This is a genomic window from Flagellimonas sp. 389, assembly GCF_018449435.1.
Lineage (GTDB): Bacteria > Bacteroidota > Bacteroidia > Flavobacteriales > Flavobacteriaceae > Flagellimonas.
On the sequence record NZ_JAHCMU010000012.1, the window covers coordinates 57,672 to 115,342 of the forward strand.

At 38.3% G+C, this 57,671-nt stretch carries 55 protein-coding genes and 1 other RNA gene (2 of these 56 cut by a window edge); 28 read left to right on the forward strand and 28 right to left on the reverse strand.

Going from position 1 to position 57,671, the window contains the following annotated elements; all coding sequences use genetic code 11:
- Positions 1–69 carry the 5' portion of an ABC-F family ATP-binding cassette domain-containing protein gene (locus tag KIM67_RS11615; RefSeq protein ID WP_213831544.1) on the reverse strand. Its footprint begins 1,563 nt before the window's first position, so the window shows 69 of its 1,632 coding nt (coding positions 1–69); the start codon lies at positions 67–69; the stop codon falls past the left edge of the window.
- Between the two features lie 171 nt (positions 70–240).
- Between KIM67_RS11615 and KIM67_RS11620 the strand changes: the two genes are divergently transcribed.
- Positions 241–1,626, forward strand: coding sequence for a transaldolase (locus tag KIM67_RS11620; protein WP_213831545.1), 1,386 nt, complete (start codon positions 241–243; stop codon positions 1,624–1,626).
- A 60-nt stretch (positions 1,627–1,686) separates the two neighbouring features.
- Here KIM67_RS11620 and fsa read toward each other — a convergent pair whose 3' ends face one another.
- From fsa to ffs, 3 genes are all read right to left on the reverse strand, one after another.
- Complete coding sequence (gene fsa / locus KIM67_RS11625; RefSeq protein WP_213831547.1) at positions 1,687–2,343, reverse strand: fructose-6-phosphate aldolase; 657 nt, start codon at positions 2,341–2,343, stop codon at positions 1,687–1,689.
- Between the two features lie 44 nt (positions 2,344–2,387).
- On the reverse strand, positions 2,388–3,197 hold the full coding sequence (locus KIM67_RS11630) for an SDR family oxidoreductase (protein ID WP_213831549.1): 810 nt from the start codon (positions 3,195–3,197) through the stop codon (positions 2,388–2,390).
- A gap of 54 nt (positions 3,198–3,251) precedes the next feature.
- Positions 3,252–3,350, reverse strand: an RNA gene (gene ffs / locus KIM67_RS11635) — signal recognition particle sRNA small type.
- Between the two features lie 75 nt (positions 3,351–3,425).
- Between ffs and KIM67_RS11640 the strand changes: the two genes are divergently transcribed.
- The 8 genes from KIM67_RS11640 to KIM67_RS11675 all read left to right on the forward strand — a co-directional run bounded on the left by KIM67_RS11640 (position 3,426) and on the right by KIM67_RS11675 (position 11,363).
- A complete protein-coding gene (locus tag KIM67_RS11640) occupies positions 3,426–4,496 on the forward strand; it encodes a glutaminyl-peptide cyclotransferase (RefSeq protein WP_250149244.1) in 1,071 nt (356 codons plus the stop codon).
- Positions 4,496–4,891 (forward strand): thioesterase family protein, encoded by a 396-nt coding sequence (locus tag KIM67_RS11645; RefSeq protein ID WP_213831551.1) that lies wholly within the window; start codon positions 4,496–4,498, stop codon positions 4,889–4,891. The genes KIM67_RS11640 and KIM67_RS11645 overlap by 1 nt, the downstream gene beginning before the upstream one ends.
- Positions 4,888–6,444, forward strand: coding sequence for a hypothetical protein (locus KIM67_RS11650; RefSeq protein ID WP_298869066.1), 1,557 nt, complete (start codon positions 4,888–4,890; stop codon positions 6,442–6,444). Before KIM67_RS11645 ends, KIM67_RS11650 begins: the two co-directional genes overlap by 4 nt.
- 128 nt (positions 6,445–6,572) lie before the next feature.
- Positions 6,573–7,310, forward strand: a complete 738-nt coding sequence (locus KIM67_RS11655) for a LytTR family DNA-binding domain-containing protein (RefSeq protein ID WP_213831553.1) — start codon at positions 6,573–6,575, stop codon at positions 7,308–7,310.
- Positions 7,311–7,447: 137 nt separating this feature from the next.
- A complete protein-coding gene (locus KIM67_RS11660; RefSeq protein WP_213831555.1) occupies positions 7,448–7,615 on the forward strand; it encodes a hypothetical protein in 168 nt (55 codons plus the stop codon).
- 191 nt (positions 7,616–7,806) lie between these two features.
- Positions 7,807–9,840 carry a sensor histidine kinase gene (locus tag KIM67_RS11665; RefSeq protein ID WP_213831557.1) on the forward strand — a complete coding sequence of 678 codons (2,034 nt, stop codon included), beginning with the start codon at positions 7,807–7,809 and terminating at the stop codon, positions 9,838–9,840.
- A gap of 28 nt (positions 9,841–9,868) precedes the next feature.
- Positions 9,869–10,537 (forward strand): histidine kinase, encoded by a 669-nt coding sequence (locus KIM67_RS11670; RefSeq protein ID WP_213831559.1) that lies wholly within the window; start codon positions 9,869–9,871, stop codon positions 10,535–10,537.
- 175 nt (positions 10,538–10,712) lie between these two features.
- Positions 10,713–11,363 (forward strand): hypothetical protein, encoded by a 651-nt coding sequence (locus tag KIM67_RS11675; protein WP_213831560.1) that lies wholly within the window; start codon positions 10,713–10,715, stop codon positions 11,361–11,363.
- Between the two features lie 66 nt (positions 11,364–11,429).
- On the opposite strand, the gene glyA is transcribed toward KIM67_RS11675, so the two are convergent.
- Positions 11,430–12,704: a serine hydroxymethyltransferase gene (gene glyA / locus KIM67_RS11680; RefSeq protein WP_213831561.1), complete on the reverse strand. Its 1,275-nt coding sequence runs from the start codon at positions 12,702–12,704 to the stop codon at positions 11,430–11,432.
- 249 nt (positions 12,705–12,953) lie between these two features.
- Here glyA and KIM67_RS11685 point away from each other — a divergent pair, with 249 nt between their 5' ends.
- Positions 12,954–14,138: a hypothetical protein gene (locus KIM67_RS11685; protein WP_213831563.1), complete on the forward strand. Its 1,185-nt coding sequence runs from the start codon at positions 12,954–12,956 to the stop codon at positions 14,136–14,138.
- 91 nt (positions 14,139–14,229) lie between these two features.
- Here the strand turns inward: KIM67_RS11685 and ytxJ are convergent, their stop codons facing one another.
- Positions 14,230–14,619: a bacillithiol system redox-active protein YtxJ gene (gene ytxJ, locus KIM67_RS11690; protein WP_213831565.1), complete on the reverse strand. Its 390-nt coding sequence runs from the start codon at positions 14,617–14,619 to the stop codon at positions 14,230–14,232.
- Between the two features lie 144 nt (positions 14,620–14,763).
- On the opposite strand from ytxJ, the gene clpB reads away from it, so the two are divergent.
- From clpB to KIM67_RS11705, 3 genes are all read left to right on the forward strand, one after another.
- On the forward strand, positions 14,764–17,364 hold the full coding sequence (gene clpB, locus KIM67_RS11695) for an ATP-dependent chaperone ClpB (RefSeq protein ID WP_213831567.1): 2,601 nt from the start codon (positions 14,764–14,766) through the stop codon (positions 17,362–17,364).
- A 119-nt stretch (positions 17,365–17,483) separates the two neighbouring features.
- Positions 17,484–18,080, forward strand: a complete 597-nt coding sequence (locus tag KIM67_RS11700) for a TetR/AcrR family transcriptional regulator (RefSeq protein WP_213831693.1) — start codon at positions 17,484–17,486, stop codon at positions 18,078–18,080.
- A 57-nt stretch (positions 18,081–18,137) separates the two neighbouring features.
- A complete protein-coding gene (locus KIM67_RS11705) occupies positions 18,138–18,671 on the forward strand; it encodes a histidine phosphatase family protein (RefSeq protein WP_213831569.1) in 534 nt (177 codons plus the stop codon).
- Here the strand turns inward: KIM67_RS11705 and KIM67_RS11710 are convergent.
- Positions 18,668–19,411 (reverse strand): DUF6503 family protein, encoded by a 744-nt coding sequence (locus tag KIM67_RS11710; RefSeq protein WP_213831571.1) that lies wholly within the window; start codon positions 19,409–19,411, stop codon positions 18,668–18,670. The two genes, KIM67_RS11705 and KIM67_RS11710, sit on opposite strands and share 4 nt — an antisense overlap.
- 82 nt (positions 19,412–19,493) lie before the next feature.
- Here KIM67_RS11710 and smpB point away from each other — a divergent pair, with 82 nt between their 5' ends.
- Positions 19,494–19,955 carry an SsrA-binding protein SmpB gene (gene smpB / locus KIM67_RS11715; protein WP_213831695.1) on the forward strand — a complete coding sequence of 154 codons (462 nt, stop codon included), beginning with the start codon at positions 19,494–19,496 and terminating at the stop codon, positions 19,953–19,955.
- A gap of 7 nt (positions 19,956–19,962) precedes the next feature.
- On the opposite strand, the gene KIM67_RS11720 is transcribed toward smpB, so the two are convergent.
- Positions 19,963–20,604: a protein-L-isoaspartate(D-aspartate) O-methyltransferase gene (locus tag KIM67_RS11720; protein WP_213831697.1), complete on the reverse strand. Its 642-nt coding sequence runs from the start codon at positions 20,602–20,604 to the stop codon at positions 19,963–19,965.
- A 115-nt stretch (positions 20,605–20,719) separates the two neighbouring features.
- On the opposite strand from KIM67_RS11720, the gene KIM67_RS11725 reads away from it, so the two are divergent.
- The 10 genes from KIM67_RS11725 (at position 20,720) to KIM67_RS11770 (ending at position 31,876) form a co-directional block, all read left to right on the forward strand.
- A complete protein-coding gene (locus tag KIM67_RS11725) occupies positions 20,720–21,685 on the forward strand; it encodes a Gfo/Idh/MocA family protein (protein WP_213831573.1) in 966 nt (321 codons plus the stop codon).
- Between the two features lie 72 nt (positions 21,686–21,757).
- On the forward strand, positions 21,758–22,645 hold the full coding sequence (locus KIM67_RS11730) for a 3-hydroxyacyl-CoA dehydrogenase family protein (protein WP_163418655.1): 888 nt from the start codon (positions 21,758–21,760) through the stop codon (positions 22,643–22,645).
- A gap of 6 nt (positions 22,646–22,651) precedes the next feature.
- Positions 22,652–23,887: a DUF1015 domain-containing protein gene (locus tag KIM67_RS11735; protein WP_163418654.1), complete on the forward strand. Its 1,236-nt coding sequence runs from the start codon at positions 22,652–22,654 to the stop codon at positions 23,885–23,887.
- A 19-nt stretch (positions 23,888–23,906) separates the two neighbouring features.
- A complete protein-coding gene (locus tag KIM67_RS11740) occupies positions 23,907–24,566 on the forward strand; it encodes a YggS family pyridoxal phosphate-dependent enzyme (protein WP_213831575.1) in 660 nt (219 codons plus the stop codon).
- Between the two features lie 20 nt (positions 24,567–24,586).
- Entirely contained in the window at positions 24,587–25,948 is a 1,362-nt protein-coding gene (locus tag KIM67_RS11745) for an exonuclease domain-containing protein (RefSeq protein WP_213831577.1), read from the forward strand.
- Complete coding sequence (locus KIM67_RS11750) at positions 25,945–26,784, forward strand: ion transporter (RefSeq protein WP_213831578.1); 840 nt, start codon at positions 25,945–25,947, stop codon at positions 26,782–26,784. The genes KIM67_RS11745 and KIM67_RS11750 overlap by 4 nt, the downstream gene beginning before the upstream one ends.
- Positions 26,781–27,704 carry a tRNA (adenosine(37)-N6)-dimethylallyltransferase MiaA gene (miaA, locus tag KIM67_RS11755; protein WP_213831580.1) on the forward strand — a complete coding sequence of 308 codons (924 nt, stop codon included), beginning with the start codon at positions 26,781–26,783 and terminating at the stop codon, positions 27,702–27,704. Before KIM67_RS11750 ends, miaA begins: the two co-directional genes overlap by 4 nt.
- Positions 27,697–28,194 carry a gluconokinase gene (locus tag KIM67_RS11760; protein ID WP_213831581.1) on the forward strand — a complete coding sequence of 166 codons (498 nt, stop codon included), beginning with the start codon at positions 27,697–27,699 and terminating at the stop codon, positions 28,192–28,194. The genes miaA and KIM67_RS11760 overlap by 8 nt, the downstream gene beginning before the upstream one ends.
- A 140-nt stretch (positions 28,195–28,334) precedes the next feature.
- Positions 28,335–30,383, forward strand: a complete 2,049-nt coding sequence (locus KIM67_RS11765) for a M13 family metallopeptidase (protein ID WP_213831582.1) — start codon at positions 28,335–28,337, stop codon at positions 30,381–30,383.
- Positions 30,384–30,538: 155 nt separating this feature from the next.
- Positions 30,539–31,876 carry a GntP family permease gene (locus KIM67_RS11770; RefSeq protein WP_213831583.1) on the forward strand — a complete coding sequence of 446 codons (1,338 nt, stop codon included), beginning with the start codon at positions 30,539–30,541 and terminating at the stop codon, positions 31,874–31,876.
- 61 nt (positions 31,877–31,937) lie between these two features.
- Here the strand turns inward: KIM67_RS11770 and KIM67_RS11775 are convergent, their stop codons facing one another.
- The 13 genes from KIM67_RS11775 to KIM67_RS11835 all read right to left on the reverse strand — a co-directional run bounded on the left by KIM67_RS11775 (position 31,938) and on the right by KIM67_RS11835 (position 44,318).
- A complete protein-coding gene (locus KIM67_RS11775) occupies positions 31,938–32,654 on the reverse strand; it encodes a response regulator transcription factor (protein WP_213831584.1) in 717 nt (238 codons plus the stop codon).
- Between the two features lie 6 nt (positions 32,655–32,660).
- Entirely contained in the window at positions 32,661–34,244 is a 1,584-nt protein-coding gene (locus tag KIM67_RS11780) for a sensor histidine kinase KdpD (RefSeq protein ID WP_213831585.1), read from the reverse strand.
- Between the two features lie 77 nt (positions 34,245–34,321).
- The gene (gene coaE / locus KIM67_RS11785; protein ID WP_213831586.1) at positions 34,322–34,909 is read right to left on the reverse strand and encodes a dephospho-CoA kinase; all 588 of its coding nucleotides are present in this window, start codon (positions 34,907–34,909) and stop codon (positions 34,322–34,324) included.
- Positions 34,906–35,862 (reverse strand): CdaR family protein, encoded by a 957-nt coding sequence (locus tag KIM67_RS11790; protein WP_213831587.1) that lies wholly within the window; start codon positions 35,860–35,862, stop codon positions 34,906–34,908. The genes coaE and KIM67_RS11790 overlap by 4 nt, the downstream gene beginning before the upstream one ends.
- Before the next feature lie 2 nt (positions 35,863–35,864).
- The gene (locus KIM67_RS11795; protein ID WP_213831588.1) at positions 35,865–36,872 is read right to left on the reverse strand and encodes a glycosyltransferase family 2 protein; all 1,008 of its coding nucleotides are present in this window, start codon (positions 36,870–36,872) and stop codon (positions 35,865–35,867) included.
- A gap of 55 nt (positions 36,873–36,927) precedes the next feature.
- Positions 36,928–37,740, reverse strand: a complete 813-nt coding sequence (locus KIM67_RS11800; protein WP_213831589.1) for an enoyl-ACP reductase — start codon at positions 37,738–37,740, stop codon at positions 36,928–36,930.
- Positions 37,741–37,822: 82 nt separating this feature from the next.
- Positions 37,823–39,475, reverse strand: coding sequence for a DNA repair protein RecN (gene recN / locus KIM67_RS11805; protein WP_213831590.1), 1,653 nt, complete (start codon positions 39,473–39,475; stop codon positions 37,823–37,825).
- Between the two features lie 46 nt (positions 39,476–39,521).
- Positions 39,522–40,412, reverse strand: a complete 891-nt coding sequence (locus KIM67_RS11810) for a DUF4835 family protein (RefSeq protein WP_213831591.1) — start codon at positions 40,410–40,412, stop codon at positions 39,522–39,524.
- Positions 40,405–41,610: a bifunctional phosphopantothenoylcysteine decarboxylase/phosphopantothenate--cysteine ligase CoaBC gene (coaBC, locus tag KIM67_RS11815; RefSeq protein ID WP_213831594.1), complete on the reverse strand. Its 1,206-nt coding sequence runs from the start codon at positions 41,608–41,610 to the stop codon at positions 40,405–40,407. The genes KIM67_RS11810 and coaBC overlap by 8 nt, the downstream gene beginning before the upstream one ends.
- A 2-nt stretch (positions 41,611–41,612) precedes the next feature.
- Entirely contained in the window at positions 41,613–41,939 is a 327-nt protein-coding gene (locus tag KIM67_RS11820) for a DNA-directed RNA polymerase subunit omega (protein WP_163418637.1), read from the reverse strand.
- 20 nt (positions 41,940–41,959) lie between these two features.
- Entirely contained in the window at positions 41,960–42,787 is an 828-nt protein-coding gene (locus KIM67_RS11825; RefSeq protein WP_213831596.1) for an outer membrane protein assembly factor BamD, read from the reverse strand.
- Positions 42,788–42,894: 107 nt separating this feature from the next.
- Positions 42,895–43,785, reverse strand: a complete 891-nt coding sequence (gene dapA / locus KIM67_RS11830; protein ID WP_213831597.1) for a 4-hydroxy-tetrahydrodipicolinate synthase — start codon at positions 43,783–43,785, stop codon at positions 42,895–42,897.
- A complete protein-coding gene (locus tag KIM67_RS11835) occupies positions 43,785–44,318 on the reverse strand; it encodes a hypothetical protein (RefSeq protein ID WP_213831598.1) in 534 nt (177 codons plus the stop codon). Before KIM67_RS11835 ends, dapA begins: the two co-directional genes overlap by 1 nt.
- A 113-nt stretch (positions 44,319–44,431) precedes the next feature.
- Between KIM67_RS11835 and KIM67_RS11840 the strand changes: the two genes are divergently transcribed.
- Both KIM67_RS11840 and KIM67_RS11845 read left to right on the forward strand, forming a co-directional pair.
- Positions 44,432–45,148, forward strand: coding sequence for a 5'-nucleotidase C-terminal domain-containing protein (locus tag KIM67_RS11840; protein WP_250149246.1), 717 nt, complete (start codon positions 44,432–44,434; stop codon positions 45,146–45,148).
- Positions 45,149–46,060, forward strand: coding sequence for a metallophosphatase (locus KIM67_RS11845; RefSeq protein ID WP_213831599.1), 912 nt, complete (start codon positions 45,149–45,151; stop codon positions 46,058–46,060).
- 203 nt (positions 46,061–46,263) lie between these two features.
- On the opposite strand, the gene KIM67_RS11850 is transcribed toward KIM67_RS11845, so the two are convergent.
- The 4 genes from KIM67_RS11850 to KIM67_RS11865 form a co-directional block, all read right to left on the reverse strand.
- Positions 46,264–46,608, reverse strand: a complete 345-nt coding sequence (locus KIM67_RS11850; RefSeq protein WP_213831600.1) for a hypothetical protein — start codon at positions 46,606–46,608, stop codon at positions 46,264–46,266.
- 61 nt (positions 46,609–46,669) lie between these two features.
- The gene (locus tag KIM67_RS11855; protein ID WP_213831601.1) at positions 46,670–48,157 is read right to left on the reverse strand and encodes a BspA family leucine-rich repeat surface protein; all 1,488 of its coding nucleotides are present in this window, start codon (positions 48,155–48,157) and stop codon (positions 46,670–46,672) included.
- Between the two features lie 362 nt (positions 48,158–48,519).
- Complete coding sequence (locus tag KIM67_RS11860) at positions 48,520–50,100, reverse strand: BspA family leucine-rich repeat surface protein (RefSeq protein WP_213831602.1); 1,581 nt, start codon at positions 50,098–50,100, stop codon at positions 48,520–48,522.
- A gap of 274 nt (positions 50,101–50,374) precedes the next feature.
- Entirely contained in the window at positions 50,375–51,421 is a 1,047-nt protein-coding gene (locus KIM67_RS11865; protein ID WP_213831604.1) for a hypothetical protein, read from the reverse strand.
- A gap of 292 nt (positions 51,422–51,713) precedes the next feature.
- On the opposite strand from KIM67_RS11865, the gene KIM67_RS11870 reads away from it, so the two are divergent.
- Complete coding sequence (locus KIM67_RS11870; RefSeq protein WP_213831606.1) at positions 51,714–53,225, forward strand: ComEC/Rec2 family competence protein; 1,512 nt, start codon at positions 51,714–51,716, stop codon at positions 53,223–53,225.
- A gap of 79 nt (positions 53,226–53,304) precedes the next feature.
- On the opposite strand, the gene ligA is transcribed toward KIM67_RS11870, so the two are convergent.
- Genes ligA through KIM67_RS11885 form a run of 3 tightly spaced genes read right to left on the reverse strand, consistent with a single transcriptional unit; the run spans position 53,305 to position 56,727 of the window.
- A complete protein-coding gene (gene ligA, locus KIM67_RS11875) occupies positions 53,305–55,302 on the reverse strand; it encodes an NAD-dependent DNA ligase LigA (RefSeq protein ID WP_213831607.1) in 1,998 nt (665 codons plus the stop codon).
- A complete protein-coding gene (gene prmC / locus KIM67_RS11880) occupies positions 55,299–56,240 on the reverse strand; it encodes a peptide chain release factor N(5)-glutamine methyltransferase (RefSeq protein ID WP_213831609.1) in 942 nt (313 codons plus the stop codon). Before prmC ends, ligA begins: the two co-directional genes overlap by 4 nt.
- A gap of 1 nt (position 56,241) precedes the next feature.
- Positions 56,242–56,727 carry a GNAT family N-acetyltransferase gene (locus KIM67_RS11885; protein ID WP_213831611.1) on the reverse strand — a complete coding sequence of 162 codons (486 nt, stop codon included), beginning with the start codon at positions 56,725–56,727 and terminating at the stop codon, positions 56,242–56,244.
- Positions 56,728–56,778: 51 nt separating this feature from the next.
- On the opposite strand from KIM67_RS11885, the gene ribD reads away from it, so the two are divergent.
- Positions 56,779–57,671, forward strand: the 5' portion of a protein-coding gene (gene ribD, locus KIM67_RS11890; protein WP_250149247.1) for a bifunctional diaminohydroxyphosphoribosylaminopyrimidine deaminase/5-amino-6-(5-phosphoribosylamino)uracil reductase RibD. Its footprint extends 139 nt past the window's final position; only the first 893 of its 1,032 coding nucleotides appear in the window; its start codon is at positions 56,779–56,781; its stop codon lies beyond the right edge, outside the window.

The window sequence follows — 57,671 nt, forward strand, 5'->3', positions numbered from 1 at the left end:
CGTTACGTTTACTTCATCAAACAAAACTCTTTTCCCGAACTGAACGGATAAGTTAGATACTGATAACATGCAGCTATTTATTTTTTGCAAAAATAGCTAAAAACCACCCGTATTACCAATTTAAAGACATATTATTAAATTGCACAAAAACAAGGTTTTACAACATTTAACTAGCTATTAACAAAGATGGCTTTCCTGTATCCTTAATTTTGTTTGGTAACCCTAATTGGTTCACGTTGTATGATAAGATTTTTACTATATCTCTCCTTTCTTTCAATTTTGTCATGTTCCCAAAAATCGAAAGATGCCTCTTCGGTATACTTTGGAGGAGAAATTGTAAATCCTACAAGTGATTTTATAGTACTTTATAGAAACAATGATATTGTAGATTCCGTAGCGTTGGATGAAGGCAACAGATTTTCTTTTAATCTACAAGAAATCGAAGAAGGACTCTATCATTTTGACCACAGTCCAGAACGCCAATATTTATTTATAGAGGAAGGCGACAGTATTGTTGTGCGCTTAAATACTTTGGAGTTTGACGAATCTTTGGTCTTTTCTGGTAAGGGCAGTGAAATAAACAATTTTCTCTTAGAAATATTTCTTGCCCATGAAAAAGAGGAGCCTTTAGTTTACAAATATTATAAGTTGGACCCAATAGCCTTCAATGAAAAGATTGATTCATTACGGTTACAGAAGGTTACTTACCTAGAGGAACTGGCCACGGACAATGAACTATCTGAAAAGGTTTTGGCCATGGGCAAGGCCTCTATAGACTACAATAGTTTTGTCTATAAGGAGAAATATCCTTTTTACCATAAGAAAAGAACCGGTGAGGAAACCATACACGATTTAACCGGTGCGTTTTACGACTACAGAAAAGACATTGATCTTAACAGTAAGGACCTGGCTTATTTTAGGCCTTATTTTGATTTTATGAAGTACCACTTTGGAAATCTTGCATATATGTCCTGCTTGAAAAGCTGTGGTACTCAATCAGAATCATCCAGTAAACATCTTCACCATAATAAGCACAAGTTAAAATTAGTCGATAGTTTGGTAAAAGAAACGGACCTAAGAGATATTTTGTTGCGGAACATTGCTATGGACTATCTTCTTAAAGAACATAGCTCCAGTAAGGAGAGTAAAATCTTTTTAGATAAGTTTCAATCACTTTCCAGCAATGATATGCATAAAGAGGAAATTGTAGACTTGTATGATGGAATTCAAAACTTGCAACCGAACAGTATTCTTCCAAATTTGGATATCACCGATATTGACAGCAACAGTGTTTACCTAAGAGATATCAGCAAGAAGAAAAAAACTGTTTTTTATTTTTGGACAGCTTCACAAAAGAGACATTTTAGGAATGTCACAAGGCACGTTTCTAGACTTAAAAAGAAGCATCCCGAATATCGTTTTGTCGGCATCAATTTAAGAACAAATCATTCACAGTGGGTAAGTCTTGTAAAAGAAAATAACCTTGACCCCAAGAACCAATTTCATGGAGCAGATTTTAAAGAGATACAGACTGCCATGATGATAGATGGTCTGAACAAGTGCGTTATCACCAAAGACACTTTGATTGTGGATGCGTTTGCCAATTTATACACCACCTCCTTCTAACACAAAAAGGTTCCACAAATGGAACCCTTTTAATTTTTTGCCTATCAAATAATTGTAGGCTTAACTATTGCCTTTACGATAATCCGCTAAGAATTTTTCTAAACCAATATCGGTCAATGGGTGCTTTAAAAGTCCTTCGATAGATGAGAGCGGTCCTGTCATAACATCGGCACCAATTTTTGCACAATCGATTACGTGCATCGTGTGTCTTATGGAAGCCGCTAATATCTGGGTTTCAAATCCATAATTGTCGTAAATAAGGCGTATTTCTGCAATAAGGTTTAGGCCATCGGTAGAGATATCATCAAGCCGTCCTAGAAATGGTGAAACATATGTTGCTCCAGCTTTGGCAGCCAATAATGCCTGTCCTGGGGAAAATACCAGTGTACAATTTGTTCTAATGCCTTTATCTGAAAAATATTTTAACGCCTTAACACCATCTTTGATCATGGGTACCTTAACAACAATCTGTTCGTGCAGTTTGGCAAGCTCTTCCCCTTCCTTGACCATTCCGTCAAAATCCGTAGCTACTACTTCGGCAGATACATCTCCATCAACGATGGTACAAATATCCACATAGTGCTTTAAAATGCTTTCCTTACCGGTAATTCCTTCTTTTGCCATCAATGATGGATTGGTGGTTACACCATCTAAAACTCCAAGTTGTTGTGCTTCGGAAATTTGGTCCAAGTTAGCGGTATCAATAAAAAATTTCATTATTTGTTCTTTTAAATTAATGCTTAGGATAAGTGTCTATAAAACTACAATTTATAATGGTTCAACAGTAGCCTTTCATATACTTTATCCGGTAAAATTTTCTTCAGGAAAAGTGAAACCCGTTGCATAAGCTCACCAACTGTATAATGAATTTTTGGTCTTCTTTGCTGTATGATTTTATACACTTTTTCAGCCACAAGTTTTGGATCCCCTCCAGAATCCACATGCTCGTTCATAAGATCCAAACTTTTTTGATACTTATGTTGGTATACGGAATCTTCTGTAACTGGAACGTGGTATCTTCCAGATGCGATATTTGTGGCAAAATCGCCTGGAGCCAAGTTAGTGATGGTCACATTGAAATCTTTGACCTCCATTCGCATTGCCTCCGTCAATATACCAAGCGCTCCTTTAGCAGCAGAATAAAAACCTCGATAAGGAAGCCCCATATAGCCAGCGATAGAGGTAATATTGATAATTTTTCCCCCACCCTGCTTTCGCATTTGTGGCAAGACGGCTTTTATCATGCGGATAGGGCCATGAAAATTGATATCAAAAACATTTAGAATCTCTTCATGGGGTGTTTCTTCAATTGGTCCTGTTATTCCAACACCAGCGTTGTTTATAAGAATATCCAATCGTCCTTCCTTCAAAATAATATGGGAAACTGCTACATCAATGCTCTCCGGAATTTTCACGTCCATTTGCAGTAATTCAAAAGCATCAAGATCAGGATAGTTTTTTGTATTTCTGGTTGTTCCATAAACAATAAAACCTTTAGAGGTTAGATAGGTTCCTATTGATTTTCCTATACCTGAGGAACCACCCGTTATTAGAACAACTTTGCTTTTCATGGTAGATAGTTTAAGGTCGTAAAAGCTTGTAGACCACTGAATTCAGGGAACAAAAAAAGGCAAGCTACCTACATCGCACCGCTACGACCGCATACCCTTGCTGCGTTCCCACCCTGGGGGATTTTGCAGGAGCTGGTCGTGTAGGACTTGCCAATGGCAAATATACGATCTTTTAAATTTGTTACAATCATATTACATTCTTAATTTCGATGGTCAAGTGCATAAAAAATGAAACATTTTAAAGGAATGATGGCAAAGCTATTTTCAATTTTTGGATTTCTATTTTTCTTTCTTGGGTGTGGTGGCAACGAAGACCCCACTAAACTCTTTGATATTCAATTAGAAGGAAATAAAAACAAGTTTCAGCAAAAGCAAGAAATAGGAATTGCATTAAGTAATAAAAAGGATAAGGAGATATCCGATATCCATTATTATATTGATGGAAAAGAATTTCCCACTACAAATGGAAAGCTAAAATTGGACATCCCCACACTGGGAAACAAAGTACTGGTAGCTAAATTCAATCTTGGGGAAAAATCCGTTGAAATAGAGAAAAGAATCAAGGTGTTAGCGCCAAACCCACCAGAAGTCTATACCTACGAAATTTTAAACACCTATCCCCACGATCCTAAGGCATATACGCAAGGATTAGAATTCAACAAAGGTGTTCTTTATGAAAGTACCGGTAAAAAAGGAGCATCTACCTTGCGTAAAATAAATTATGAGACTGGTGCAGTACTACAAAAAATAGATTTGGACAAGACCGTTTTCGGAGAAGGGATTACCATTTTAAATGACAAGCTCTATCAGCTTACGTGGCAAAGCGGAATTGGATATGTGTACAACCCAGATAATCTTGAAAAAATCAAAAACTTCAGTTATGGCGAAAGTCGTGAGGGCTGGGGTCTTTGCAATGATGGTGAAAAACTGTTTAAAAGTGACGGAACGGAAAAAATATGGTTTCTAGATCCTTCAACACTAAAAGAACAGGGCTATATTGAAACGGTTACCAACAAATCCATTTTTAACATGGCCAACGAACTAGAGTATTTAGATGGAAAGCTATATGCCAATGTATACCAAAAAGAAAGCATGATGATCATTGATGCTACTTCCGGGGCCATCGAAGGTGTCATTAATTTTGGAGGGTTAAAAAATAAAGTGAACAAGGGACCGGAGTGGGATGATGGCAATTCTGTACTGAACGGCGTGGCGTACCATAAAGAAAGAAATACGTTTTTCGTAACGGGTAAAAACTGGGACAAGCTTTTTGAAGTGAAAATTCGCAAAAAGAATTAATGCACAAGTACAAGGAAATCTTTAACGTAGTCCAGCAAGATTTAGATGACCTTGACCATGTGAACAATATCCGTTATGTGGAATGGATACAAGAAATTTCGCGTAAGCATTGGTTCAAAGCAACTACCCAAGAAATTCGGGAAACTATGATCTGGGTAGTTAAAAATCATAATATTACCTATGCGAAACCTGCGTTGTTAGGCGAGGAAATCATCATTACCACCCATATTGCAAAGACTAAAGGACCAATATCTGTAAGAGTGGTTGAGATACGGAACAATACAACGGGGCACCTGCTCGTTAATGCTGCTACAGAATGGTGTCTGTTAGATGCCGAAACATTTCGTCCCAAACGTATTCCAGAATCTGTACAAAATCTATTTAACAATACGTGAACCGTTGGCACTTAAAATCGTTTATCATCGTACTAGGTATTATCCTTACGATTTCTTGGGGCTCTTGCCGCGAAGATTTTGATTACCCACCAAGTTCCGGTAATTTGGAATTTTCCAAGGACACTATTTTTTTAGATACCATTTTCACAAATATTGGAAGTAGTACCTATTCCCTAAAAGTTTACAACAGAAGTAATCAAGATATTCTAATTCCATTTATAGGGCTCGAAAGCGGCCAAGAAAGTAGTTATAGACTTAATGTTGATGGACAGGCTGGAAAAGAATTTAACAATGTTCCGTTACTTGCAAAGGATAGTCTTTTTGTGTTTATAGAAACAACCTTTGATATTGCACAAACTCCAGAAAATGAATTCCTGTATACGGAAGCTTTATTTTTTGGTACGGGAGACGAAAGGCAACGGGTTGAACTAGTGACCTTAATAAAAGATGCAGTTTTTTTATATCCCAATACACAGTCGGATGGTACTAAGGAAACCCTTGTACTGGGGCTTGATGATGATGGAGAAGAAATAAGGGTGGAAGGTTTTTTTTTAGAACCGGAACAACTGCAGTTTTCCAATGAAAAACCATATGTTATATACGGCTATGCAGCTGTGCCCGAAAATGAGAACCTCATAATCGATGCCGGTGCTCGTGTTCATTTTCATACTAATTCTGGTATCTTGATAAGTGAAGGTGCGACCCTAAATGTAAATGGCCTTTTGAGCGAAGATCAAGAAATACTGGAAAACGAGGTTATCTTCGAAGGGGACCGACTGGAACCATCATACGCCAATATATCTGGACAATGGGGCACTATTTGGTTAAGGGAAGGAAGCGCAAACAATATAATAAGCCATCTTACCATTAAAAATGCCACCATTGGTTTACGTGTGGAGGGTGAGGAATCCCAAATATCCCCTACCCTTATCCTCAAAAATACTCAGGTTTACAATAGTTCAAACCATAACCTTTGGGCCTCCTCGGCATATATCATAGCAGAAAACACTGTTTTGGGTAACTCTGCCAATAGTTCGTTATATGTTGATCTTGGTGGAACATATAGCTTTGTACATTGTACGCTTGCCAATTTTTGGAGCAGTGGACCTGGAAGCGGAACGGCACTTTTGTTGGATAATGCAGCCTCTTTAACAAATGGGGAAACGATTACGCAAAATTTGGAAAGTGCTGATTTCACAAACTGTATCATAGACTCAAATCAATCTATAGCATTTTTAGTACAAAGAAACGATAATGCCGACTTTAACTTTGGCCTTAAGAATTGTCTGCTAAAATTTAACGATACCAGTAACAGGTTTGAAGGTAATCCGTTGTTCAACTTTGAAGATATTGATTTATACCAAAATGTAATCCTCAACGGGGATTCTGATTTTACAAGACCATTTGAAAATCAATTTCAGATTGGCAATAATTCAGCTGCTATTGATGTGGCAGAACCCAACCTTTCCCCACCAATCTTAATTGACATATTGGGAGTTGAAAGAGCACCAAATCCAGACATTGGAGCTTATGAAAATACTCCGGACAATTAATTTTTAAGAAAAAATTAGGAATCGATAGCGAAAAATCCTTCAATTTAAGGAAAATCCATACTTTTTTTAAGGTAAAACTGCAATGAGTTCTTTTTTTGCGTTAGTAACTTGCAATCAGTAATTTACGTATGGACTATACCTACACCATAATAGACTCGGATGCAACTTCAAAATTGCAGTTACAGCTCTATCTTCAAGAGTATGGAGATTTTGTATGTGCCTCTACGGCCAAGGATTCCTCTGAAGGTTTAAATACAATTTTAAAGTTTACTCCGGACATCGTTCTTATCAACCTTAATGAGACCGATGGGATGTCACATTTTCAAATGGTTACGGAATTGAACCAATATATGCCAACATTACCTATAATCATTGGTTTCTCCACATCGAAAAAATATGCTTTCAATGCCATTAAAAGTGGTTTTTTTGATTATTGGATTCTACCCCATAATGAGTTCGACATTAGAAAGACCGTTATGCGTCTTCGCAAGTTATCTACAAAACAACAATTCCCATCCACAATTTGTTTAAAATCATATAACGATTACCGCTATTTAGATACCAATGAAATTCTGTATCTAAAATCAGATAACAATACCACAGATTTCTTTATGAAAGATGGGAACGTGGTCAGTGCTTTTAAAACATTAAAATCTTTTGAAGATCGCCTACCCGAAAGTTTTATTCGCGTCCACCAGAGTTATATTTTGAACAGTAGGTACGTATCACGTATCAACTATGGCAAATCCATGTGTACACTTAAAAGTATGGGCAAGGAGGAATTGCCATTTTCCAAGACCTATAAGGACAAGGTAGACTCCTTAAAAGAAATGCTCTCCAAAACGGCGTTAAAATCCGTTAATTAACAAAATTCTTACAGTTTCCAATATAATTCTCGCAGAACAACTATAAATACTAAAATAGTTGTTCCACTGGAGCTCACCCCTTAGGCTCTAAATATCTTGCAGCCATATTTAACTCCTAAACTAAAATACATACAGTTATGAAAAAAACATTACGCTTATTTGCTATCGCCGTTATGACTCTTGGAATCTATTCTTGTGAAACTGAAACTGATGTTCAAGAAACTGAAAGTTTGTTTGAGACTTTGGAGGTTGAAATACAAGGTACGGACGGTGAGATTTCTCCCAACGATGATAGAGGAAATTAATAAATCTTATATCAGTTTACATTATAGAATATATTTTAATAAGTATAAAATCAAAAAAGCCCCAAACCAAATTGGTTTAGGGCTTTTTTATTACCTTGTATTAAAAGAAAGAACTCTAGCTACCTCAGATGAGATTTAAAAGAATATATCAAGTTGTTTTATTGTTTTATCTGGTTAATAGTTGCACGGAATTGAATAAGCATACTAATACAGATATAGCCAGTATAAATGCAGATACTGAAAGTTTAATCAAAATTGTAAAAGATAGTACGCATTTACCAATTTCAGAGAAGAAGAAAATGTTACAAGATGCTGAATATGAAATTGCCAATATTTCTAATGACACAGTACAATTAAAATACCTTTCCGAAGTATCATTAATCTATAAAAACCTTAAAGACTCTTTAAAGTTTAGGCAAATTAATCAAAAGGTACTGGAAGCATCTGAGGCAAAGAAAATTTATACAACACTTGGAAATTCCCATTGGGATTTGGCGTCTTTTTATAAGTCCTACGGTTTATTGGATAGTGCTTACTTTCACTACAGAACTGCTTATAAAAGCTTTAACAAGTTGCCCTATAGTCCTGAATCTAGTTCAACCAAGGGAAGAATGTTGTATAGTATGGGTCAAATCCAAGATTCATTTAAGGATTATTTGGGAGCAGAAACCAGTATAACATCAGCCCTGACAATTTTTGTCGATTTAGAAGATTACACTAGGATATATAATTGTAACAATATGCTTGGTATTATTGCGAATGGAATGAATAATTATGAAAAAGCCCTAGAATATTATGAAAAAGCAGAAACCAACCTAAAAAAAATCAAATCTTCCAATAGGTTTGCATATTTATTATATAATAAAAATAACATTGCCAGTGCCTATTTGAGAAGTGAAAATTATGAAAAAGCTAAAACCGCATATACCCAATTACTCAAAGACGAAAATCTAAATTCAGAACCTCAAACGAAGTCCCTTGTTCTTGTAGGCAAGGCATATTCAATATTTAAAAGTGAAAATGACTTTTCCGAAGCGAAATCATTACTCGATAATGCAATACAATTAAATGACAGCCTAGGTTTTTCATCAATCCAAGCGAGAACGAAACAGTATTATGCTGAATTATTGGCGGCGGAAGGAGATACTATAAATGCCACAAAGTACGCCAAAGAGTCAAAAGACATTGCACAGCTTACAAGCAATAACGACAGATACCTAGAAGTACTTAAGATATTGACCAAATTGGACAGTAAAAATGCGGTCGCCTATTCCGATGAGTATTACAAACTTAGCGAAAAGATAAAAGACGAGGAACGTGTAATTAGAGACAAGTTCGCAAGAATACGATTGGAAACCGATGAAGTTATCCAAAAAAATGAGGTATTGTCCCGTCAAAAGCAAATATGGATAGGTGTTGTAATTTCACTTTTACTTTTTGGAGCTGCCGTATTCACTATTATCTTACAACGTATCAACAATAATAAACTCAAATTTCAGCAGAAACAACAGGAGAGCAATCAAGAAATCTATAATCTTATGCTTTCACAACAAGGAAAATTCGAAGAAGGAAAACAATTGGAACAAAAACGTATATCTGAAGAGCTACACGACGGAATTCTAGGTCAAATGCTGGGAGTAAGGTTGATTCTTAGTGGATTAAATGAAAAAAATGATGAAGCTTCAGTATTACAACGTGCAGAACTGATAGAAAAATTACGAGATTCGGAAGAAGAAATAAGGACTATTTCACATGAGCTGAGTAACGCTTCTTATCAAAAATTTTATAACTTTATTGTATCTCTGGAAGACATGATAAACACGATAAGTCAATCTTCAGGGATTTCTTGTTCTTTTACATATGATGATAATGTGGATTGGGATGATTTGGAAGGTGATATAAAAATAAACGCCTATAGAATTGTACAGGAATCGCTTCAAAATTGTGTAAAACATGCAAAATGTGAAAATGTTGAAATCATTTTCGATCTAGAGGGCGAACACTTAAAATTGATGGTAAAAGATGATGGAGTTGGTTTTGATTTAAGTAAAGGGAAGCGTGGTATCGGTTTGAGGAACATTACATCAAGAGTCAAAAAAGTAGAAGGTAAATTAGATATTAAGACCAAAAAGAATGAAGGAACGACTATAATCGTACTTTTGCCAAATAATTATATTCAACAGGAAAACCCAGAAGATATTCTAGGCAGCGCTCAAATAATATAGACGTAATTTCAACTTAAACGCGATAGCAATGAAAACACTTCGCATATTAGCCATTGACGATCATGAAATGACAATGCTCGGATACAAATTTATCCTTGAACGTATTGTTTTTGAAGGACATAGCATAATTGTAGATACGGCCAACACCTACGAAATGGGCAGAAAGCTAATCGAAGATTCCGTAAACTCCTTTAAATACGATATTCTATTTCTTGATGTTCAGCTTTTTCCTCCCAATGAAGATCAACCGCATACAGGTGAAGATTTGGGCGTTTTGGCACGCAGGCTGGTACCAGAGACAAAGATTGCGTTTATGTCTTCTTTCAGCGACAATTACAGAATAAACAGTATTTTAAAATCCGTTGACCCAGATGGATATTTAGTTAAAACGGATATAGACCCAAAAACCTTGGAGGATGCAGTCAAGACAATTACATTAAACCCTCCCTACTACTCCTCTAAAGCACTTTCTGCCATTAGAAAAAAAATGACCAATGATATTAGTTTGGACGAAAAGGATAAAAAAATATTGTACCATCTATCCATCGGCACCAAAAACAAGGATTTAGAAAATCATATTAGATTATCACCCTCATCCATAGAGAACAGAAAACGCCATTTAAAGTCACTTTTTGGCACCGAAAATGAGAATGATCTAGCTCTAATACTTGCTGCAAAAAACAGGGGCTTTATATAGTTTACAGCTATCGTACTAATGGTATCTTACAGTTTTTGGACTCTTTTTTGTTAGTTTTTTCTTCATAAAAGCTAAAAATTATGGAAAAACCCCAGAATTTTTAAGGTTTTCCTTCAATCCAAAAAAAAAGATTCGCTTTAACTTTGATTTAGTTCAAAGCTGAAAAATACTGACTATGCCATTCCAAAAAAAAGCTGCCTCTAATTTTAATGCCCGACGGGTCAGGACTTTTGAGTCTGTCGAAGGGTTGGACGATTTTGTCAAAGTCCTTGAAAAAGATTTTTTTGCCAATGCCAGGGTGAAATGTCAATACCACGCAGATAAAGAAAAAACAAGTTTAATTTTTGACCTCTACTGCAATTTTGGATTAACCGAGACCCTCCATAATTTTAATAATGGTACTTGGGGAGGTTTTTCTGTAGACAAAAAAGATACTGCTATTTCATCTTCTTTTGATACTGCCTTTAACAACCTAAGTATAGCTAATAACAACGAAATAGATATTGCAGAAATCTCACTGCATTTTAGGGACACTTCTATTATTATCGCGAAAATCTATCAATACAGTATCCCAGAGAAACTTGGCGAGATTATCTCCAAAGTAAGTGAACATTTTGTTCACTTTACCAAGGGTCTTACTGATATGCCTTATGAAATTTTTGTTCCCGTTTTCGAGGATAAAATGAAAAGTACTTTTGAATTGGATAAAAATTACTTTGACTACTGGGGTCTTTATTTTGAAAATGACAAACAACACGATGTTGTTATCTACAGTCTTAAATCCAAGCAATTATTGCATAAGGAAGATTTCTTCTTTTTAGATTGATTTTTTTGAAATTTATATTTCTAAAACCAGCCGGACACACAAAACAAGTATAATTTCATATACTCCCTACCCATTGAACAATGGACGGGATTTCATAAGGTCATTTACCTTCTGCTTCGTCTGCAAAAGATTCGTTTGATCTTCTGCATTCGTAATTACATCATCTATAAGACTTACTATAGTTTCCATATCAGGCTCTTTTAGTCCGCGCGTGGTTATAGCTGGAGTTCCAAATCGGATACCAGATGTAATAAAGGGCGATTGATCATCAAACGGCACCATATTTTTATTCGCGGTAATTGCCGCAAGTTCCAAAGCCCTTTCCGCATCTTTGCCCGTAATTTTTTTATTCCGAAGATCGATCAACATCATGTGGTTGTCCGTTCCACCAGAGATAACTTTGTAATCTCTTTCCATAAAAGCTTTGGCCATGGCTTCGGCATTTTTTTTAACCTGTAATGTATAATGCAAAAAGTCATCAGAAAGTGCTTCTCCGAAGGCAATTGCCTTAGCAGCAATAATATGTTCCAAAGGCCCACCTTGATTTCCCGGAAATACCGCCAAGTCCAACAACCCGGACATCTTGCGTAGGTTTCCATTTTTTAGCCTTATACCAAATGGGTTTTCAAAATTTTCTCCCATCAATATCAATCCGCCCCTAGGTCCCCTTAATGTTTTATGGGTAGTGGTCGTAACGATATGACAATGCGGGATAGGATCATTTAAAATACCCTTTGCAATCAATCCGGAAGGATGTGAAATGTCCGCTAGTAAGATTGCATCCACACTATCCGCTATTTGCCTAAATCTTTTAAAATCCATATCGCGGGAATATGCAGAGGCACCCGCAATAATCATTTTAGGCTTTTCTTTGGTTGCAATCTCTTGAATCCTATCATAATTCAATGTTCCAGTTTCCTCATCTACCCCATAAAAGACAGGACGATATAGCCTTCCAGAAAAATTTACTGGTGATCCATGGGTCAAGTGACCACCATGAGATAGATCAAAGCCCAAAATTGTATCACCTGGCTTTAAACAGGCATGATAGACCGCAGCGTTCGCTTGAGAACCCGAATGAGGCTGGACATTTGCATAAACTGCTCCAAAGAGGCTCTTTGCTCGTTCTATAGCAAGTGTTTCAACTTCATCGACTACTTCACAACCACCATAATAACGTTTTCCAGGATAACCTTCAGCGTACTTATTCGTCAGAACCGAACCTGCAGCCTCCATAACCTGGGGGCTAGTAAAGTTTTCGGATGCTATAAGTTCCAATCCCTCTATCTGACGTTCTTTTTCTTGTGCTATAAGTTCAAAAATCTCTTGGTCTCTTTGCATTTGCCTCTATTTTAAGAAGTGGTAAAATTACGAATACAATACCTAACTAAATCGAAAAAAATTGTTGGAGAAATTGATTTTATCAAACAACAATTAACAATGAAGAATACATTTCAAACTATAACGGATAATGCATATTAAAATGTATTTTACCGATAGTATACTACCGTTTATCCTTTTTCGTTAACATATTATGGCTTTTTGGCACGGCTGTTGAAAACCATACAATAACCCATTAAACCAAAAACCATGAAAAAAATACTACTTATTAGCACGTTTACATTGCTTGCAGCCTGCGGCGGTGTAAAGAAGACCCAAAAGAATTTAAACAGTGGAGATTATGGTGCCGCTATAGAAACAGCTATAAAAAACTTAACGACTAACAAAAATAAAAAGGGGCATCAACCATTTATTCTTTTGTTAGAGGATGCTTTTGCAAAAAATATTGAGCGAGAAGAGGAGCAAATTGCTTTTCTACAAAAAGACGGCAACCCTGCCAACCTTGAAGCTATCTACAATAAATATTTGCAATTGAAACAAGTACAACAAAGAGTAAGACCTCTGTTACCACTATTTATAAAAGATCAAGGTAGAGAAGCTTCTTTTCAATTCATTAATTACGATGCACGCATTCTGAGCACCAAAGACAAATTATCAGAACATTTGTATGCCAGTGCCTCTACCCTTTTAGGTAATGCAACCAACAAGCAAGACTATAGAACGGCCTATAATGAGTTAAAATATTTAGAGGACATCAATCCCAACTATAGGGAAACAGTCTCTAAAATGAACGAGGCCTATAGAAAAGGGCTGGAATATGTGCGGGTCGATATAAATAACGATACCGAGCAAATAATTCCAGAGCGATTAGAGCAGGAATTATTGGATTTCAACACTTTTGGTATTGATGATTTTTGGACGGAATATCATTCCAACCCGCTTTCAAATATAAAATATGACTACGCTTTGAATCTCAACTTCATGGAAATAAATATATCTCCAGAACAAGTGAATGAGAAACAAATCATAAAGGAAAAGCAGATTAAAGATGGTTTCGAATACTTGTTGGACCAAAAAGGAAATGCGGTAAAAGACAGTTTAGGAAACCGAATAAAAGTAGATAAGTTCCGAACGGTAAAATGTAATTTTTACCAATTCACCCAATTTAAGGCGGCCCAAATTGGAGCTAAAGTCAGTTTTACCGACTTGGCCAGTGGTCAGGAAATAAATTCGTATCCGCTATCCAGCGAGTTCATTTTTGAGAACATCTACGCAAATTACAAAGGAGACAAAAGAGCCTTGGATACTGATTTGATTCCACTTCTAGAAATTAGGGCCATTGCATTTCCCAGTAACGAACAAATGGTATACGATGCTGGCGAAGACCTCAAACAGCGGCTGAAGGCTATTATTAGCCGAAATCAGTTCAACTAAGCGTCTAGCGTCTAGCGTCTAGCGTCTAGCGTCTAGCGTCTAGCGTCTAGCGTCTAGCGTCTAGCAAAAAAACAAAATTGCGAGTATGGTTCTAAACGAATTGTGCTAAGTCAGTATCTGTAATTGCGCCATGTGATGTATGAAAGCACACCTCACCATTTTTAACAATCAATAGTTGAGGTGATTGGTGCATCACCTGAAACTTGGATGCAACTTCATTGGATACATCACGATGCGCATGCAAATCCAGAAAATAAAGGTCAACTTTATCATCTAACGCATAAGAATCAGTGAACATGTTCAACACCATTCTGCTAATACCACAAGTAGTGGAATGCTTGAAAATAAGTTGAGGAATCTCTTTGGATTTTGTTTCAATGTCATTCAGTTGTTCAACGGATACTAAAGGTATCCAGGGAATCTTTTTATCCTGCTTTACCGACTCTTCTTTCTTTCCAAATACACTTCCAAATATTCCCATGATACAAATTTACTAGTTAAGTCGAATAAGTACAAAAACTTTACAAAACTGACGAAATGTCTCTTCATTGTAGGTTTTTAGCGACATTTTGACTGTTTTTGATAATGGTAAGATTGTTGAACAGTTAGAAGAAAACGTAAGAAAATGAACTTTAACAATTTCACTATAAAATCACAGGAAGCCATACAGCAAGCACAACAGATTGCTCAAGGACTTGGACATCAACAAATAGAAAATGAGCATCTTTTTAAGGCCATGGCCGAGGTCGATGAAAATGTTCTACCATTCATTTTAAAAAAACTGAACGTCAACATATCGTTGATCAATGAAATTTTGGAAAAAGAACTTGAAAGTTTCCCCAAAGTATCGGGAGGCGACATCATGCTTTCGAACAGTGCTGGAAAATCATTGAACGAAGCCAGTATCATTGCAAAAAAAGAAGGGGATGAATATGTCTCTATCGAACATATTTTATTGGCGATTTTTAAGTCCAAAAGTAAAATCGCCCAAATTTTGAAAGATCAGGGCGTTACCGAAAAAGACTTGAAGGCTGCTATCCAAGAATTAAGAAAGGGAGGGAAAGTAACTTCACAAAGTGCTGAGGACACCTATAATTCTTTGGATAAATATGCTAAAAACCTAAATCAACTTGCAGATAGTGGTAAGCTAGACCCTGTTATAGGCAGAGACGAAGAAATACGCAGGGTTTTACAAATTCTTTCAAGGAGAACAAAGAATAATCCCATGCTGGTAGGAGAACCCGGTGTTGGTAAAACTGCCATAGCGGAAGGTTTGGCACATAGAATCGTACAAGGCGATATTCCAGAAAATCTAAAGGATAAAAATATTTACTCTTTGGATATGGGCGCGCTAATAGCCGGCGCCAAATACAAAGGGGAGTTTGAGGAAAGACTTAAATCGGTTATCAAAGAAGTAACCTCTTCAGACGGGGATATTGTTCTTTTTATTGATGAGATACACACGCTTGTAGGTGCTGGTGGAGGCCAAGGAGCCATGGATGCCGCTAACATTTTAAAACCTGCTTTGGCAAGAGGCGAGCTAAGAGCCATTGGAGCAACCACACTTGACGAGTATCAAAAATATTTTGAGAAAGATAAAGCCTTGGAACGAAGGTTTCAAAAAGTGGTAATCGATGAACCAGATACGGAAAGTGCCATATCCATTTTACGTGGAATAAAGGAAAAATATGAGGCACATCATAAAGTCCGTATCAAGGATGAAGCGGTAATTTCGGCCGTAGAGCTTTCACAACGTTATATTACCAACCGTTTTCTACCGGATAAAGCTATTGATCTAATGGACGAAGCCGCATCAAAATTAAGGATGGAAATCAATTCCAAACCGGAGGAACTGGATGTACTCGATAGGCGGATCATGCAATTGGAAATAGAAATTGAAGCCATTAAACGTGAAAATGATAAAGTAAAGCTTCAAAGCCTAAATTTAGAACTTGCCAACCTAAAAGAAGAACGCAACGAGATTTTTGCCAAATGGGAAAGCGAGAAAACCGTGGTGGACAATATTCAAAAAACGAAACAAGATATTGAAAACTTTAAATTGGAGGCCGAGCGTGCAGAGCGTAATGGAGATTACGGAAAAGTAGCTGAACTACGCTACGGAAAAATAAAGGAATCCCAAGAAAATCTTGAAAAGTTACAGGACGAACTGGCCAGTCAACAAAGTGCGGGCACACTTATTAAAGAAGAGGTTACCAACGAAGATATTGCCGAAGTAGTTGCTAAATGGACGGGGATTCCTGTCACAAAAATGATGCAAAGTGAGCGTGAGAAGCTTTTACAATTGGAAGATGTGCTGCATAAGCGGGTCGTAGGGCAAGAAGAGGCTATTGTTGCCGTATCCGATGCCATAAGACGAAGTAGAGCTGGTTTGCAGGACGCTAAAAAGCCCATTGGTTCATTCTTGTTTCTTGGGAATACCGGTGTTGGAAAAACTGAACTGGCAAAGACACTTGCCGCCTATCTGTTCGATGATGAAAATGCCATTACAAGAATAGACATGAGCGAATATCAAGAAAGGCACTCGGTGAGCAGATTGGTCGGGGCTCCTCCAGGATATGTTGGCTATGATGAAGGTGGCCAACTGACCGAGGCTGTTCGGAGAAGACCGTATTCGGTAGTGCTCTTGGATGAAATTGAAAAAGCACATCCTGACACGTTCAACATTCTGCTTCAAGTCTTGGACGAAGGAAGGTTAACGGACAATAAAGGTCGTGTAGCCGATTTCAAGAACTCGATTATCATTATGACAAGTAATATGGGGAGTCAAATTATTCAGGAAAAGTTTGAAAATGTCATCGATGTAGAAAGCGCTACGAGTGCTGCAAGAATCGAGGTTATGGGATTATTGCGAAAAACTATTCGCCCCGAGTTTTTAAACAGAATAGATGATATCATCATGTTTACACCTTTGGATAAATCCAACATCAAGGAAATTGTAAGACTACAGTTGGAACAGTTGAAAAAAATGATTTCCAAACAACATATTACCATGGATGCCACGGAGGAAGCAATAGATTACTTGGCCAAAAAAGGGTACGAGCCTCAATTTGGCGCAAGACCAGTAAAACGGCTGATACAAAAGGAAGTACTCAATAAACTATCTAAAGAACTTCTTGCAGGAAATATAAGATCAGAAAGTATAGTTCTTCTGGATTCTTTTGATGACCAATTAGTGTTTAGAAATCAGAATGAGCTAGTCGAATAATTTAGTTTTTGAACAGTTAAGCCCTTATTTTGTTAAAAGTAAGGGCTTTTCCTTTTTAAAAATACCATACAGTATATCTTTTTTATATCTTAGCTATGGCCAAACCTAGCCCAGATACCATGTCCAAAAAAGCAGAAAGAACCACGGCATACATCATAGAGACCGTAGCACCTATTTTTAACAAATTTGGGTACGTTGGTACTAGTATGAGCGATCTTACCGAAGCCACAGGCCTTACCAAAGGTGCTATTTATGGGAATTTTGAAAATAAAGAAGCACTTGCACTATCAGCTTTTGAGTACAATAGAAATCATCTTTTGGAAATACTCGATGAAAAATTGAACATAGAAGGTAGTGCTCTGGAAAAAATCTTTTCACTTTTACGTTTTTATCGTCAGTATGATGTTTTTACACTGCCATTTGGTGGATGCACCATCCTTAATGTAGGGGTCGATGCGCAAAACAACAATAGTCTCCTCGCTGCAGCGGTAAAGGAAACCATAAGAGAAATTGAGGGGAAAATAGCATTGGTATTGGAAAATGGAGTAAAAAATGGAGAGATCCACTTACCGGTTCCTCCGCTTCAATTTTCTAAACAACTGTTTACAATGATACAGGGGGCAGTTGCGATGTCCACTATGACAAGAGACAGAAAATACCTGGTAAACACTATTGCCTATTTAGAGCATTTAGTGCAAAAGGAAATAAAGAAATAATCATGTTTTACATGAGCCTTCTTTAAGAAAATAAAGAAGATATTAAAACCATAAACTATGAAGACAATCAAATATTTGATTGCTATTACAGTACTACTAATAGGATTCGCAAGTTGCGATACCTCAGAAAAAGATACAGGAGAAGCTACCGAACCTGTAATCTCAACCTATTATTTCATACGGCATTCCGAGAAAGATAGAACAGACCCAGAAAATAAAAATCCAGAACTGAATCAAGATGGATTGGGAAGGGCGATACGATGGGCCGAGGTTTTTGATCCAATACAAATAGACGCCATATACTCAACCAATCTGCTAAGAACGGAAATGACCGCTGCACCCACATCGGTAAAAAAAGATATTGAAATCAAGTATTACGACCCTTCCACTCTCGAAATCAACGCATTTAAAAGTTCTAATGAAGGACTCAATGTTTTAGTAGTAGGTCATAGCAATACGACTCCAGATTTTGTAAACAAAATGCTAGGCTCCGAAAAATATAATCAAATGGAAGATGATGATAATAGCAGTCTGTTTATCGTCAGAATTATTGATAGTGTAGCTACAGATATCCGATTAAAAATGGATTAGTTCGGAGTCACTTCCAACTCCAAAATCTCTATTTTAGAAAGCAATTCCAGTTCACCTTTTTCAAACAACTGCGCGATATCAAGGATGGATGTCTCTTTTGATTTGGACTTAAAGTTGTTGTAATCCACAAAACGGATTCCGTTAACATAACGCTCATTGTAAGCTTCCCTAAAACGTTGCCCTCCGCCATTTACATGAAAATCGTATGCTAAATAGCTTGGCTTGAATGTTTTTTTATTGAACCAGTACACATAAACGTCATCAAAATCGTCCCCCCCGCCGTTTTGGGCAAATGTGACCTTAACTTTGTAATGGTTTTTACCTTTTATGATTTCTTCCCCAAGAAGCTCTTTTTTTACAGCCTTGTCATTTAAACCAAAAGGTAATCGAGTAAAATAGTGTACAGAGTTAACAGAATTTGAATACCGATTTGCTATAGAATCCGATAGACTAACTAAAGTATCGTTTACGTATCGTTTGAAACTAGAAGTAGTCTTCACATCTGTAATTGTTATTGAATCTAGAAAAGAAATGCGTTTCAACACTTTTTCTCCGTTCGAGCTTTCAGAAATGTATTGTCTGTTTCTGAAGAAAAATGAAGTATTATGATTAATATAGTGCTTGCCACCACTATCCAAGATGGACTTATCCACTATCTCTTGAACTGTGAGGCTAGTCTTGGGCTTCTCCTTACAAGCCAAGGCTAAAAGCACTAAAGTCGACACAAAAAATCTTTTCATCTGGTTGGTTTTTCTATATAATCGTAAAATCAAGCACAACATTACAATTTTCTTTTAATAAGAGTTCCTATTTTTGCCCATGATGCAGAAAAACATCAACATAAAAAATAAGCGAGCTAGGTTCGATTATGAAATTCTGGACACTTTTACAGCAGGGATTATGCTAGGTGGTACGGAAATAAAATCCATTCGCTTGGGCAAAGCTTCAGTTTCTCAAAGCTTCTGCGAGTTCAATGAAAAAGGAGAGCTTTTTGTCATCAATATGCAGATAGATGAATATAGCCACGGTGGTTATTATAACCATAAACCCAAGGCCGAACGTAAATTACTCTTGAACAAAAGAGAACTAAAGAAGCTTAGAAAAGAAGTCACTACATCCGGACTTACTATAATCCCACTTAACCTTTTCATTAACGATAAGGGCTTGGCCAAGGTAAATATAGGTCTGGCCAAGGGTAAAAAGCTTTACGACAAGCGTGAAACCATTAAGGACAGGGACAACAAAAGAGATTTATCCAGAATAAAAAAGAGCTTCAATAACTAAGAACGATTTAGTTTTTGTTTTCTAAAAGCGGTACAAATCGAAAAGAACCCAATTCCTGTTTTTCAAATTCTTTTTCAGATTTTCGAGTATAAAGGGTCATTATTTGTTCTTCAATTCCTACCGGAATCACTAAACGTCCGTCTACTTTCAGTTGTGACAGCAACGCTTTTGGTACTTCAGGAGCTCCTGCGGTAACAATGATTCCGTTAAAGGGTGCCTCTTGAGGCAAGCCTTTATAACCATCACCAAAAATGACCTTTCGTGGTCGATAACCCATTTTAGAAAAGAACAATTTGGTTTTCTTGAAAAGTTCCTGTTGTCGTTCAATAGTAAAAACCTTTGCCCGAAGATGAAGTAATACCGCGGTTTGATAGCCACTTCCCGTTCCTATTTCCAGAATGGAATCGTTTGGTTTAATTTGTAACAACTCTGTTTGAAATGCCACTGTATACGGCTGGGAAATTGTCTGTTCGGCACCAATTGGAAAAGCTTTATCCTGGTACGCATGGTCCTCAAAACCACTATCCAAAAAAAGGTGACGTGGTATGGTTTTTATAGCTTCTAGAACTTTTGGATCCTGTATTCCTTTGGCAGACAATACTTCTGCCAACTTATTGCGCATACCCCTATGCTTTAATGTATCCTTCATGTTTTTGGTCTGGTACACGAATTTAAAAAGTTCTCCACTAATTTTATGGATAGTTGGGCTCTTATTTTTATGGAAGAGTGACGGCATATCCTTATTTTTGACAAAAACAGCAGGTATGTTAAAAGTTGGTGTTCTCGGTGCAGGACATTTGGGTAAGATTCACCTTAGGCTCTTAAATGAATCCGATAAATATGAACTTGTTGGTTTTCATGACCCGGATGAAATCAATGCCAAAAAAGTAGCCGATGAGTTTGGATACACCTATTTTGAAAACATCAACACACTGATCGATGCTGTCGAGGTAATTGATATTGTCACCCCTACCCTTTCCCATTTTGAATGTGCAAAAAAGGCCATAGAAAAGGGAAGGCATATTTTTATCGAAAAACCTATTACAAATACATTAGAAGAAGCTGAAGAACTTCTGAAGCTCACCGAACAGCATTCCGTAATGGGACAGGTAGGCCATGTAGAGCGTTTTAATCCCGCATTTTTAGCCGTAAAGGACAAGATTGAAAACCCAATGTTCATTGAAACCCATCGGTTGGCAGAATTCAATCCCAGAGGAACCGATGTTCCGGTAGTACTGGACTTAATGATTCACGATATTGATGCTATTTTGAGCGTTGTAAACTCCGAAGTAAAACAAATCAATGCAAGCGGAGTTTCCGTAATCAGTAAATCGCCGGATATTGCCAATGCACGAATTGAATTTGAAAATGGCTGTGTTGCCAATCTGACATCCAGTAGGATTTCTTTGAAAAATATGCGTAAATCACGCTTCTTTCAACGGGATGCTTACATTTCCGTAGACTTTTTGGAAAAGAAGGTCGAAGTGGTAAAAATGAAAGATGCACCCGAGAAACCAGGTGATTTTGATATGGTACTACAAAATGCCGAAGGAGAAAAAAAGCAGATTTATTTTGAAAATCCAGATGTTGAACCCAACAATGCCATTAAGGACGAACTGGAAACTTTTGCAGATGCCATAAACAACAGTACCGAACCTGTTGTAACCCTAAAAGACGGAACTCGGGCGTTGCAAGTAGCCCTACAAATCATAGAATCGTTTAAAAAATAATTTACAATCTGTTTGATTGTCATCCTGAGCCTGTCGAAGGAAATCAAGAATGACATAATCCCAAAATAGAAAATGAAAAAAATAGCAGTTATTGGTGCGGGTACCATGGGAAATGGAATCGCCCACGTTTTTGCCCAAAATGGATTCCAAGTACATCTTATTGATATTGCACAACCTTCCTTGGATAAGGGATTGGCAACGATCACCAAAAACCTGGACCGTATGGTTGCCAAAACATCCATTACAGAACAGGACAAAGAAAATACATTGGGAAACATTTCAACCTTCACGGATTTAAAGGAAGGTGTTGCCGAGACTAATTTGGTTGTAGAAGCGGCCACAGAAAATCTAAATATCAAGCTTCAGATTTTTAAGGATTTAGATGCAATTTGTGACGAAGCAACAATCCTTGCCACAAATACTTCTTCCATTTCGATTACCCAGATTGCCGCTGTAACGCAACGACCCGACAAAGTCATTGGAATGCATTTTATGAATCCGGTACCAATCATGAAGTTGGTTGAAATCATTAGAGGTTATAGCACTTCAAATGAAGTGACGGAAACTATTATGAAACTATCCTCCGATTTGGGCAAAACCCCAACAGAGGTTAACGATTATCCCGGTTTTGTTGCCAATAGAATCCTTATGCCCATGATCAACGAAGCCATTGAAACGCTATATAATGGTGTAGCGGGAGTACAGGAAATCGACACTGTAATGAAACTGGGTATGGCACACCCCATGGGGCCATTGCAACTAGCAGATTTTATTGGATTGGATGTATGTCTATCCATTCTTAATGTGATGTACGATGGTTTTAAGAATCCCAAGTATGCGCCATGTCCCCTATTGGTCAATATGGTTATGGCAGGAAAATTGGGTGTTAAATCTGGTGAAGGATTTTACGATTACGCAGCGTCAAGAAAAGCAGAAAAGGTAGCTGCTCAATTCAGTTAAACGCCTATGGCCCTCATAAAACCCTTCAAGGCCATACGCCCTGCAGAGGACAAAGTTTCCTTTGTAGCCTCAAAATCATATGAAGAATATCCAAAGGAAGAGTTGAATGCCGTACTTAAGTATAATCCTTTCTCTTTTTTACATATCATAAATCCAGGATTCAAGTTTGATAAAAATATTACTGGCGAAGAGCGTTTCAAACTGGTCCATAATAGGTACTTGGAGTTTTTGGAGGACGATACCTTTATAAAGGACGAAGAAGCCTGCTTTTACCTCTATCAAATCACAAAGCGAAATTTTAAGACGCTCGGTTTCTTTTGCGCCTGCAGTATTGTAGATTATCAAAAGGATATCATCAGAAAACATGAAGATACCATTCAACAAAGAGAAGAGCTTTTTGCTGACTATTTAAACACCGTAGGTTTTAATGCGGAACCAGTGCTAATGACCTACGCAGATGATGCGTCCATAAAGGCAGTTTTAGAGCATGAGTCCAAAAAGGACCCACACTATAATTTTACGACTAGGGACAAAATCAATCATAAACTTTGGAAAATAGATACCATCGAGACAATTGAAAAACTCAAAGCCGCATTTAAGGGCATAGATGCGCTCTACATTGCAGATGGACATCATAGAAGTGCATCCTCGAATCTTTTGGCAGAGAAGATGAAAGCCAAAAACACATCGCATACAGGCGAAGAGGCCTATAATTTTTTTATGACCTACCTAATCCCTGAATCTGAAATCAGGATTTATGAATTCAATAGGATGGTGCGAGATTTGAACGGCCTTTCAAAAAACGAGTTTTTGATTAAGCTGGACACTTATTTCCGAATTGAAAAAAAGCAAGATGGATTGTACAGACCAACGCAAAAGCATCATTTTAGCATGTACTTGGATGGCGAGTTCTATTCATTGTATCTTAGAAAGACCGTATATGAATTTACCGATTCTTTAAGTGAATTGGATACACAAATACTGTTTAAAACTATTCTGGAACCTATTTTGGGCATATCCGACCTAAGAAACGACAAACGGATATCCTATGGTTTTGGAAAACATAATGTCATTAAAATGAAGGACAGTATAGATGCTGGAGAATATGCTGTTGGTTTTAGTCTAGTGCCCATCAATATAGATGAGGTCAAGGCGATTGCCGATGAAGGTTTGGTAATGCCCCCAAAAAGTACCTACATAGAACCTAAACTACGCAGCGGTATGGCAATTTATGAGCTTTAATACTTTGAAAATCAAAAATATGTCGATTAAAGATAATCTTACAGCAATCAAAAAAAAGCTTCCAGAACATGTTACGCTCGTAGCCGTTTCAAAAACGAAGCCAAATGAGAATCTGTTGGAAGCCTATGAAGCTGGTCAACGCATTTTTGGTGAGAACAAAATCCAGGAAATGACCCAAAAATGGGAAACGTTGCCCAAGGATATCGAATGGCATATGATAGGTCATGTGCAACGCAACAAGGTAAAGTATATGGCCGAATATGTATCGCTGGTACACGGGGTCGATAGTTTCCGCTTGCTCAAGGAAATTGACAAGCAAGCAAAAAAATACGATAGGGTCATTTCGTGCCTGCTACAGATGCATATTGCAGAGGAAGAGACCAAATTTGGGCTAGACGAAACAGAATTAGAGGATATTCTCAGTGCCGATGAGTTCAAATCCATGGAAAATATTAAAGTTGTTGGACTTATGGGAATGGCCACATTTACAGAAAGTGAAGAGCAGGTAAAAAAAGAGTTTGCATACTTAAAATCCGTTTTTGACGAACTAAAAGAAAAACTACCTAACATCAACATTCTTTCTATGGGTATGAGTGGAGACTATCCCATTGCTATTGAGGAGGGTAGCACTATGGTGCGAATTGGAAGTAGTATCTTTGGCGCACGCAATTATTTATAATCCATATTCTAATAATTTTCATGTACGCAATACTCGATATTGAAAGCACAGGAGGAAAATACAATGAGGAAGGCATCATGGAAATTGCTATCCATAGGTTTGATGGACACAAGGTCGTGGATAAGTTTATGGGATTGATCAATCCAGAGCGAGAAATTCAACCTTTCGTTGTTAAGCTTACAGGAATCAATAATAAGATGCTAAAATCTGCTCCAAAATTTCATGAAGTAGCAAAACGTATCGTTGAAATTACGGAAGGTGCAGTAATTGTGGCCCATAATGCCCAATTCGATTATAGAATATTGCGCACCGAGTTTAGAAGGCTGGGCTATGATTTTCAAAGAAAGACCCTCTGTACCGTAGATTTATCAAAAAAACTACTTCCCGATGCAGAATCACATAGTTTGGGGAAACTGGTACGCTCCCTCGGAATTCCCATGAGCGACCGTCATAGAGCTAATGGCGACGCCATTGCAACGCTAAAGCTTTTTAAATTATTATTGGATAAAGATTCTGAAAAGACCATCATCAAAGAAGTCATCAGAGAGGAATCCCAAGGGGAACTCTCCCCTACCCAGTTGGATATTGTTTCTGACTTACCATCTGAAACCGGTGTATACTATATGCACGATAAAGACGGTGACATTGTTTTTTTAGCGAAGACCAAGGATATCAAAAAAAGAGTAAACCAACATTTTACAAATGTTGGGCAACTCGCCAGAAAACTCCAAAAATCGACCAAAAAAGTAACTTTTGAGAGAACTGGCAGCGAATTGATAGCCATTCTAAAAGAGTACCAGGAGCTCAGAAAAAACAAGCCCAAACACAATACCCTTACCAAGAAAAAATTGTTTTCCCATGTCCTCAATTTTTCAAAAAACGGGGAAACACTTATCAATCTCGATATTGTAAAAACAAGATTTCAAAAGAAGCAAAATATTGGGTTCAACGGCGTACCATCAGCAAAGAGTTTTTTGAAAAAAGTGAGCGCAGAGTTTAAGCTAGATCCAATTTCATTGGGTTTAGACGTGTCAAATGAACATTTACAAAAAGACTCCTTAGGTGAATACACAAGTAGTGATAATGCAACGGAATTCAATGAAATTGTAAACTCAATCTATCATAAATATAGCCTCTTGGGCAAAAACATGGCATTGTTGGATAAAGGAAGACAAGTAGGTGAAAAAAGTTTTGTCCTCATAAAAAATGGTAAGCTACAAGGATATGGTTATGTAGAGCTTAACCATCAAATCAATAATATTGCTATATTGGAGTCTATAATGACACCAATACTAAACGATGAAAACACTGTGTTTATCATTGAATCTTATTTGAGAAAGAATAACAAAATCAAGGTTTTGGAGCTAATACCAACTACTTGAAAGAACACAAAGTACATTCTGGCTGGAAAAACACGCTGCACGAAATTATCTATGAAGCAGACACGCCTTTAGGTAAGATTTTCGATATTACGCTTTTTGTGCTCATCATACTTAGTGTCTTGCTTGTGATGCTAGAGAGCGTCGATGAAATCGATGAAAAATATCATAGCAGTCTTTTGGTATTGGAATGGGTGATAACGGGCTTCTTTACTTTGGAATACATTGCAAGAATTATTAGCATCCGTAAACCATGGAAGTATATTTTCAGCTTTTTTGGGATTATAGACTTCATATCCACCATCCCCTTATACCTCTCCTATATTTTAGCAGGTTCCCAGGTTTTGATAGCTTTCAGGGCGTTTCGGTTACTTCGTATTTTTAGAATACTGAAGCTTGTAAAATACATCGGTGAAGCATCCCAGCTGCAGTCCGCACTAAAAGCCAGTAGAGCAAAAATAGGCGTGTTTATTTATGTAGTATTGATTCTATCCGTCATCATGGGGACAGTAATGTATCTTATTGAAAGTGATGAAGCAGGTTTCACGAGCATTCCCCGAAGCATTTATTGGACCATAGTTACTTTGACCACGGTAGGTTACGGGGATATTGCACCAGAAACCAATTTAGGGCAATTTTTTGCCACCGTAATCATGATTTTGGGCTATGGCATAATAGCCGTACCCACTGGAATCGTTACTGTCGAGTTTTCCAAGTTCGGTAAAGAAAAAAAGGGCGATAATCTGGTCCATACCAACACACAAGCTTGTCCAGGGTGTGGTGTTGAAGGTCACCGCGATGATGCGACTCATTGTTATAACTGTGGTGAACCGTTATGAGTGGTAAAATATTGATAGCCGTAGTTGGCCCCACCGCAATTGGAAAAACAAGATTAGGTATTACCATTGCTTCTCATTTTAAAACTGAAATCGTATCAGCGGACTCTAGGCAATTTTTTAGAGAAATGAACATTGGCACAGCCGTTCCTTCGCCCGATGAGTTAATGGCCGTACCACATCACTTTATTCAGCATAAAAGTATATTCGAGCCCTATTCCGTAGGTGATTTTGAGCGGGATACGATTGACTTGTTAAAAACACTTTTTCGGAAAAACGATTTTGCTGTCATGGTAGGTGGCAGCGGTCTATATGTAGATGCTGTTATCAAAGGGTTGGATAAATTTCCAGAAGTTGATTCAAAGGTACGCGAGTCACTGCGTTTACAACTAAGACAGAACGGACTGTCTAGTTTGCAAGAAGAATTAAAACAGAAAGACCCCACATATTATGAATCCGTGGATATTGAGAATCCACATAGGGTAATTAGAGCTCTAGAAATTTGCATTACCGCCAATAAGCCATATTCTTCCTTCTTGAATAAAAAAAAGGAGTCAAGAAATTTTAAAACTATATATGTAGGCATTACTGCGGATAGAGAAATCATCTATGAGCGCATCAACCAAAGGGTAGATGCCATGATGGATACAGGATTGTTGGAGGAAGCAAAAAAATTATATCGGGACAAGCATCTTAATGCGTTACAAACTGTAGGGTATCGAGAACTTTTTCAGTATTTTGATGGAAATTTTACGCTGGACTTTGCAATTTCAGAAATTAAAAAAAACACGAGGCGCTTTGCCAAAAGACAACTGACCTGGTTACGGAAAAATGACGACATCCTATGGGTAAATCACGACGAGGCATCAAGCTCTATTTTGGAAAAAGTAACTGCTAAAATCAACGATACATCAAATGGTTGAAGAGAAAAGAGTCTTAATTATTATGGGCGTGAGCGGAACTGGAAAATCCACCATTGGCAATATGCTATCCGAGCATTTAGAAATACCGTTTTTTGATGGTGATGATTTTCATCCGAAGGAAAACGTGGCTAAAATGAGTACCGGTAAGCCCTTGAACGATGATGATAGAAAAGGCTGGTTGCTTACTTTGAACCAATTGGCCAAGAAACAAAAACATAATGGAGCCATTATAGCATGTTCCGCCTTAAAAGAAAAGTATAGAGAATTATTGCGAAATGGGCTGGAAGATATCATGGTATTTATTCATTTAGAAGGCTCATTTGAACTGATAAAATCCAGATTGGAACAACGCAAAGGACATTTTATGCCCTTACAACTTTTACAATCACAATTTGATGCCTTGGAAACACCTTCAAACGCCATAACCGTATCAGTATCAGAGCCTCCTGAAAAAATTTTGCAAAATGTGCTAACCCAGCTTGGAGCATAACTATATAATTGGCAAGTCAAACGTATGCTAAAAAAAACATAAAATATAAATAGGTTCCGATATTTTTCTACTTGCCAGTGTAACAAATTCTTACATTTGGAGACTAACTTTCGACTAATTATTAATTAACAACTCCTAAAATGAAAAAAGTGTACTTTTTGGCTGCATCCATTGTGGCCTTTACAAGTTGCAAAGAAAAACCCAAACCTGCTGAAGAGGTAGAAAAAATCCCCGGTATTGTTCTGGAAAACATGGATACTACGGTAAGTCCAAAAGAAGATTTCTACAATTACGTAAATGGTAATTGGATGAAAAACACCGAAATCCCTGCCGATCGTTCAAGTTGGGGAGGATTTTCTGTTTTAAGAAAGTCTACAGATGCCGATGTGCTTCAAATCATAGCAGAGGCAAAGGAAAGTGGTAAATATGATTCAACTACAGATCAGGCCAAAGCAATGGCGATTTTCGACACAAAACTTGATACCACAGCAAGGGATAAAGCAGGTATTTCACCGCTTCAACCCGCTTTGGATGCCATTGCAGCCATAGAAAGCTTAGAAGATTTACAAACAGTTTTAGCCACTAATTCCACTGTCTCTTCTCCTTTTCTAGGCGTTTCTGTTTTTGCGGATTTGAACAATAGTGCCATGAATGCTGTTTATCTCGGCCCTACTGGATTAGGGTTGCCAGACAGGGACTACTATTTGGACGAAGACGATAAATCCAAAGAAATTCGCGAGGAATACAAAAAACACGTTACCAGAATGCTCCAAATGCTCGGGGACAGTGAAGAAGTTGCTATGGCTGCTTCCGAAAAAATTCTTGAACTGGAAACCATCCTAGCCGAGCCAAGATTGGACAAAGTGGCACGTAGGGATGCAAGAAACCTTAACAACCCTAAGACAGTCGCAGAAGCTGATGCTATGCTCAGCAGTATTGATTTAAGCAAGATGATGAAAGATTTGGGTGCTACCAAAGCGTTTGATACCATTTTGGTAACACAAGTGGAATATACCAAGACTTTGAACAATTTTTTAAAGAATACATCCATCGAAGATCTTAAGACCCTAATGCGTTGGGATACATTCAATAGCTCAGCAGGAAGGTTGACCACAGCTATTGAAAAGGCCAACTGGGAATTTTACAGTAAATACCTACGGGGTTCAGAAGAGCAACGTCCTGCGGACGAGCGTGCATTGGCAACAGTAAACAGAAATGTGGGCGAGGCCTTGGGCCAATTGTATGTAGATGCTAAATTTCCGCCTGAAGCTAAAGCAAAAGCGGAAAAGATGATTGCCAACGTAATCGAAGCATATAAAGAGCGTATAAAAAAACTGGATTGGATGGGAGACACAACCAAACTAAAAGCAATCCAAAAGCTAGATAAATTCACCGTAAAGATTGCTTATCCAGATGATTGGGAAGATTACTCTTCCATGGAAGTATCTGCTGACAAGTCGTATTTTGAAAATATGGTCGCTGTGGACAAATGGCAAACAACGGATAATTTTTCGGATATCGGAGAACCTGTGGACAAAACGGAATGGGGAATGTCACCACAGACCGTAAATGCTTATTTCAACCCGCTTAACAATGAAATTGTTTTCCCAGCTGCGATATTACAACCACCTTTCTACAATTACACGGCTGATGAAGCTGTAAACTATGGTGGAATTGGCGCAGTAATCGGTCACGAAATCTCGCATGCATTCGATGATAGCGGTTCTCGTTTTGATTCTGACGGAAACTTAAAAAACTGGTGGACAGATGAAGATTTAGCTGCGTTTACAGAAAGAGGAAATGCTCTTGCAGCACAATACGACAGCGTTCAAGTATTGCCAGAAGTTCATGTAAATGGAAAATTCACCCTAGGGGAAAATATTGGTGACCTTGGCGGCGTTCTTGGAGCATATGATGGTCTTCAGCGACATTTTGCAGAAAACGGTAGACCAGAAAATATAGATGGTTTTACACCCGAGCAACGATTTTTTATGTCTTGGGCAACTGTTTGGAGAACAAAATCCAGGGACGAAGCTCTACGCACCCAAATAAAGACAGATCCACATTCTCCCGGACAAGTTAGAGCGATTCAACCTTTATTGAACGTTCAAGCATTCTACGATGCATTTGATATCAAAGAAGGTGATGAAATGTATCTTCCAGAAGAAGAGCGAGTAGCTATTTGGTAGTTACTTTCAGAAAGAATTTAAAGGGCACTTATTTAGGTGCCCTTTTTTATGCTCAAAGGTTAAAAAACAGTATTTGACCTTTAAAAAGTGTATTTATAAATTATTCTATATTTGATGCTGGTCGTAGAAATAACCAATCCTAACCATCACACTTGATGATAGCCACTAACTTAGTACTAGCCGTTGTTACCGGAATTGCCCTACTCCTTTTTCTTATTTTACGATTAAGGATAAATGCATTTATGGCATTATTGATCGGCAGTATTACGGTTGGATTAATCGCTGGACTTGATGCCCAAGAAATCATTATGACCATTCAAGATGGGATGGGAAATACTTTGGGATTTGTGGCAACAGTTGTAGGACTTGGTGCTATGTTTGGAGGTATTTTAGAAGCTTCGGGTGGTGCTAAGACCATAGCAGATTTTATGGTCTCCAAATTCGGATTAAAAAAGGCACCGTCAGCCATGGTAATCTCTGGATTTTTAATTGCGATTCCAGTTTTTTTTGATGTTGCCTTCATTATTCTGGTTCCCATGATTTATGCACTACAGCGCAAAACAGGAAAATCTCTTCTGCTCTACGCTATTCCATTACTTGCAGGTCTCGCCATCACACATGCCTTTATCCCTCCTACTCCGGGCCCTATAGCGGTGGCCGATATTATTGGGGCGAACTTGGGCTGGGTAATTCTGGTCGGTTTCCTTGCTGGAATTCCTACTGCACTTGTTGCTGGATTATTATTTGGACGTTACATTTCAAAAAAAATTTATGTAGAAGCCCCTGAAGAGTTAAAACAGACAGAAATTAATAAGCTTCCTCCCATTGGACCAACACTCTCAATTATAGCGTTTCCCATTGTTCTTATTTTATTAAATACCATTGTTTCCTCGGGCGCATCCAGAGTAACCAATACAACGCTAATAAATGCTATCGCCTTAGTAGGACACCCATTTTCTGCATTGATTATTGCCAATATATTGGCTTGGTATTTTTTTGGTATTAAAAGAGGTTTTAGCAAACAACAACTTTTTGATATCTCTACCAAGTCCTTGGCACCAGCCGGTACAATTATACTGCTCACGGGAGCAGGTGGTGTTTTTAAGCAAGTACTCACAAACACCGGAGCTGGCGAGCTATTGGCAACTTCTTTGAGCAGTGCTGGTTTTCCAATTCTGGCTTTCGCTTTTATAAGTGCTTCTATTGTTCGGATTATACAAGGGTCATCTACAGTAGCAATGATTACCGCAGCTGGTCTGGTAGCACCATTATTGGTAAACGCCCAATTAGCTGCGATGGAATTGGCATGTATGGTTATAGCAATTGCCTCAGGTGCAAGTATCTTTTCACATGTAAACGACAGTGGGTTTTGGTTGGTAGGTCAATACTTAGGGATTACGGAAAAAGAAACCTTTAAGTCTTGGACTATGATGACTACAATTCTCGCTTTTGTTGGAATTGGTACCGTATCACTTATATACTATTTGATATAAAAAAACCATCCTGCGGGATGGTTTTTTTATATATTTTGAATTTATTTATTGTGGAGGTCTATTATTGTTGGTTTTCTTGTTTAATTACCAATCGGAAGCCCTCTCCATGTATATTCAAGATTTCAACAACATCATCTCGTTTCAAATACTTTCTGAGCTTGGCTATATATACATCCATACTTCTGGATGTAAAATAATTATCATCTCTCCAAATTTTGGTCAAGGCTAATTCTCTGGGCATCAAATCATTTTCGTGCAGAGCCAAAAGACGCAATAATTCATTTTCCTTAGGAGAAAGCTTTACGGGTTCCTCTTCTTTATATTTTAAGAAGCGTAATTTAGAATTCAAACTAAAGTTACCGATTTCAAATTCAAACTGCTTACTGTCCGCCAATGTACTGGAAGCTTTTCTTTGAAGTATCGCTTTAAGCTTCATCAACAACACTTCGGAATCAAAAGGCTTGTTCAGATAATCGTCTGCACCTGCTTTGTATCCTTTAAGAACATCTTCCTTCATGGTCTTAGCGGTAAGGAAAATAATAGGAACGTTTTCATTCTTCTCACGAATTTCCCTGGCTAAGGTAAACCCATCTTTATAAGGCATCATAACATCCAAAATACAGACATCATAATTATCCTTTTTGAATTTCTCAAAACCTTCCATTCCATTTTTTGCCAAGACAACATCAAAGTCGTTCATGGACAGGTAATCCTTTAGGACGATTCCAAAGTTTGGGTCATCCTCCACTAAAAGTATTTTCTTCTTTTCAGTCTCCATAGTTTTCTAAATTAAAGGTAGTTTTAAAAAGAAAGTGCTTCCTTTTCCCTTTTCACTTTCTGCATAAACTTCTCCTTGATGATCTTCAATTATTCGTTTTACGTAGGCCAGTCCTAAGCCGTGCCCTTTAACATTATGTATATCTCCAGTGTGTTCTCGATAAAATTTTTCAAAAACTCTTTTCAAGACCGCTTTGCTCATGCCAGCTCCCTGATCTTTGATCTTAATTATAATGGTGTTCTTTACAATCTCTGTAAAAACATCAATTTTAGGAGTCTCTGGAGAATATTTAACTGCATTGTCCAAGACATTGACCACTACATTGGTAAAATGCATATCATTGGCCAGAATTTCCGATCGCTCGGCATCTAAATGTGCATTTACATAACCTCCTCTATCACCTACTATTAAATCCACATGGGCAATAGCGTCTGTAATAATATCATGGACATCTACCCTATCCTTACTGATGTCCAGTTGGTTTTTCTCCAATTTGGATATTCGTAAAACGTTCTCCACTTGGGCGTGCATGCGCTTGTTTTCATCCTTGATCATGCCCAAATACCGTAAAACTTTATCTTTATCTTCTATTGACTTTGGGTTTCGTATTGCCTCTACGGCCAAGTTGATGGTCGCAATGGGCGTTTTAAACTCATGGGTCATATTATTGATAAAGTCCGTTTTTATTTCGGATATCTGTTTTTGTTTTATCAATTGATAAATGGCACTGGAATAGGCCACCATGATTATCAGCGTAAAAACCAACGATAACAATGCCATTCCCATTATCGATTCTAAAAGAAACTTTTTCATTTTTGGAAATGTCAGCAATAAGGAGAAGTTGGTTCTCCCTTCACTATCCTCAAAAATTAGAGCTTCATACATTTTCGACTCGGAAAACTTAAACTTTTTAGACTTGACCTTAGTTGGATACCCTTGACTATAAACTCCATATTCATAATCAATATTGATATTCCTGTTCTGAAGCTCTTGGCTCAAGAGCAACTCTAGCTCTTGTTTTGAAACTCTCTTGTGTATAGGCCTACTTTTGGCATATTCCATAAAGACATCTTCCCAAGCGGCTTTATCAATTTTGGACAACCCTCCAATTTTTTCAGCTTTTTGTATGGGCGTCAAACTGTAACTTTTACCATCCAGTCCAAATTCTTCCTTAAAAACGGCCTTGGTCCGTTTGCTGGTATAATTCTTAATAGTTGTGGTATCTTCTTCCCCTCCTAAATTATCAAAGAACGTTGATGTAATATTATAATCCTCTTCCAATATTCCATGGGAATAAAAAAGAATCTCATCTGAATTCAAATCTCTATCAACGAACAAAAAATTTCTAAACTGTGTAGTTTTAGGCTGCCCAATGCTATCTACCAAAGAGGCCAAACGGTCTGAATAATCTTTCATCTCCCTCTTCTCCACTCGGCTCGCTACCTTATCCAATATGTCCGTAACCGTTCTTGAGAATTGCTCCTCTTTATCATCTACCGATGTCTTTATCCAATACACTTGAACAAAAATTATCCCAGTAAGGGATAAACTCATTAGAATGACCAGAAGAACGAATAGCTTCTTGTTCATTATGGTAAAATTAGAAATTTAACATTTAGGCCATTTACCGTTTAACCTAACCTTAACAAAAATGTTAAAATTATTGATCAAATGTCAAGTCCAACTAGTCTTTTGTGTAGGTTAAAAACCTCTTTTTCAGTGGTCTCTAAATCAATATTCTCAATACAAAAGTCCGCCAGTACGGTTTTATCGTCATCGTTCATTTGATTGTCCATGCGGTTTATAATGGCTTGTTCTTCGATTCCATCCCGCTTCAATACTCTATTTACGCGTATTTCTTTAGGGGCTTTAACCAAAATTACGAAGTCATAATTGTGCTTTGCATCGTTTTCAAAAATAAGTGCCGTTTCTTGAATCACGTAAGATGATGTTTGGGTTTTGACCCAATCCATAAAATGAGACCTCACAGCAGGATGCACAATTTTGTTTAACTTTTGAAGTTTTTCAGGATCTTTAAAAACTTTATCGGCTATAAACCCCCTGTTTAACTCTTCTCCTTTGTAGGACTCGGCCCCAAGTAGTTTTACAATGTCTCTTTTAAGGGGTTTCGAAGTCACCATCAATTCTTTGGCCTCTGCATCAGAATCATACACAGGAACGCCTAAATCCTTGAACATTTTAGCGACGGTACTCTTACCGCTACCTATACCTCCCGTTAATCCTACAACCATCATTTTTGCTCCAAAATAAAATTGACCTTATTCTCCAGTAGCTTTACGTCATAAACATTTGATGGTTTCTTGGTAATTTTCAAAAAAAGTGTATTATCATTAGCACCATTGATTAGTTTATAGTCGGCAATTGCTTGAAAGTCTTGTATGGATAACTCTTTTAAGCGTTCTATGGTTGCTTTGCAAAGTACATTAACAGAGTTTGGGAAAGTATTGACCTCATAACCCTCTGGTAAATTTATGACCTGAATAGGGACTTCAAAAACCTTTTCTGAGAATTTAACCACTTTTCCAGAGACATTTGCTCTATTGATTGAAAATATCGTATTGGACAATTGCTTGGGGAAAACCAATAAAATATCTTTTGAAAAATCCGAGGATACTCCTGTTATTTCTATGCTAGAAGTGTAGATAGCCTTTAGGGTATCTATTTCATTTTTAGGGCCTTTCACCAAAACTACATTTGGAGTAATCAAGGGTTCTCCTTCAAGAATATAATTTTGCTCAAATTCTAAATTGAGTTTGGGTTTTATAGGCACTTCCTTACTAGCCACTTGATATAAGTCTAGAATGAGTTGATTTCTGTCCAAATCAATTAAGGATATATTTTGGGATAGTTGACGTTCCATTTGCTTTTTAAGGGCATTCTCCGTGAGTATATAATTGCTATTTTCCCTTTCTACTTCAGATAAATCAACATCCACCCGCTTATTGAAGAAATTATAATATAAAAACTGAAAACCGCTTGTCCGCAATTTTGCCTCTATGGTATTCGTTGCATTATTTCCCAATAATAAGGTATCTGGCAAGTTTTTATAGTTAAGATCAAACGTAGCCCTAGACTCATAGGCTTCGGATAAATTACTGAGAAACCAGGCCAAAAAAGAACACACCAAGAAGAGTGAAAAAACTTTCACTTTTCTTTTGTTCAATCCGCCCAATACTTTTTTTAACACCTTTATTTTACTTTAAAGAACAATTTAGGCAATAGCGCTTCAGGCTCCCTCTTACTAAAATTAAGCAAGATTGTGGATTTTAGAAAACCTATTCCATACCCTGTAAACTGTGTTAGTGCTGCAAAAATTGCAAGAAATGCCACTTTTAAGCTTTTATTTTTAACTAAAGCATCAAAAAAGAGTAATAAAAAGTAAAATCCAAAGATTATTATGGGAAGTAGTGTACCCATAATAGCTAAAACAACAGAACTCAATAACCCTACCATAAATAGTGTCGGAAACCAATAAGTAATTTTAGCCGTTCCTTTATGCCACTGATTTAAAATAGGCCGCACCATCCCAAATTTATTCACCTGGATATAAAATTTGTTCCAATCTATACGTCTTTTGTGATAGACATAAGCTTTGGGAAACAACCTGCTGGCATAACCCCCTTTCCAAATTCTAAAAGTCAAATCTGGGTCTTCTCCTGGATGGATTCTCCCGAATCCGCCAACATTTTCAAAAGTCTCCTTGGAAATACCCATATTAAAACTACGTGGTTGAAACTTACCTACCGCTGTACTCCCACCCCTGATTCCACCTGTGGTAAAAAAAGAGGTCATTACATAATTAATTGCTTTTTGTACCGGGGTAAAAGATGGGTCCGCTGCATCTGGTCCACCAAAACAATGCACAAAATTCGTCTCCAATTCTTTTTTTACTTCAGATAGATATTGCTTGGGTAGAATACAATCTGAATCCAGAATTATAAAATAGTTCCCTTTGGCATTTTCCATTCCATAGTTTCTGGAATCTCCTGGACCAGAGTTTTCTTTAAAGTAGTATGAAATACTTAAACTCTCTTGAAAATTTTTTACAATACGCTCCGAACGTTCAAGGGAACCGTCCTCTACAATTACGATTTCATAGTCTTCATCAAAATTTTGTTTTCCAAGACTTTCTAGCAATTCCCGAATTTCTTCGGGTCTATTGTAAACGGGAACGATTATGGAAAAATATAAATTCATCGTAAAACACAAAAGCCATCCGATAACGAATGGCTTTTGCTGTTATAGTTTTAGGCTATTTGCTAAATTCATCGATTACTTCTTGGCTTACCCCTGTATTGGAAAACCCACCATCATGAAAAAGGTTCTGCATAGTAACCTTTTTTGTCAAATCGGAAAAAAGACTTACCGTATAATCGGCACAATCGGAAGCCGAGGCATTGCCCAACGGCGACATTTTTTCCGCATAGCTTATAAAGCCATCAAAACCTTTTACACCTTGCCCAGCAGTAGTTGGGGTTGGCGATTGAGATATTGTGTTGACCCTAACTTTTTTCTCTTTTCCAAAGAAGTATCCAAAACTTCTTGCAACAGATTCCAAATATGCCTTGTTATCGGCCATATCGTTGTAGTCTGGGAAAGTTCGTTGCGCTGCCATGTAGGTAAGCGCGACAATACTGCCCCACTCGTTCATAGCATCAGCTTTATATAGGGATTGTAATACTTTGTGAAATGAAAGTGCCGAAACATCCCAACCTTTTGTAGTGAAATCATATTTTTCATCGGTATAGGCCCTTCCTTTCCTAACATTTACCGACATGCCTATGGAATGAAGTACAAAATCCAATTTTCCTCCCAGGATTTCCATGGATTGGGAGACCAAATTTTGTAAGTCCTCTTCATTGGTTGCATCCGCAGGAATGATTTCAGAATCTGTTTTCTCTGCTAGTTGCTTTATCTGTCCCATGCGCATAGCAATGGGAGCATTGGTCAACACAAAGGTTCCACCTTCTTCATGAACACGTTCCGCAGTCTTCCAAGCAATTGAATTCTCATCCAGTGCTCCAAAAATGATTCCTTTTTTACCTTTTAAAAGATTGTATGACATAGTGCTTATTTATTCCTAGTTTGGCGACAAAGATATTTATTCTAATCGAGTTTTACAGTTTAGATTTTGTCTTACCCAATTCCTATTGTAAAAGCTGTCTTGCATGTGCCAAAGCAGATTCTGAAATGGATTTACCACCTAGCATTTCTGCAAGTTCCTTGACCCGTTCCTCTTCGCTCAGTTTTCTCATTTGTGTTGTGGTACTGCCGCCGCCCTCTTCTTTAAATACCTTAAATTGTTGTACTCCCTTAGATGCCACCTGTGGCAAATGGGTAATAGAGAATACTTGCATGGTCTTGCTCATCTGTTGCATGATTTCTCCCATGCGATTGGATATTTCTCCAGAAACCCCAGTATCGATTTCATCGAACATCATTGTGGGCAATTGTTCATATTTTGCCAAAATCGATTTTATCGTTAGCATAATACGGGACAGTTCTCCACCAGAAGCTACTTTTTTTAACTCGCCGTAATCCGAACCTTTGTTGGCAGAAAACAAAAACACCAAATCATCTTTTCCGTTGGATTTAAAAGTTGATGAAGGATTCACTTCAATTTTAAACGTAGCGGATGGCATTCCTAGCAGATACAAACTTTCTTGAAGCATGCTCTTTAACTTAGGGATTACGGTATTTCTGGACTTTCTTATTTTGAGTGCCCATTCATCAAGAAGATGGGTCGCTTTTGCAACTTGCTCTTCCTTCTCTTTTATTTTTGAGTCACTATTTTCTACTGCATCGACTTTATTGGATAATTCATTTTTAATTTCAATCAGCGCTGTCACGGATATTACTTGATGCTTTTTCTGTAAGTCGTAGAGTTGCTGCAATTGGTTGTTCACGACTTCCAGCCGCTGTGGATTTGCCTCAACATTTTGTTGCAGATTTTCCAGTTCCGAAGCAATATCGTCCGTTTCGATAAAAAGGGACTGTACACGTTCATTGATTGCAGTATAGGAACTGCCAAAGTCTGCCAGAGTGGAAAAAGCGCGTTTTAAATCAGCCAATCCCCCTAAAATTCCAAGTTGCTCATCATTAAGAAGTTGATTTGCGGTAGACAAATGCTCCATGATTTGTTCCACATTATTTAATGCTTCATACTCCTCTTCCAGCTCTTCTTGGATTCCCTCTTTTAATGGAGCCAACTCCAACTCCTGTAGCAAAAAACTGTTATAATCGTGCTCCTTGTTGGAACTGGATTGAAAATCCAATAATTCTTGCAATTCCTTCGTAACTAATTTGTAACTGTTTAATTGGGTTCTATAGTTTTTTAGGTTTTCTGAATTTTCTGCTAGGGCATCTACTACTTTTAACTGAAAATCGTTATCCGTCAATCTTAGAGTTTGATGTTGTGAATGCACATCGACCAAGCGCTCTCCCAGCCCCTTCAATATATCCAGAGTAACGGGCGAATCATTCACAAAGGCTCTTGATTTTCCACTTGGGAGAATCTCACGCCTTAAAATGGTACTATCTTCATAGTCCAAGTCCTTTGAATCAAAAAGATCTTTAAGTTGATATTTGGAAATGTCAAACTCAGCTTCTATGATGCATTTTTGGTTTTCATTCTTAAGTGAGGATAGATCGGCACGTTTGCCCAGAACCAAAGAAAGTCCTCCGAGCAAAATAGATTTTCCGGCCCCTGTTTCACCAGTGATTGTCGTAAAACCTTTCGAAAACGAAACGTTTACATCATCTATCAGTGCATAATTTTGAATAGAAAGGTTTGCTAGCAATGTTGGAGATTTTCTTCGTAAAGATAAATCTCTTTGGAGAAATGCGCTAGTATTTTATTTCATTCCAAGTGCTGGAGTAAAATGGAGCGACATTGTTGAGGGTTTCCTTGAGTTTAACGATATCCACCTTTGGACCATCAGAAAAAATACTTTGTATTTCTTCCGATTTAGCATCAAAAAAAGTCTGAATCAAAAATGCATTGGGCCGTCGTTTTATTAAAGTCTCGAACAGTCGCATGGAACCCGCTATTACTTGCTTTCCGGTACTATTGTTGTCCCCAAGAATATCCAATCCTTTTCGATGGTAATTGTACATGGCAATGCGGTATTCCCTAAAAGAGTTGCTCAACAAATTATCAATAAGCTCAAAACGGGTACGTTCTCCAGTTTCTTGGTTCCATCCAGAAAAATTTGACCCTTGTGCCTGCGTAACAAGATTTTGGGCTTTTCTGAACATATCATCCCCACCTTCCAAAGAAAAAGTATCGGCATCCAAACCTAAAATAATGTAGATATAGTATGTTATGACCCCTACTAAATTGGAATCAAAAACATTCTCGTTATAGACTATGGGCTGAAACTCCTGGTATACGAAATTGAAAGCATCATCTTTATAGTTGAAGACTGGACTTTCATAAGAGGTATTGAATACTGGTCGAGAAGATTGCACTTGAATGTTCGCTTCAAACCTATCCGATTCGTATTGGGTGACCGTGATGAACATTCTAGCGCTAACCCGTTCATTTTCTTTATAGACCCTATTGGTCCATTTGTTCTTGTTCACAAAGTCGCTCAAAGAACGTTCGAGAGTCCTAAAGATTTGCTGATTGGTTTGTCCCACTTGGTCCGAATTGACCGTTACGGTACAATTCAACTCCTGTGCAACAAGCCCATGGGAAAACGATAGAAAAAAAGAGAGTAAAACAAGTCTACGCATGAATCCTGAAGGTAATTTCTTTCCAAATATCCGAAGCAACATCTGGCTTCGTCTTCAAACCAAACGTTTTTATATCTAAATTCTTATCGATAAAAGTGATTTTATTCGTATCACCACCAAAACCAGCACCTTCATCCTTCAATGAATTTAGTACTATCGCATCAAGATTTTTACGTTGTAGTTTTACTTTTGCATTATCCAGTTCATTTTCGGTTTCCAAAGCAAATCCCACGAGATATTGTTTGGTCTTGTTTTCGCCAAGAGAAAATAAAATATCTGGGTTTCGTTCCAGTTCGATACTTAAATCACCTTCCTTCTTTTTAATTTTTTCTTGGGCTACATGTTTTGGACGATAGTCCGCCACTGCCGCCGCACATATAGCTATATCAATATTATTGTAATGCTCATGGCAAGCATCGTACATTTCTTGTGCGGATGTGACATTGATTACATCGACAGCATTGTGCTGAATATATAGATTGGTAGGCCCTGAAACCAAGATTACTTTAGCTCCCAACTCGGCTGCATGTTTTGCAAGTTCAAAACCCATAGTTCCCGAGGAACGATTGCCCAAAAAACGAACGGGGTCTATTGCTTCGTGGGTAGGTCCTGCCGTAATGAGCACTTTTTTTCCATTTAAAGGAAGTCCCTTTGCTAAATCTTCTTGAATAAATTGAACTATGGTTTCTGGTTCCGCCATTCGGCCCTCTCCATGAAGACCACTGGCCAATTCTCCAGACTCCGCGGGTATCATAACATTTTCAAAAGATGCCAATTTTTCAAAAGATGCCTTGGTAGTTGGATGCTTGTACATATCCAAATCCATAGCTGGGGCAAAATAAACGGGACATTTTGCTGATAAATACGTTGCCATGAGCAAATTGTCGCAAGTGCCGTGCGCCATCTTGGAAAGTGTGTTGGCAGTTGCTGGAGCTATAATTAAAATATCTGCCCATAACCCTAATTCCACATGGTTGTTCCAAGAGATACTGCCATCTTCTTGGTTGATAAAATCAATAGAGACCGGATTCTTGGATAATGTGGATAAAGTAAGAGGGGCAACAAAAGAGCTGGCACTTTGGGTCATTACAATTTTGACCTCGGCACCAGCTTTTATCAATAACCTAACAAGAAATGTGGTTTTGTAAGCGGCAATTCCTCCGGTAATCCCCAAAAGGATGTGTTTACCGCTCAGCATTTCTAGGCGTCTTTCTCAGTATTTCTGTAGTAGATTTTATCTTCTAACCATTCCATAACCGCTAAGGCATGTGGTTTAGGAAGCTTTTCGTAAAACTTGGAAACTTCTATTTGTTCCTTGTTCTCGAAAACTTCTTCCAAGCTATCGCTATAAGTTGCAAATTCTTCCAACTTTTCCAACAATTCTTTCTTTATCTCAGAATTGATTTGGATAGCCCTTTTAGAAGCAATGGAAATCGCTTCGTAAATGTTTTCCGTTTTGTCATCAAATTCGTTTCTATCGTGGGTAACGGTGGAAACCGGAGCTTTTGTATTTTTTAAATCTTGCATATGGCTGCGTCTTTATCTATTTATTTGGAATCGGAATATACGCTTAATTCCTTTTGTATTTTTTCGGCCAGGTTATCGGCCTTCTTTTTAAATTTTGTTTCGGGGAAATACTTTATTAAGGTATTGTATGAATCCAAGGCTTCACGCAAACGTTCTTCCTTTCTATTTGGCGTACTGTTTATTGCCAAACTTGTAGCCGATTCAATACGGTAATATAGAGCTTCTTCCCTGTAAATAGACCCTGGGTTATCAGAAATGAAATTGTCGAAAGCTGTCATGGCAGATACCAAGATAGGATAGTTAAATTGCCCTAACTTGTTAAACTGCTTGGCTATTTCTATTTGTTTCTTTTCTTTTTTGGAGGTCAGCTCTCTGGCCATTGCATTGGCCTCTTCAAAAAATTCTGATTCTGGATAGGTGTTTATAAAATTCTGAAGTTTTGCAAGTGCTTTATCCGTATCGGTTTGGTCCAAGGAATACAATGGGGAAAGTTCATAGTAGCTTTTGGCACCTAGAAAGGACGCTTCCTGTATTTTATCGCTTTTTGGATATGATTTAATAAATCGTTCAAACTGATAACCTGAGAGGTAATAGTCTTCTGTCTTAAAATATGAATCGGCAAAAAAGAACATCACACGTTCACCTTGAGGTTTGCCAACATACTTGGGCACTATCTGTTCAAAGAGCCTATTTGCCCTTTTGTAATCTCCTTCATCGTAGTATTTTTGTGCTAAATCGTATTTCGGTTTAACTTCCTCATTTTTAAGTACTTTTTGATACTCACTGCAGGAAGAAAAAAGAAAGACAATAGCTATTACGGAAAGAATCGGCTTCATTTTCAAAAACATTTTGCAAAATTAGTGATAATGGATGGATTTAAAAAATCAAATTAAAATCCAAATGTAACTGTGAAACCAACGATTTACTATGTTTTTAGCTAAGATTTAACTTCCCATTAAACCTTGATAGCTTCAAACTTTTTTAAAAAGCCCGAGATTCTGTTCTGTAGTTCAATAGTTGCTTTGACCAATGGTAGTCTGACATTAACGGTACAACACCCAAAATAGCTTAAAACAGTTTTGACACCTGCCGGATTACCTTCCTCAAAAATCAATTTCATCAATGGAAGTAGTTCATGATGAATCTCATAAGCTCTTTCTGGATTGCCATGTCTACCCAAATGAATCATACTGGAAAATGCACTGGGAAGACCTTGTCCAAGAACCGAAATCACCCCTGCCCCACCTGCAACAACGGTAGGTAGCGCCGTAAAATCATCCCCGGAAATCACCAAAAAATCCGCTGGCTTGTCCTTTAAGATATGGTCTATTTGTACTATATCTGCACACGCTTCCTTAATAGCAACTATTTTGGGAAAGTCGTGGGCAAGTCTTAACGTAGTTTCGGGAAGCATATTACTTCCTGTCCTAGAAGGAACATTATAAAGAATTATCGGTTTGGGCGATACCTTGGCTATAGCCTTAAAATGCTGATAAATGCCCTCTTGTGTTGGTTTATTGTAGTAGGGAGAAACCGAAAGAACAGCATCAAACTCCGATAAGTCCAGTTCTGTCAACTCTTCAATAACGGCTGTAGTGTTGTTCCCGCCAACGCCCAATACCAAGGGAAGTCGCCCTGCATTGGTCTGTATAACAGTTTTAATGACCAGCTGTTTGTCACTTTTGGAAAGTGTAGCCGCTTCGGCTGTAGTACCCAAGATAACCAAATAATCCACTCCACCATTTATAGAATGTTCAACAACACGTTCAAGTGCTTTTACATCTACCGAAAAATCTTCCGTAAAAGGGGTTACCAAAGCAACACCCGTACCCATCAAGTTTTCCATTACAATTCCTTTAAAACCTTCAAATACTTTTTTAATTCCTTTTTAAACAGTTTAAAATCTTTTAAGGGAGTACTAAAAATCAAATCATTGAGTTTTGGGTCGAGTGAACTGAAACCCACTTTTAGCCTGGCCGGTGTTTTTACGGACAATAGCTTCAGCATTAAATTATCCTCTTCATAGTAGTTGATCAACAAATCGTATTCCCTACCCAAAAATTCAAGAACATAGCCATTTTCAATTGCTCCCTTCTTACCTAGATCTTTATCGGAGTACATTTGAATGGCAAAGGGGGAATTATTGTCATATTCCCGCTTATAACCTATAATTTTGATAGCGTTTGGTCGCAAAGAGTAATCTTCTATCAACTCGTAAAACAACTCGGCACTTTCAAAATTATCTACGTCAACTATGCAGCCAATGCTAGTAATTCCCTTGTCCCTTTCTATTACCGAGGGAGCCTTATTCATCTCCTCCTGTAAATATTTAAGACTTGATTTAACCTTAAATTTATCTTGGAGTCCTTTTAAAAACATAATTTTTATGCATTTTTACAAAGGTAATTAATCTACCAAGACTACTTAACAAAGATAAACACGTGAGATATTTAAAATATCAACAATTTGTTATATTTATAACTTTTTGTTTTTTGATTTCCTGTAAAAATGATACCGGACAACTCTCCGAAGTCCAGGGAAAGCAAGTAAAAATTGATACTAGTTTTAAGGCTGTCGATTCAATCATTTCTTTTGTTGCCCCATACAGGAACAGAATAAATGAAGTTCTGGACAGTACTTTAGCCTATGCACCAAAATCGCTTTTACTCGATGATGGCGCCCACAACACTTCCCTGGGAAATCTGATCGCAGATATTGTTTTAACGGAAACAAGGCCCGTTTTTAAATCCCAAACTGGAAAAGATTTAGATTTTGTGGTTATCAACAGAGGTGGGCTACGTTCTATTATTTCCTCAGGAAATATAACGGCAAGGCATGCATATGAAGTAATGCCTTTTGAAAATTATATTTCCGTAGTGAAGCTAAATGGTTCTGCGGTAAGGGAACTTATTGGTTTTCTAACTTCTGCCGAACGTGTACATCCCATAGCTGGAATGCAGATTGTTTTGGACAAAAAAGGAGCTTTGGATTCGGTTAATATCAATGGAAGTCCTTTTGATGAGAGTCGCAGCTATTACGTGGCAACTTCTGATTATTTAGTACAAGGCGGTGCCGAAATCGGTTTCTTTAAAACTGTAGATTCTGTAGCGAATACCGACTATCTGCTTAGAAATGCAATTATTGACCATTTAAGAAAAGTTGACACGCTAAAGGCAATTGTTGACGACAGATTCATACAACAAAATTAGATGAAACGTAGAGATTTTTTAACACATACGGCAGCAACCTCAACATTTATAGGATTAGGTGGCCTTGGATTCAATTCCTGTACTAATTTTGGTACCAAGCATATTACTATTTTACACACCAACGATGTGCACAGCCATATAGACCCTTTTCCAAGTTCACATTCCCGCTATGCCAATCTTGGTGGAATTGCCAGAAGGGCAACACTGGTTGAAAAAATACGAAACGAAAACCCCAACACTCTGCTTTTTGATGCCGGGGATATCTTTCAAGGGACTCCTTACTTTAATTTTTATGGAGGTGAGTTGGAATTCAAATTAATGAGCAAATTAAAATATGATGCCGCCACCATTGGCAACCATGATTTTGATAATGGTATAGATGGACTTTTGGCCCAAGTACCCAATGCCAAGTTTGACTTACTTTCCGCTAACTACGACTTTACCAACACCGTCATGGAAAGTTTTGTAAAGCCCTATAAAATTTATTTGGTGGATGGTATAAAAATAGGCGTATACGGCATTGGCATTCAACTTGATGGATTGGTCACAAAAAAATTGTACAAAGAGACCAAGTACCTCGACCCCTTTGAAATTGCTTTGGACAATGAGCGTACATTAAAAGAAGAAGAAAAATGCGACATTGTTATCTGTCTATCCCATTTGGGCTATGACTATAAAAATCCAGAGCGTCCTTCAGATACGCAACTTGCAGAACGTACGCTCCATACCAACTTGATCATTGGTGGACACACCCATACCTTTTTAGATAAACCCGATGTACGTACCAACAAAAATGGGAATTCTGTTTTGGTGAACCAAGTGGGTGCCTATGGCATTAATGTAGGGCGAATCGATTTTTATTTTGATACTGAACAAAATACCGCTGCAAAGGGCATAAGCATTAAGGTTTAGGGTTTGTGCTAGGTCTAAAGATCAAAGAATAAGGATATTTTTCATTTTTCACCAAGTAACTAAACTTGTGTGTCATCTGTGATAGTATCGCAAAAAACCACCCAAAAACGAAGAATTATTTTTGAGTGGCTTATAACACTTCCGGTATGAGGCGTTGCTTGCCTGAAAGGCGGCTATGGCCTACACCAAATATTGTGGCTTTTTTAATTAATGCTGATCACTGATTCTATTTTTAAGACCCAATCATTTTCAAACAAAAACTTGTATACGTCTTCTCCCGAACTCACTTCTAAGATAAAGGTCTTTTTACCCGTCGTTTTGCCCTTTTTAAAGGCCACATTGCCCAAGGGTTGGTTCAATAGTTCACCACCTCGGGTATTTTTGTTCTTTTTTGATAAAAATGCCCCCAGTAATCCTGTTCCGGGAACTTTAATTTGATCTTGATCAAATGAAATCTTCTTATCGGTTATCACTAGCTGCCCAGGAAATGCCTGTAGTTTCTTCTTGTACCACATGACCTTTTCGTCCAATAAAATGTTTTCTTCCATAATTATTCGTTTTTAGTTGGTTATGGTCAGTAATTGCACTAACATTTTAACTATAAAATATCTATGGGCATAATTCTTGAATGTTTAACCCGGGTAAGTCCCAATCGTTATCATCAATGAGAAAATCAGCTGCTATACTAGCTACATTTTCACAGATAGTGATATTCAGCATACCACAGATAATATCGGCCGGCCCATCGTTTTCCTGTACAAAACTGGCCCAACCGATTACTGTGGCATTCATGCTTGTAAAGGTCATTCCACTGTTATCGAACATTGCCAGCATGTTATTTACACTGCCAATGTTCCAACCACCTATATCTTGATCGAACGAGGAAGCATCAGCGAACATAGCGAACATATTTTCTACATTGGATACATTCCATGAACCGATATTTTGATCAAATAAAGTTGCTCCGGTAAACATGGCTGACATATCTTTAACGCTCGACACATTCCATGAACCGATATCTTGATTGAAGGAAGAAGCACTGGTGAACATGGAAACCATATCTTGAACATTGCCAACATTCCATTCACCAATATCTTGATCAAATAGGGCAGCACCTCCAAACATTGATTCCATTTTGGTAACATTTGCCACATTCCATGAACCGATATCCTGGTTGAACGAGGTAGCTCCAAAAAACATTTTGGACATGTCGGTGACTTTTTCCGTATTCCATTGGCCAATATCACCATTAAACGACAACGCATCGGTAAACATAGCATTCATATCCACAATAGTACTTACATCCCAATTGCCTATATCCCCGTTAAATTGTTTGGCGTTTAAGAACATACCCAAAAGGGAAGAGACTTGTGATAGGTCGGGCACATCGGTCGCTTTATAGACCATATTCTCACAGTCCGCGAATGCTGCGGCCAAGCTCTCCCAACCGATATTGCCCCATTGATCTATACTTATAAGTTTGGGCGCACTTGGAAGCCCTAACATTATTATGCCGGGAAAATTTCCTTGAATTGCCACGACATGGTCTCCGGCCGTTCCATAAGAATGCTCAATATTTTCATCTTTGGTAATATTCTCAATGGTACCGTCTCCCCAATCGATCATAAAATCATATGCCAAACCTTCTACTAAGCCTATCGTTATACTTTCTCCATCCATATCGGTCTTCCAAGTGGTCACAAAAGTTTCGTTCACATCTTGGACAATAACCTTGACTTTCGCATTGGCTTCTTCTGCACCATCGGAAACGCTTACGGTAAGGGTATGCTCCGTTTTGGTCTCAAAATCCAGGGATTTTCCAGTGGATAGGCTAAGAACACCGGCATCGGTAATCTCAAAAAGCCCATCATCGTTTGTTGTTATAGAAAATGTAAGACCGTCCCCATCTGGATCGGTCGCCTTTACCGTTCCAATAGTTTGGGTATCCGCTATATCTTCGGAAACGGTAAAGGACTGTTCCGCTATGACCGGGGCCTTGTTCTCTTCCTCTGGGGTCACACTGGGCGAATTATCTTTGCCACAGGAGAACATAAAAAGAGAAAGACACAGGAATAGATAACTGTTCTTTAATTTCATCTTTGTATAATTTTAAATTTTACACAAATTGAGATTTCTTGTTGATAGTTAAACTGTTAAATGAACGGATACAGCTGTTCGTTTGATAAATGCCCACTTTGAGTTGACGAAATTTTATGGAAATGTCCTAAAAATAGGTGTACAGTTGGGCCGGATCAAGATTTTCCATAACAACCCTGCTAAAACCATACATATTGACCACCGCTGCAAAAGGCATAAGCATTAAGGTTTAGTTTTTTAGGTCCTAAAAAATGTCTTTTCAAGGAATTACCAACCTTGAATACCACCTGTGATATGAGCACATAAAAAAACCGCCCTTAAAAATTCTAAGGGCGGTTTTATAACATCTTAACGATCAGGTTTTATTGGCACCCATCAGTAGCTAATCCTTCTAGCTCCCAACCTTTTAAGACAAGATAAGCAGCTGCATCATATACTTCATCAATAATATCACAGGCCACCATACCTGCCATACCACAGGTAATTCCCGCTGGTTCTCCGCCATTATTTTCTACAAAATAGGACCAACCGATCACCGTGTTGTTTATGCTTGCCTCGGACATTCCACTGTTATCGAACATGTTTTCCATTTTGTTTATACTGCCAATGTCCCAACTGCCCAAATCTTGGTCGAATAAGGTAGCTTCATTGAACATGCCGGCCATGTTGGTGACATTTTCCGTATTCCATCCACCAATATCCTGGTTGAAATTGGATGCTCCGTTGAACATATCAAACATCTTTGTAACGCTTGACACGTTCCATGTACCAATGTTCCCGTTAAAGGAAGAAGCACTTTGAAACATACCGGCCATATTGGTGACGTTTTCTGTATTCCAATCACCTATATCTTGGTTGAACAAAGATGCACCATTAAACATAGAACGCATTAATGTAACGCTCGACACATTCCACCCACCAATATCCTGGTTGAACTTGGATGCCCCTAAGAACATGTTGGACATGTAGGTGACATTTTCCGTATTCCAATCACCTATATCCTGATTGAAATTGGATGCTCCTAAGAACATGTCGGACATGTCGGTGACATTGTTCGTTATCCACCCACCAATTTTCTGGTCAAAGGAAGAAGCACCTGCGAACATACCGTTCATATCCACAATAGTCTCTACATCCCAATTGCCTATATCCCCGTTAAATTGTTTAGCTTTAAAGAACATTTTATTAAGAGAAGAGACTTGTGATAGGTCGGGCACATCGGTCGCTTTGTAGACCATATTCTCACAGTTCTCGAATGCATATGAAAAGCTCTCCCACTTGTTATTGCCCCATTGATCTATACTTATAAGTTTGGGCGCACTTGGAAGTAATGTCATTCTTATTCTGGGAAAATTTCCTTGAATTGCCACAACATGGTCACCGGCCGTTGCATACGAATGTTCTATATCTTCATCTTTGTTAATATTCGCAATGGTGCCATCTCCCCAATCGATCATAAAATCATATGCCAAACCTTCTACTAAGCCTATCGTTATGCTCTCTCCATCCTCAGTGGTCTTCCAGGTGGTCACAAAACTATCTAGATCCTCTACCAGGTTGTCGATTATATTAAGCACAATGATCTTAACTTTCGCACTGACCTCATTGGTACCATCGGAAACACTTATGGTAATCGTATGTTCCGTTTTGGTCTCAAAATCCAAGATTTTTTCACCGGATAGACCAAGTACACCTTCACTGGTGATTACAAATAGATCATTATCGTTTGTCTCTATAGAAAACGTAAGGCTGTCCCCATCTGGATCGGTCGCCTTTACCGCTCCAATATTCTTTGTTGTAAACGTCTCGTAAAACTCAAAGGACTGATCAGCTATGACCGGGGCCTTGTTCTCTTCCTCTGGGGTCACACTGGGCGAATCATCTTTGCCGCAGGAGAACATAAAAAGAGAAAGACTAAAAAATAGGTACATGTTCTTTTTCATCTTTACTGTATTTTAAATTAATAGTTGTACAATTTGGGATTTCTTGGTGATGGTCAAGCTGTTAAATGAACGGATACAGCTGTTCGTTTGACGGATGGCCATTCTGGGTTGACGGAATTTTTTGGAACTGTCCTAAAAACGGACAGGATGCCACGGCTAGATACTTTTTTGTCCAATACCGAGGGAAATAACCAAAAAGCCTTGAAAATTTTCAGGGCTTTTTGGTTTATATGCCTATGGATAGACATTCATTTCATACAAGTATTTGCTAGGCTTACATGACAATTTGTACCAAAAACTCAACGGTGGCAACACGATTGTCGTTAGCCCCTGTAATGGTAAGTATCTTGATATATCCTTTTGCTCCAGTAGCATTGATATAGCTGTATACTTCTCCTTCCTGAACGTTTTGGATGGCATTACTTTCTGAAGTGTGGTCTATGTTATTTTCTACATCTGTAGAGGTAACATTGTCTAAACCTTTCAGCTCCTCTACCTTAAAGGTAGTTGTGCTAGCATTGTCGCCAAGAGGGTTGTTAAAATTGGCATCTGCACGGGCATCGGGAGACAATAAAGAGGGCGTGCTAGTGCCTACTTCTCCATCACCGTTGGTAACGCCAAAAGTAATGTCAATGGCTTGTTGTTCTGCACTACTTAAAGCACCAGCCTCTACCTTTGTAAATACCCCGCTTTCTCCTAAGTCTGTAGCAAGGTAGCCACCTTTTGCACCAATTTGCGAACCTAGATCTACAGTAGCTTTCGCTCTTAGTAGTGGAAATACACCACCGCCACCGCCTTGGCCTTGTGCTACTACATCATAGTCGTAGCTTGCACTTTCAAATTCGCTGTCTGCATCTTTAGCCTTAAAGACTATCTTTACAACATCATCCAGGGCACCGTCTACCGGAATCATATACGTGGCATCAAAAGCAGTTGCACCAGCATCTGGCATGGTTCCTCCTGCGTCTTCTATGGCCGCACGAATAGAGGTAGCAGTACCGCCATTCACTATTTTTTCAATGTCAAATTGTTGGATACCTTCAGGAGCAGTCATAAAAACACTTATCTCTATCATTTCTCCCGGCTCAAAGTCATTTGTCGTATAAAGACTAGATGCAGTGGCATTGATCGCTACGGTTTCATTTACAGGTATAGGTGGTTCGGGCGGTTCGGGTGGTTGAGGTGTTTCGGTACTCTTGCTACAGCTCGTAAAAAAGATAGCTACAATGGCAAGAAATAAAATAAACGGGGTACGGATCATTCGTTTCGGTAAGAAATAATAATTGAAAGATTTAAAAAATAGATACAAGTTCTTTTTCATCTTTTGGTATAATTTTAAATTTTACACAAATTGACATTTCTTGTTGATCCTTAAGCTGTTAAATGAACGGATACAGCTGTTCATTTGACGGATGACCATTATGGGTTGACGGATTTTTATGGAACTGTTCTAAAAATTGCTATACAGTTGGACCGGACCAAAATCTTCCATAACCACCACACTAAGACCATCCATACAAAATTTAATGCCCACTTTACATTGATTTAAAGCATTACATAGGAAATTTCCTATATTCATTTTTAACTTTCAATGTCATTTAAAAACAGACAGGATGCCACAACTAGATACTTCTTTGTTCAATACCGAGGGAAATAGAAAATTTACGTTCGCCGGTTTCCCCGATGCCAAGATTCTGGAAAACGAAACCTCATCCAAATGGATACAACATTTGCTGTTCGGGGATTACATTACCGTAATGGATACAGAAATTGTCAATGACCGGGTTTTGGTCAATTCCAGAAACAAAACCGGTTGGATACCTGTTGAAAACATTCAAAAAGAAAGGGTTTTGGAAGTCAATTTTATTGATATTGGCCAGGGCGATGGCTGTCATATGGTCACTCCCGATGATGAGCATTATTTAATCGATGCTGGAAAAGGCGATAATATGTACCGCTATCTATACTGGCGTTTCAACTTGGATAAAAATGAAACCTTGCCCTTTAAGTTCAAGGCCATTGTAAGTCACCCCGACAATGACCATTATTTGGGATTCACCGAAATTTTTGAAGAAGAAGCACTACAATTCGATACTATTTACCATAGTGGCATAGTACAGCGACCCATTGATAATACCAAAGGATGGAATACCCAAATTGGAAAAGTGGAAGAACTGTCGGACGGCGAAGATTACCTATCTTCTTTGGAATTTACCGATGCCGCCATGAAATCCATCTTGAACGACCCTGGAAATTCCAGCGGATCAGGGTCGCAATACCCAAAAACCATGGCGCTCGCCCTTGAACAAGCGGACCAACCAGCATATGTAGCCCTAAACAATGGTACGGGATTTTTATTGGGCAACGGTAGCGATACTGAATTTTCGCTAGAGGTCATTGCACCGATCATTGATCAAAAAGATGGAAAACAAGTAGTTCCTTTTTTGGGGAGCAACGGAAAAACCAAAAACGGACATTCGGTTTTGTTAATGTTACAATACAAGAAACTACGTGTAATGCTGGGCGGCGATATCAACGAAGAAGCGGGAACATACATTAACAATAAACTGGGCACTAATGCAAAAGCGGTCTTACGTGCGGATATTGCCAAGGCCTGCCATCACGGAAGCCATTTGTTCAGTTATGAATTTCTGGAAAACATCAATGCGTTGGGAACGGTCATTTCTAGCGGGGACGATGAGAACTACAGTCACCCAAGAGCAGATACGTTGGGCGCACTTGGGAAAACGGGGTACAGTAAAAAACCTTTGATCTTTAGCACAGAACTTGCGCGGTCCAACAAAGATTTCAATACCACGACCATTCCAGAACTGGTCAAGAAGTATCAGCTATGGGAAATAGCAAAAGTAGCCTATGACGATTTTAAGGAGGATTTTGTGGATACGCCCACCAACCGATCTGTGTTGGAAGAGCTTAAGGGTACCATGGTAGAAGCTTACAAAGAGATCAACTCGTATCTTACCCGTTACGGTATGATCAGTTTACGAAGCGATGGTAAACAAATGGTCATGGCACAAAAACTGGAAAAGGATGCCCATTGGGGCAAGTACGATATGTATAAGTTCGCTTTTGATGAAGGTGAACAACGGTTTGTTAGGAAGTAAAAAATCCTAAGTTAATTACATGTACATCCGTTTTTGGTCATAAAGGCGTACCTCACCCGTGATTTATTTCGGATAAAACCTATTCCAATTTTCCCAAAAACTCCTGTTCAGAAATAATAGCTACTCCCAAATTTTCTGCTTTGGTCTTTTTGCTTGGACCCATTTTATCGCCAGCTACCAAAAAAGAAGTCTTGGACGAGATGGAAGAAGCCACTTTGCCCCCATTATCTTCAATGAGTTTTTTAAGTTCGGTTCTACCCAAAGATTCAAAAACACCGGAAACCACAAAGGTTTGTCCTTTAAGTTTTTCAGATTGATTTTCCAGTTGTTCCTCGGACAAAGAGAATTGTAATCCATAGGATTTTAACCGTTCCACAATCTCAATATTAGTAAGCTCACCAAAAAACTGAACCACACTTTCCGCGATACGCCCTCCTATTTCATCCACAGCTACTAATTCTTCAATAGTGGCTGCCATTAAGGCATCGATATTTTTATACGCTTTTGCCAATTTTTTGGCGACGGTCTCTCCTACGTAACGTATACCCAAACCGAACAACAAACGTTCAAAAGGAATATTTTTAGAAGCGGCCACGCCATTTACCAAGTTCTCTGCAGACTTTTCCGCCATACGTTCCAGGGGCATTACCTGTTCTTTGGTCAGTGTGTACAAATCGGCATAATTATCTATCAATCCCTCTTTAAAAAGCAACTCGACGGTTTCGCCGCCCAATCCTTCGATATCCATAGCTTTTCTGGATATGAAATGCTGAATTCTACCTGTTATCTGAGGGGGACAACCTACGTCATTTGGACAAAAGTGCTGTGCTTCCCCTTCTTTTCGTATTAATTCCGTGCCGCACTCTGGGCAATGGGTAATGTACTGTGTTGGCATTGAATCTTCAGGTCGCTTTGTAAAATCCACAGCAATTATCTTTGGAATAATTTCGCCCCCTTTTTCCACAAATACCGTGTCTCCTTCTCGAATGTCTAACTTTTCAATCTGATCTGCGTTGTGCAAGGATGCGCGTTTAACAGTTGTTCCGGCCAATAATACGGGTTCTAGGTTTGCAACTGGAGTAATGGCTCCTGTTCTCCCTACTTGATACGTGATTTCGTTCAATACGGTAGAGACTTGCTCTGCCTTAAATTTATACGCCATTGCCCAACGTGGCGCTTTGGCGGTATAGCCCAACTCATCTTGATGTCGCAGACTGTTCACTTTGATGACCACTCCATCCGTCTCGTACGGTAAATCGTGCCGATGTATGTCCCAATACTCCACAAAATCCATCACCTCTTGCGTTGTTTTGCATAATTTGGCCACTGTAGGCACTTTAAAACCCCATGAGCGCGCTTTATCCAACACCTCAAATTGGGAAGTTATATTCAAATTTTTACCCGTAATGCTGTACAACAAACACTCTAACGGTCGTTTTGCCACCAAAGCGCTATCCTGCAATTTTAGACTGCCCGAAGCTGTATTCCTAGGATTCATATACGCTTCTTCCCCATTGGCCAATCGCTCTTGGTTCATTTTGGCAAAACCTTCCAAGGTTAAAATGATCTCGCCACGTATATCAAATTTTGGTGGGTAATCCCCTGTCAATTGTAAGGGAACGGATTTAATAGTCTTGATATTTGTGGTTACATCGTCACCTTGAAAACCATCACCTCTGGTAACTGCTTTTACTAATTTGCCTTCTTCATAGGTCAGGCTTATTGAAGCCCCGTCATATTTGAGTTCACAGGTGAATTCTACTTCAACATCTCCTAAAATTCGTTGAATTCGTTTCTCCCAATCTTCCAGATCTTCCTTGGAATACGAATTATCCAATGAATACATACGGTGTTCATGCTGAATGGTCTCAAAATTTTTGGTGACCATTCCACCGACCCGCAAGGTCGGAGAAGTAGCATCATAAAACTCAGGGTGGGCCTGTTCCAATTCCTGAAGCGCTTTGAGCTTTACATCGAACTCATAATCTGAAACAGTAGGCTTATCCAAAACATAATAATTGTAGTTATGTTCTCGAAGCTCCTTTCTTAGGGATGCAATTTTTTGTTGGGTATTCATGGTTTTATTCCTTTGAGCATTCTATTGTTTCCAAAGATATCTTTGCGCAGTTCAATTTCTGAAAAATTATGCGCTTCTAAAAGTAACTTGGTTTCTTCTCCTAAATATTGATTGATTTCTAAATATATGCTTCCCGTTTTAGAAAGGTTCTTTTGTGCAAACATGGTAATGGCCCTGTAAAATAATAATGCATCTTCATCTGGAACAAAAAGCGCTAGATGAGGCTCATAATCTTTTACATTTCTCTGTATTTCAGATTTTTCCAGTTCCCGCACATAGGGCGGGTTTGAAACTATGATGTCGAATTCAAGTTCAGGTTCAAGTTCTAAATCTAGAACATCGGCTTTTATAAATGTTACTTCGACCTCGTTTAGCTCAGCATTTTTTTGGGCAACTTCCAACGCTTTTTCCGAAATATCGATAGCAAACACTTTGGCGTTTGGAAGCTTTTTTGCCAGGGCAATTGCAATACAACCGCTCCCTGTACCAATATCCAAAATTCTTAATCCTTGGTCGTCATTGATTAGATCCGACTTGCGGTCATTGAGCGCAGCCGAAATGACACTTCGACTACGCTCAGCGTCCGGGTTGCTCTGCTCAGCGTCCTGACTATTATCCGAGATTATCCACTCTACCAATTCCTCTGTCTCGGGCCTCGGAATCAATACATGCTCATTGACCTTGAACTCCATATCCATAAAGTACGCCGTACCTAAAATATATTGCAATGGCTTTTCCAGTTTTAGCTGTGCCAAAGCTTCAAAAAGTGGCTGCTCTTCTTCTTTGGTTATTGATACGTTAGGCTGTAGCACCAAAACAAATCGCTCCAACTGCAAATAATGTTCAATGAGTTGGTAAAAAAAAGCATCTACTTCCTCATTAGGATATAGCTTATCCAATTCTTTATGGAAAATGGTCTTGATCTCTTTTAGGAGCACGCTATATTTTTTTAAGCATCCAAACTGGGCAAGAATAGTGTCCCGTATTGCCCATAGGGGCATCTATATACTCAAAACCATTCTTTTTATACAATTTTTGGGCTGCTTCCATATAGGGCATGGTCTCTAGATAACATTGCTCAAAACCATATTCCTTAGCGCTATCCAAGCACCTTGAAATCATTTGAGCACCTAAACCTCTGCCCCTGGCTTTTTCCAAAAAGTACATTTTCTGTAGTTCGCATACGTTCCCATCATGATTTTCCAATTGAGCAACTCCAGCACAGCCAATAATTTGTCCGTCATCCTCAATTACATAGTAAACTGCCTTAGGCATATTATAAGCTTCGTACATATTTTCCAAAGCCTTATCTGCATAGGCCGTGCCCACTTTAGGCGCCCCCATGTCTTCCAAAACTTTACGGATTACCCTAGCAACCTGAACGTTATCCGCTAGTGTAATTTCCCTGATTATGGCATCGCCCATATTGCGTTTTAATTATGCTATTTTTGCGATGTGAATATACATGAAAAATACATGTTACGATGTATTGAGCTAGGTGAAAGAGGACTTGGGACTACGGCACCAAATCCAATGGTAGGTTGTGTAATCGTGTATGACCAAAAAATCATCGGTGAAGGCTATACAAGTCCTTATGGCGGTCCACATGCCGAAGTAAATGCGATTAACTCAGTAAAAGAAAAAAAACTACTTTCAAAAGCTACACTTTACGTCACCTTGGAACCTTGCTCCCATTTTGGAAAAACTCCACCTTGTTCGGATTTAATACTAAAACATGCGATTCCCGAAGTCGTCATCGGACTCCAAGACCCCCATGATAAAGTTGCGGGAAAAGGTATTGAAAAACTAAAGGCCTCTGGATGTAACGTAACCGTTGGGGTTATTGAAGCTGAGTGCAGAAATCATCATAAACGATTTTTGAGTTTTCAAGAAAAAAAACGCCCTTATATTGTTTTAAAATGGGCAGAAACAAAGGATGGCTTTATTGCTCCTGATAAGAAACAAAGAAATAACGTACCTGAGCCTTTTTGGATTTCGAACACCTATTCAAAGCAACTGGTGCACAAATGGAGAACAGAAGAACAAGCAATTTTAGTTGGCACCAATACCGTACTTGAAGACAACCCCAAGCTTACTGCAAGAAATTGGGGAGGCAACCACCCCACTCGTGTTATTTTGGATAGGGATTTAAAGATTCCTTCGGATTTTCATGTTTTGGATAAAAGTGTAAAGACCATCGTTTTTACGCAAACTGGCAATTCAACGAACCATGTGAATGGAGTTATTTATGAATTGATTGATTTCTCGCTGCCCATCGCTCAGCAGATATGCGATGTGCTCTATCATCACTCAATCACAAGTCTATTGGTTGAAGGAGGCGCGAAGACACTACAAACTTTCATTGATTC

Coding starts and splice junctions, on each gene's coding strand:
- KIM67_RS11885 (WP_213831611.1), bottom strand. CDS start 56,727: ATGGGCGATGCCATAATCAGGGAAATTACACTAGCGGATAACGTTCAG.
- KIM67_RS11670 (WP_213831559.1), top strand. CDS start 9,869: ATGAAAACACTTCGCATATTAGCCATTGACGATCATGAAATGACAATG.
- KIM67_RS11765 (WP_213831582.1), top strand. CDS start 28,335: ATGAAAAAAGTGTACTTTTTGGCTGCATCCATTGTGGCCTTTACAAGT.
- KIM67_RS11735 (WP_163418654.1), top strand. CDS start 22,652: ATGGCCCTCATAAAACCCTTCAAGGCCATACGCCCTGCAGAGGACAAA.
- KIM67_RS11645 (WP_213831551.1), top strand. CDS start 4,496: ATGCACAAGTACAAGGAAATCTTTAACGTAGTCCAGCAAGATTTAGAT.
- KIM67_RS11860 (WP_213831602.1), bottom strand. CDS start 50,100: ATGAAAAAGAACATGTACCTATTTTTTAGTCTTTCTCTTTTTATGTTC.
- KIM67_RS11800 (WP_213831589.1), bottom strand. CDS start 37,740: ATGTCATACAATCTTTTAAAAGGTAAAAAAGGAATCATTTTTGGAGCA.
- glyA (WP_213831561.1), bottom strand. CDS start 12,704: ATGCAAAGAGACCAAGAGATTTTTGAACTTATAGCACAAGAAAAAGAA.
- KIM67_RS11740 (WP_213831575.1), top strand. CDS start 23,907: ATGTCGATTAAAGATAATCTTACAGCAATCAAAAAAAAGCTTCCAGAA.
- ligA (WP_213831607.1), bottom strand. CDS start 55,302: ATGAATACCCAACAAAAAATTGCATCCCTAAGAAAGGAGCTTCGAGAA.
- KIM67_RS11660 (WP_213831555.1), top strand. CDS start 7,448: ATGAAAAAAACATTACGCTTATTTGCTATCGCCGTTATGACTCTTGGA.
- KIM67_RS11745 (WP_213831577.1), top strand. CDS start 24,587: ATGTACGCAATACTCGATATTGAAAGCACAGGAGGAAAATACAATGAG.
- KIM67_RS11630 (WP_213831549.1), bottom strand. CDS start 3,197: ATGAAAAGCAAAGTTGTTCTAATAACGGGTGGTTCCTCAGGTATAGGA.
- KIM67_RS11620 (WP_213831545.1), top strand. CDS start 241: ATGATAAGATTTTTACTATATCTCTCCTTTCTTTCAATTTTGTCATGT.
- KIM67_RS11865 (WP_213831604.1), bottom strand. CDS start 51,421: ATGAAAAAGAACTTGTATCTATTTTTTAAATCTTTCAATTATTATTTC.
- KIM67_RS11685 (WP_213831563.1), top strand. CDS start 12,954: ATGAAAAAAATACTACTTATTAGCACGTTTACATTGCTTGCAGCCTGC.
- KIM67_RS11710 (WP_213831571.1), bottom strand. CDS start 19,411: ATGAAAAGATTTTTTGTGTCGACTTTAGTGCTTTTAGCCTTGGCTTGT.
- KIM67_RS11725 (WP_213831573.1), top strand. CDS start 20,720: ATGTTAAAAGTTGGTGTTCTCGGTGCAGGACATTTGGGTAAGATTCAC.
- smpB (WP_213831695.1), top strand. CDS start 19,494: ATGCAGAAAAACATCAACATAAAAAATAAGCGAGCTAGGTTCGATTAT.
- KIM67_RS11720 (WP_213831697.1), bottom strand. CDS start 20,604: ATGAAGGATACATTAAAGCATAGGGGTATGCGCAATAAGTTGGCAGAA.
- KIM67_RS11845 (WP_213831599.1), top strand. CDS start 45,149: ATGAAACGTAGAGATTTTTTAACACATACGGCAGCAACCTCAACATTT.
- KIM67_RS11780 (WP_213831585.1), bottom strand. CDS start 34,244: ATGAACAAGAAGCTATTCGTTCTTCTGGTCATTCTAATGAGTTTATCC.
- KIM67_RS11835 (WP_213831598.1), bottom strand. CDS start 44,318: ATGTTTTTAAAAGGACTCCAAGATAAATTTAAGGTTAAATCAAGTCTT.
- clpB (WP_213831567.1), top strand. CDS start 14,764: ATGAACTTTAACAATTTCACTATAAAATCACAGGAAGCCATACAGCAA.
- KIM67_RS11640 (WP_250149244.1), top strand. CDS start 3,426: ATGAAACATTTTAAAGGAATGATGGCAAAGCTATTTTCAATTTTTGGA.
- KIM67_RS11820 (WP_163418637.1), bottom strand. CDS start 41,939: ATGCAAGATTTAAAAAATACAAAAGCTCCGGTTTCCACCGTTACCCAC.
- KIM67_RS11730 (WP_163418655.1), top strand. CDS start 21,758: ATGAAAAAAATAGCAGTTATTGGTGCGGGTACCATGGGAAATGGAATC.
- KIM67_RS11655 (WP_213831553.1), top strand. CDS start 6,573: ATGGACTATACCTACACCATAATAGACTCGGATGCAACTTCAAAATTG.
- fsa (WP_213831547.1), bottom strand. CDS start 2,343: ATGAAATTTTTTATTGATACCGCTAACTTGGACCAAATTTCCGAAGCA.
- KIM67_RS11775 (WP_213831584.1), bottom strand. CDS start 32,654: ATGGAGACTGAAAAGAAGAAAATACTTTTAGTGGAGGATGACCCAAAC.
- KIM67_RS11855 (WP_213831601.1), bottom strand. CDS start 48,157: ATGAAATTAAAGAACAGTTATCTATTCCTGTGTCTTTCTCTTTTTATG.
- KIM67_RS11795 (WP_213831588.1), bottom strand. CDS start 36,872: ATGAATTTATATTTTTCCATAATCGTTCCCGTTTACAATAGACCCGAA.
- coaBC (WP_213831594.1), bottom strand. CDS start 41,610: ATGCTGAGCGGTAAACACATCCTTTTGGGGATTACCGGAGGAATTGCC.
- KIM67_RS11770 (WP_213831583.1), top strand. CDS start 30,539: ATGATAGCCACTAACTTAGTACTAGCCGTTGTTACCGGAATTGCCCTA.
- KIM67_RS11850 (WP_213831600.1), bottom strand. CDS start 46,608: ATGGAAGAAAACATTTTATTGGACGAAAAGGTCATGTGGTACAAGAAG.
- KIM67_RS11760 (WP_213831581.1), top strand. CDS start 27,697: ATGGTTGAAGAGAAAAGAGTCTTAATTATTATGGGCGTGAGCGGAACT.
- KIM67_RS11870 (WP_213831606.1), top strand. CDS start 51,714: ATGCCACAACTAGATACTTCTTTGTTCAATACCGAGGGAAATAGAAAA.
- ytxJ (WP_213831565.1), bottom strand. CDS start 14,619: ATGGGAATATTTGGAAGTGTATTTGGAAAGAAAGAAGAGTCGGTAAAG.
- KIM67_RS11810 (WP_213831591.1), bottom strand. CDS start 40,412: ATGCGTAGACTTGTTTTACTCTCTTTTTTTCTATCGTTTTCCCATGGG.
- KIM67_RS11825 (WP_213831596.1), bottom strand. CDS start 42,787: ATGTTTTTGAAAATGAAGCCGATTCTTTCCGTAATAGCTATTGTCTTT.
- KIM67_RS11705 (WP_213831569.1), top strand. CDS start 18,138: ATGAAGACAATCAAATATTTGATTGCTATTACAGTACTACTAATAGGA.
- KIM67_RS11700 (WP_213831693.1), top strand. CDS start 17,484: ATGTCCAAAAAAGCAGAAAGAACCACGGCATACATCATAGAGACCGTA.
- KIM67_RS11675 (WP_213831560.1), top strand. CDS start 10,713: ATGCCATTCCAAAAAAAAGCTGCCTCTAATTTTAATGCCCGACGGGTC.
- dapA (WP_213831597.1), bottom strand. CDS start 43,785: ATGGAAAACTTGATGGGTACGGGTGTTGCTTTGGTAACCCCTTTTACG.
- coaE (WP_213831586.1), bottom strand. CDS start 34,909: ATGATGGTTGTAGGATTAACGGGAGGTATAGGTAGCGGTAAGAGTACC.
- miaA (WP_213831580.1), top strand. CDS start 26,781: ATGAGTGGTAAAATATTGATAGCCGTAGTTGGCCCCACCGCAATTGGA.